General features: G+C 65.4%; 37 protein-coding genes and 1 pseudogene. 8 read left to right on the top strand and 30 right to left on the bottom strand.

The annotated features are described in order from the left end of the window. The 9 genes from FNL14_RS01125 to FNL14_RS01085 all read right to left on the bottom strand — a co-directional run. On the bottom strand, window positions 1–1,478 hold a 1,478-nt coding region (locus FNL14_RS01125; protein ID WP_142057106.1), incomplete at its 3' end, for a matrixin family metalloprotease. Further along, window positions 1,471–1,854 carry a hypothetical protein gene (locus FNL14_RS01120; protein ID WP_142056932.1) on the bottom strand — a complete coding sequence of 128 codons (384 nt, stop codon included), beginning with the start codon at window positions 1,852–1,854 and terminating at the stop codon, window positions 1,471–1,473. The genes FNL14_RS01120 and FNL14_RS01125, both read right to left, overlap by 8 nt. Window positions 1,855–2,022: 168 nt before the next feature. Further along, entirely contained in the window at window positions 2,023–3,219 is a 1,197-nt protein-coding gene (locus FNL14_RS01115; protein ID WP_181762503.1) for an ROK family transcriptional regulator, read from the bottom strand. A gap of 34 nt (window positions 3,220–3,253) precedes the next feature. After that, complete coding sequence (locus FNL14_RS01110; RefSeq protein WP_255470656.1) at window positions 3,254–4,414, bottom strand: glycerate kinase; 1,161 nt, start codon at window positions 4,412–4,414, stop codon at window positions 3,254–3,256. Then, complete coding sequence (locus tag FNL14_RS01105) at window positions 4,411–5,745, bottom strand: glycogen debranching protein (protein ID WP_142056927.1); 1,335 nt, start codon at window positions 5,743–5,745, stop codon at window positions 4,411–4,413. Before FNL14_RS01105 ends, FNL14_RS01110 begins: the two co-directional genes overlap by 4 nt. Then, window positions 5,746–6,825, bottom strand: coding sequence for an ABC transporter ATP-binding protein (locus FNL14_RS01100; protein WP_091416545.1), 1,080 nt, complete (start codon window positions 6,823–6,825; stop codon window positions 5,746–5,748). It abuts the gene before it with no gap. 70 nt (window positions 6,826–6,895) lie between these two features. Beyond that, window positions 6,896–7,753 (bottom strand): carbohydrate ABC transporter permease, encoded by an 858-nt coding sequence (locus FNL14_RS01095; RefSeq protein WP_091416544.1) that lies wholly within the window; start codon window positions 7,751–7,753, stop codon window positions 6,896–6,898. After that, window positions 7,750–8,643 (bottom strand): carbohydrate ABC transporter permease, encoded by an 894-nt coding sequence (locus FNL14_RS01090; protein ID WP_142056925.1) that lies wholly within the window; start codon window positions 8,641–8,643, stop codon window positions 7,750–7,752. The genes FNL14_RS01095 and FNL14_RS01090 overlap by 4 nt, the downstream gene beginning before the upstream one ends. After that, entirely contained in the window at window positions 8,643–9,983 is a 1,341-nt protein-coding gene (locus tag FNL14_RS01085; RefSeq protein ID WP_142056923.1) for an ABC transporter substrate-binding protein, read from the bottom strand. The genes FNL14_RS01090 and FNL14_RS01085 overlap by 1 nt, the downstream gene beginning before the upstream one ends. A gap of 323 nt (window positions 9,984–10,306) precedes the next feature. Between FNL14_RS01085 and FNL14_RS01080 the strand changes: the two genes are divergently transcribed. Further along, window positions 10,307–11,122, top strand: a complete 816-nt coding sequence (locus tag FNL14_RS01080; RefSeq protein WP_142056921.1) for an MBL fold metallo-hydrolase — start codon at window positions 10,307–10,309, stop codon at window positions 11,120–11,122. Here FNL14_RS01080 and FNL14_RS01075 read toward each other — a convergent pair. The 11 genes from FNL14_RS01075 to FNL14_RS01025 form a co-directional block, all read right to left on the bottom strand. Next, on the bottom strand, window positions 11,119–11,676 hold the full coding sequence (locus FNL14_RS01075) for a hypothetical protein (RefSeq protein ID WP_142056919.1): 558 nt from the start codon (window positions 11,674–11,676) through the stop codon (window positions 11,119–11,121). The two genes, FNL14_RS01080 and FNL14_RS01075, sit on opposite strands and share 4 nt — an antisense overlap. A 186-nt stretch (window positions 11,677–11,862) precedes the next feature. Next, a complete protein-coding gene (locus FNL14_RS01070) occupies window positions 11,863–12,945 on the bottom strand; it encodes a glycerophosphodiester phosphodiesterase family protein (RefSeq protein WP_142056917.1) in 1,083 nt (360 codons plus the stop codon). A 213-nt stretch (window positions 12,946–13,158) separates the two neighbouring features. Beyond that, complete coding sequence (manA, locus tag FNL14_RS01065) at window positions 13,159–14,355, bottom strand: mannose-6-phosphate isomerase, class I (RefSeq protein WP_181762502.1); 1,197 nt, start codon at window positions 14,353–14,355, stop codon at window positions 13,159–13,161. A gap of 26 nt (window positions 14,356–14,381) precedes the next feature. Then, window positions 14,382–15,305: an N-acetylglucosamine kinase gene (locus tag FNL14_RS01060; RefSeq protein ID WP_142056913.1), complete on the bottom strand. Its 924-nt coding sequence runs from the start codon at window positions 15,303–15,305 to the stop codon at window positions 14,382–14,384. Between the two features lie 113 nt (window positions 15,306–15,418). Further along, window positions 15,419–15,853, bottom strand: coding sequence for a hypothetical protein (locus FNL14_RS01055; protein ID WP_142056911.1), 435 nt, complete (start codon window positions 15,851–15,853; stop codon window positions 15,419–15,421). 95 nt (window positions 15,854–15,948) lie between these two features. Further along, window positions 15,949–18,486, bottom strand: a complete 2,538-nt coding sequence (locus FNL14_RS01050; RefSeq protein ID WP_142056909.1) for a glycoside hydrolase family 2 protein — start codon at window positions 18,484–18,486, stop codon at window positions 15,949–15,951. A 9-nt stretch (window positions 18,487–18,495) separates the two neighbouring features. After that, window positions 18,496–19,410 (bottom strand): ABC transporter ATP-binding protein, encoded by a 915-nt coding sequence (locus FNL14_RS01045; protein WP_142056907.1) that lies wholly within the window; start codon window positions 19,408–19,410, stop codon window positions 18,496–18,498. Next, window positions 19,407–20,306 carry an ABC transporter ATP-binding protein gene (locus tag FNL14_RS01040; protein ID WP_142056906.1) on the bottom strand — a complete coding sequence of 300 codons (900 nt, stop codon included), beginning with the start codon at window positions 20,304–20,306 and terminating at the stop codon, window positions 19,407–19,409. Before FNL14_RS01040 ends, FNL14_RS01045 begins: the two co-directional genes overlap by 4 nt. Next, window positions 20,303–21,298, bottom strand: a complete 996-nt coding sequence (locus tag FNL14_RS01035) for an ABC transporter permease (RefSeq protein ID WP_142056904.1) — start codon at window positions 21,296–21,298, stop codon at window positions 20,303–20,305. The genes FNL14_RS01040 and FNL14_RS01035 overlap by 4 nt, the downstream gene beginning before the upstream one ends. A gap of 15 nt (window positions 21,299–21,313) precedes the next feature. Further along, entirely contained in the window at window positions 21,314–22,303 is a 990-nt protein-coding gene (locus FNL14_RS01030) for an ABC transporter permease (protein ID WP_142056902.1), read from the bottom strand. A gap of 71 nt (window positions 22,304–22,374) precedes the next feature. Continuing rightward, window positions 22,375–24,078, bottom strand: coding sequence for an ABC transporter substrate-binding protein (locus FNL14_RS01025; protein WP_142056900.1), 1,704 nt, complete (start codon window positions 24,076–24,078; stop codon window positions 22,375–22,377). Between the two features lie 164 nt (window positions 24,079–24,242). On the opposite strand from FNL14_RS01025, the gene FNL14_RS01020 reads away from it, so the two are divergent. Together FNL14_RS01020 and FNL14_RS01015 are read left to right on the top strand one after the other, a co-directional pair. Next, complete coding sequence (locus FNL14_RS01020) at window positions 24,243–25,466, top strand: ROK family transcriptional regulator (protein WP_142056898.1); 1,224 nt, start codon at window positions 24,243–24,245, stop codon at window positions 25,464–25,466. A gap of 60 nt (window positions 25,467–25,526) precedes the next feature. Then, window positions 25,527–27,671: an alpha-galactosidase gene (locus FNL14_RS01015; protein WP_142056896.1), complete on the top strand. Its 2,145-nt coding sequence runs from the start codon at window positions 25,527–25,529 to the stop codon at window positions 27,669–27,671. Here FNL14_RS01015 and FNL14_RS01010 read toward each other — a convergent pair. Next, window positions 27,668–28,576, bottom strand: coding sequence for a LacI family DNA-binding transcriptional regulator (locus tag FNL14_RS01010; protein ID WP_142056894.1), 909 nt, complete (start codon window positions 28,574–28,576; stop codon window positions 27,668–27,670). The two genes, FNL14_RS01015 and FNL14_RS01010, sit on opposite strands and share 4 nt — an antisense overlap. Before the next feature lie 59 nt (window positions 28,577–28,635). On the opposite strand from FNL14_RS01010, the gene FNL14_RS01005 reads away from it, so the two are divergent. Continuing rightward, window positions 28,636–29,835 carry an ROK family transcriptional regulator gene (locus FNL14_RS01005; protein ID WP_142056892.1) on the top strand — a complete coding sequence of 400 codons (1,200 nt, stop codon included), beginning with the start codon at window positions 28,636–28,638 and terminating at the stop codon, window positions 29,833–29,835. 73 nt (window positions 29,836–29,908) lie between these two features. Here the strand turns inward: FNL14_RS01005 and FNL14_RS01000 are convergent, their stop codons facing one another. Together FNL14_RS01000 and FNL14_RS00995 are read right to left on the bottom strand one after the other, a co-directional pair. Continuing rightward, window positions 29,909–31,999 carry a glycosyl hydrolase gene (locus tag FNL14_RS01000; RefSeq protein ID WP_142056890.1) on the bottom strand — a complete coding sequence of 697 codons (2,091 nt, stop codon included), beginning with the start codon at window positions 31,997–31,999 and terminating at the stop codon, window positions 29,909–29,911. Window positions 32,000–32,116: 117 nt separating this feature from the next. Next, a complete protein-coding gene (locus FNL14_RS00995; RefSeq protein ID WP_142056888.1) occupies window positions 32,117–32,644 on the bottom strand; it encodes a hypothetical protein in 528 nt (175 codons plus the stop codon). 187 nt (window positions 32,645–32,831) lie between these two features. Here FNL14_RS00995 and FNL14_RS00990 point away from each other — a divergent pair, with 187 nt between their 5' ends. Then, window positions 32,832–33,710, top strand: a complete 879-nt coding sequence (locus tag FNL14_RS00990; RefSeq protein ID WP_142056886.1) for an AraC family transcriptional regulator — start codon at window positions 32,832–32,834, stop codon at window positions 33,708–33,710. Window positions 33,711–33,791: 81 nt separating this feature from the next. Here the strand turns inward: FNL14_RS00990 and FNL14_RS00985 are convergent, their stop codons facing one another. From FNL14_RS00985 to FNL14_RS00960, 6 genes are all read right to left on the bottom strand, one after another. Beyond that, on the bottom strand, window positions 33,792–35,141 hold the full coding sequence (locus tag FNL14_RS00985) for a glycoside hydrolase family 32 protein (RefSeq protein ID WP_220126142.1): 1,350 nt from the start codon (window positions 35,139–35,141) through the stop codon (window positions 33,792–33,794). Window positions 35,142–35,171: 30 nt separating this feature from the next. Continuing rightward, window positions 35,172–36,536 (bottom strand): glycoside hydrolase family 172 protein, encoded by a 1,365-nt coding sequence (locus FNL14_RS00980; RefSeq protein WP_142056884.1) that lies wholly within the window; start codon window positions 36,534–36,536, stop codon window positions 35,172–35,174. Between the two features lie 31 nt (window positions 36,537–36,567). Beyond that, complete coding sequence (locus FNL14_RS00975) at window positions 36,568–37,452, bottom strand: carbohydrate ABC transporter permease (RefSeq protein WP_142056882.1); 885 nt, start codon at window positions 37,450–37,452, stop codon at window positions 36,568–36,570. After that, entirely contained in the window at window positions 37,445–38,401 is a 957-nt protein-coding gene (locus FNL14_RS00970; RefSeq protein WP_142056880.1) for a carbohydrate ABC transporter permease, read from the bottom strand. The genes FNL14_RS00975 and FNL14_RS00970 overlap by 8 nt, the downstream gene beginning before the upstream one ends. Beyond that, window positions 38,398–39,702, bottom strand: coding sequence for a sugar ABC transporter substrate-binding protein (locus FNL14_RS00965; RefSeq protein ID WP_142056878.1), 1,305 nt, complete (start codon window positions 39,700–39,702; stop codon window positions 38,398–38,400). Before FNL14_RS00965 ends, FNL14_RS00970 begins: the two co-directional genes overlap by 4 nt. A 68-nt stretch (window positions 39,703–39,770) precedes the next feature. Beyond that, window positions 39,771–40,796 carry a LacI family DNA-binding transcriptional regulator gene (locus FNL14_RS00960; RefSeq protein ID WP_142056876.1) on the bottom strand — a complete coding sequence of 342 codons (1,026 nt, stop codon included), beginning with the start codon at window positions 40,794–40,796 and terminating at the stop codon, window positions 39,771–39,773. 209 nt (window positions 40,797–41,005) lie between these two features. On the opposite strand from FNL14_RS00960, the gene FNL14_RS00955 reads away from it, so the two are divergent. Beyond that, window positions 41,006–41,587: a hypothetical protein gene (locus tag FNL14_RS00955; RefSeq protein ID WP_142056874.1), complete on the top strand. Its 582-nt coding sequence runs from the start codon at window positions 41,006–41,008 to the stop codon at window positions 41,585–41,587. Here FNL14_RS00955 and FNL14_RS00950 read toward each other — a convergent pair. After that, complete coding sequence (locus FNL14_RS00950) at window positions 41,584–42,723, bottom strand: LacI family DNA-binding transcriptional regulator (RefSeq protein WP_370455785.1); 1,140 nt, start codon at window positions 42,721–42,723, stop codon at window positions 41,584–41,586. The genes FNL14_RS00955 and FNL14_RS00950 overlap by 4 nt on opposite strands. 912 nt (window positions 42,724–43,635) lie before the next feature. On the opposite strand from FNL14_RS00950, the gene FNL14_RS00945 reads away from it, so the two are divergent. Continuing rightward, window positions 43,636–44,373 (top strand): glycoside hydrolase family 16 protein, encoded by a 738-nt coding sequence (locus FNL14_RS00945; RefSeq protein ID WP_255470655.1) that lies wholly within the window; start codon window positions 43,636–43,638, stop codon window positions 44,371–44,373. 127 nt (window positions 44,374–44,500) lie between these two features. Further along, window positions 44,501–44,900, top strand: a pseudogene (locus FNL14_RS00940) (SGNH/GDSL hydrolase family protein); the annotation flags it as partial.

Raw genomic sequence — 44,900 nt, 5'->3', positions numbered from 1 at the left:
GCGTTGTCCGTGCCGCGGACGAAGACCTCGAGCCGGCCGTCGGCGTTGCTGCCGGTGGTGATGTTGGAGGTGAGCACGCCGCCCAGGGACTGCCAGCCGGCCCAGTTGCCGTTGGGTGCTGTCTGCCACCGGTGCCACAGGGCGTTATCCGTGCCGCGGGCGAAGATTTCGAGGCGGCGGTCGGCGTTCCTGCCCACGGAAATTTCGGAGGTGATCACGCCGCCCAGGGAAGCCCAGCCGGCCCAGTTGCCGTTGGGCGCAGTCTGCCACCGGTGCCACACAGCGCCATCGGTACCGCGGGCGAAGACCTCGAGGCGGCCGTCCGCGTTGCGTCCGGTGGCCGGCGGGCCCGTGATCACGCCGCCCAGGGAGTTCCAGCCGGACCAGTTGCCGTTGGGGGTGGTCTGCCACATGTGCCAGAGCGCGTTGTCGGTTCCCCGGGCGAAGATTTCCAGCCGGCCGTCCTGGTTGTTGGCCACGGCGATCTCGGTGGTGATCACGCCGCCCAGGGAGGCCCAGCCGGACCAGTTTCCGTTGGGCGCGGTTTGCCATCGGTGCCACACAGCCCCGTCGGTGCCCCGGACGAAGGCTTCCAGCCGGCCATCCTTGTTGTTGCCCACGGAGATGTCCGAGGTGAGCGTGCCGCCCAGGGAGTTCCAGCCGGACCAGGCCTGCGGTGCTGCCGGGTACAGCGCCCGGTATCCGTCGATGTCGTCCTGGGTGAGGGCCCGCTTGGTGAAGTTGGATGCCACGGTGGGTGCCATCACGGAATTCGCAACGCTCGAGTGCAAGAGGCCCACGATATGGCCGAGTTCGTGGAGTGCCACCGTTTCGATGTCGAAGGCGCTTGCCACTGCGCCCACGCTCCACACGTGCTCGCTGTCGTCAAAGTGCACGGGCTTGGGCAGCGTGTTGGTGATGACGCTGCAGCCGGGAGGGAAGTCGGCGTGGGCCAGGATGCCGCCCACCATCGAGTGGTCCGGGTCCGCCGCGGGCCGCCATCCGATCCGGATATCCGGGCTGGAACCGACGGCCACCTCGGTGAACGTCAGTCCGCCCAGGTTTTGCCAGGTCTGGATGGCGCGCCTGATGGCGTCAAACTCGGCGGTGCCGCCGACGTCGTCGGTTCCGGTGTCGAAAGCGAACGTCAAGGTCCGGTCGGCCCAGGCACACGCGGTGGAGAAGGCCAGGCCGTCTCCGCGCATGTCCGGAAGCCCGCAGCGGGGCTGCATCATCGCGTCCCGGGTGGCGTCGTCGAACACGCCGGTGACCGGCAGGTGGAAGAACTCCTGGAAGTTCCTCAGGGCTCCTTCGGTGGGGTCGTCCAGGACGCCGATGTCCCGTGCGGTGGATTCGGCCAGGTAGCCGAACCGCTCAAGGTAGGCCTGGACCTTGCTGAAGCCCGGGTTTCCTTCACCCGCGGCCGTGTTTGAGACCGCCGCGAGGTACGGGGCGGCGGGGTATTGCTCTTCAGACATGAGACTCTCCTTCATCAGTACGGATGCTTCGCAGGATCTGCAGGGCGACGTCCCTTTCACCGTCTGCCGGTTGATGGACGACGGCGGTGGCGCGGCCGGGGATGGCGACCGCAACGGTGCGGGTGCCCTCCTCTTCAAACACCACAAAGTCAGCGGATTGGCTGGCCACAGCCTCCTGCCAATGCTCGTAGCCGGGCTTGTCCGCGTAGCGGGTGAGGGGGTCGGCGAAGGGGCTGGCATCCACGGTCAGGCGCATGCCGGCGCCCTCAAGGATGGCGGCGCCGCCCTCGATGCCGTGCTCCTCCGACGGGGCAAGCTGGGCCGGCACGTCCAGGGCCAGGCCCGCCATCCGGACCGAACTCCAGGGCTGCCTCATCACACCGGCCTCACACGCGGGGGAACCACAGGTATGAGTCCATCAGGCGCGCGTTACTGCGCCGTTACTGGTCCGGCCGGGGTGGATGCGTGGCGGATGATGCGATGGGGTGAGCATGCGGAGGCGGCAAGTGCCGCCGTCGCACACCCTGCTCTCTATGAACGGAGCCTAAGCCAAAGCAGTCACATTGGTGCCCGCGCCTGCCTCATGGGTTCCGGCGTCGATCGCCCCGGGGGAGAAGACCTTTCGCATCACCAGGGTGACCAGGCCCTGCGACGCGGAACCGTCCCCGGGATCGCCGGCCTCGATGGCCAGCCCGTCCGCGATGCGCTCCACCACTGTGGACATCACCGTGGCGCTGACCTGTTCGACGAAGGCCGGGACCGCGCCGATGATGCCGCCGATGACCAGCCGGTCCGGATTCAGCGTGGTGATGGTGGCGGACAGCGCCAGGCCCAGCACACGTGCGGCGGAGGTCAGTGCCGGCGTGACGGCGGGATCCCCGGCACGGCCGGCCTCGCTGAGCGCATTGAGGCTGGAAGGCCCGTGCCCGCCCAGGCGCTCGGCAATTGCGCGGCCCGAGCTGTACGCGGCCAGGCAGCCGTGGCGGCCGCACCGGCACAGCGGACCATCCTCCGCCATCCGGATGTGCCCGATGTCGCCGGCCGCGCCGCGGGCTCCGCGCAGGATGGACCCTTCCACCACTATGCCGCAGCCGATGCCCGTTCCCACTTTGACGTACACAACTGTTTCCGCGTCGCTGACGCGTTCGCCCAGCGCGGCCGCCCGGGCATCATTTTCGACGGCGAAGGGCACATTCCAGGCGCCCGTTACCGCCCGTGCCACGGCGTCGCGGGGCCAGCCGGGGATGGTGGTGGCGTGCGCAACGAAGCCCGTCTCCGCCTCAACCGGTGTGGGCAGGCTGACGCCCACCCCCACCAAAACCTCGCCGGACCCCTGGGCCAGCAGGGCCTTCCCCGCGTCAATGAGGGGCGCCAGCACGGACCCGGCCGGGCCACTGATGTCCTGGGTGCTGGTGATCGAGCGCAAGGCCTCGCCGCGGATATCCGTGACACACACCGTGGCATGCGTCTGGCCAAGGGCGATGGTCAGCACCACCCGGCCCCGGTCATCGAACCGGATCTTGCGCGAGCGGCGTCCGCCCGTGGCCTCCAAGGATTCGGCCTCGTAGATGAATCCACGGCGCAGCAGGCTCTCCAGCCGCTCGTACAAGGTGGCGCGGGACATGCCGGTGGCGGCCAGCAACTGCTGGCGGGACAACCCGCCGGTGGACCGGATCAGCTCCAGGAGGTGCCCGTGGGAGGTCGCCCCGCCCAGGCTCGCCGGCACCCGTTCCACCGTCATGTCGTCCTCCCGTTTTTCCTCAAAACAACTTACTTCATACCGGGAAGGAAGCGTGTGCCCTGATCCAGTCCCGCGCGAGCTGCTCAGCGGAGTCCTCCAGCAGGGCCGCGGCCTGCGCCATGCAGCGGGCAACATCCGGTTCACGCTCGGTGAGGGCGTAAGCCTGGCTGATGCCCTTTTGGGCCAGCTCGCTGCGTCCCAGGCGTCGCTGCCCGCACACTGCCACGGTGGGAACACCCGCTTCCCACGCCGCCTGGGCGACGCCCGCCACCGCCTTGCCGTTGAGGGTCTGTTCATCAAGGCAGCCCTCCCCGGTCACCACCAGGTCGGCGCCGGTCAGGGCCGCCAGGGCATGGCGGTACCCCGCGATGTCCATTACGACGTCGATCCCCGCCCTGGTGGTGGCACCCAGGATGCTTTGGGCGGCGAAGCCCAGGCCGCCGGCTGCCCCGGCGCCCGGCACGTCCTCGGCCCCTGCGGGAACCCCGGCTGCCTGCAGGACCTGCACGTAGTGCCTGAGTCCCTCTTCCAGCAGTTCCACGTCCGCCGCGGTAGCGCCCTTTTGCGGCGCATAGACGGCGGCGGCCCCGTTGGGACCCAGGAGCGGATTGTCCACATCCGCGGCCAGGATGATCCGGCAGCCGGCCAGCCGCGGATCAAGCGTGTCAAGGCCGACGGCGGCCAGGCCGGCCAGTGCCGAGCCACCGCGTTCCAGCGGGGACCCGTCAGCCCGCGAGAGGGTGGCGCCGAGCGCCTGCAGGAAACCCGCGCCACCGTCCGTGGTTGCACTGCCGCCAACGGCCAGGACAATGGTCCGGGCACCCGCATCAAGGGCCGCCCGGACCAGCTCGCCGGTGCCGAACGTGGTGGCGAACAGCGGATCCGGTACCCCTCCGGGAAGCTGAAGCAGCCCCGACGCCCGGGCCATTTCCACAACGGCCGTACCGTCGTTGCGGTTCAAGGCAAATGAGGATTCCACCCGCTGCGCGCCCGGTCCCGTGACCGTCGTCGTTATTTCCTCAAAACCCGCGTTCAGCGCCACCGCAACGGTGCCGTCACCGCCGTCGGCTATGGGAAGCGCCACCACGTCCGTCCCGGGACGGGCCCTTTTGATGCCTGAGGCCACTGCCGCGCAGACTTCGGCGGCCGTAAGGCTGCCCTTGAACTTGTCACACGCCACCAGCACTGTGGTCACGGGCGGCCCAGCCATTCCAGGGCAGCCGCCGCCGTCCATGCCTGGGCCAGGCTGCCCAAGGGCTCCGCCGTGAACGGCTCATAGTATTCGGCGAACGTGAGGTCGGACAGCTGCTGCAGGGACTCGGTGCGCAGAGCCTCGTAGAGGTCCCGCTGCCCGTCGCGGGCGCTGGCCCAGCCCAGCAGCAGGTTCAGGAACGGCCAGACCGGGCCGCGCCAGTACGTCCGGGGCCTGAACGCCGCGCTGGCGGGCGAGGTGGACGGCGGCAGGGCAAACTTCATGCCGGGAAACCCCATCCAGTCCTTGCCCAGCAGCAGTTCGCGTTGGCTGGCCAGGAGTGCGGGGTCGCCGCCGGCCACCAGCGGCGCGAAACCGGAGACCGTTTCGGTGGAAATCCACTTACCGGCCAGGACATCGTAGTCCCTTGCCAATCCCGTTTCCGGATCCACGGTGGATGCCACACCGCGACGGAAGCGCGCGGCCATTTCACGCAGCTCAGCGGCCTCGGGGCGGCCGATCTCCTGGGCCAGGGTGGCCAGGACCTCGGTGGATGCTGCCATGATTCCGGAGAAGAAAACGTCCCGAACCCGGAAGTCCACGATCTCCTGGACGGCCTGGTCATCAAAGCCCACTGACGCCATCTGCTGGACCAGCCACAGGTACTTTGCGTACTCGGCATCGTCCGGGCGCTCCCTAAGATCCGCCACATGGAGGGTGTCCCGGCGCGTGAAGGGCTCCAGCTCGCCGGGCTGGATGGCCGCATACGGGCCGTCCCAGCGTGGTGAGTTGTCAAAGCCCGATTCCCAGCCGTGGTGGATCTCCACCAGGCCCACCCCGTCCGGATCGCGGACCTCGGCCAGCCAGCGGTGCCAGGCCAGCCAGCCGTCGAAGGACTCGCGAAGGAATTCTTCGGCCGCCGCCTGGTCGCTGCCGCCGTTCTCCCGGCCCCGGTCCAGGATGTGCTGGAGGGCAATCACGTGTACGGGCGGCTGGCAGATGCCGCTGCTCTTGACACCCTCCGGGAGTGCCTCGGCGGTGGCTGTGCCCCAGCGGTCGAAGCCCGGGAAGTAGCGCTCTTCGTCGTCGCTGAACACAATATGGGGGATCATTCCGCTGGACCACTGCGCGGCCAGCAGGGTCCGCAGTTCGGTGATGGCGCGGGGTACGCTCACCCTGGCGAGGCCGATCGCGACGAACGCCGCATCCCAACTCCACATGTGGGGATAAAGGTCCGGCGCCGCCGTCGTCATGGTGCCCAGGTCGTTGCGCCGGAGCACTTCCATCGCCGCAGCGCGGAGCTCGTCGGTGCTGACGTTGGGGTGGGCGTTCATTTAGTTGGCCTCCAGTGCCATTGAGGTTTCCCGGTCGTAGAAGCGCATCGTGTTGGGGGAGAAGCCCAGCCAGATGGTCTGGTGCGGTGCGGTCCGAAAGCTCGGCGGGGCCTGGACCTTGAGGGTCTGGCCCTCCACGTCCACAGTGAGCAGGATGGTGGAGCCCATAGGTTCCACCACCAGCACCGTGGCGGCGATGTACCCGGACTCGCGGTCCTTGGCCACGGACACGTTTTCGGCCCGGACACCCAGGACGATGTTGTGGTTCCCGAAGGACCGGAGCAGGGACGGCGCCATGAGCCGCTGATCCCCGACCACCAGTTCGCCGTCAGGGGTCACTGCGGCATCCACGAAGTTCATGGGCGGGGAGCCGATGAAGCCGCCCACGAAGCGGTCGCTCGGGGCGTCATAGACATCCAGCGGATCGCCGAGCTGGGCAATCCGGCCCTTGCGCATGACGGCAACCTGGTCGCCGAGGGAGAGTGCCTCGCTTTGGTCGTGGGTGACGTAGACCGTGGTGGTGCCGAGGTCCTGCACGATCTTCTTCAGCTCCGACCGGAAGTTCAGGCGCAGCAGGGCGTCAAGGTTGGACAGCGGCTCATCCATGAGCAGCACGTCCGCGTCCACCACGATGGCCCGGGCCACGGCCACCCTCTGGCGCTGGCCGCCGGAGAGCTTGGCCGGCAGCCGGTCCAGGTACGGGGTCAGCTGCAGCAGGTCCGCAGCCCACTGGACTTTCTTGTCGATTTGCTCCTTCGGCACCTTGGCCATCTGCAGCCCGAAGCCGATGTTGTAACGGACGGAGCGGTGCGGGAAGACGGCGTAGGACTGGAACACCATGGAGATGTTGCGCTTGTTCGGCGGCAGGTAGGTGACGTCGCGCCCGCCGATGGAGACCGCGCCGGAGTCGGGCAGTTCAAGCCCGGCCAGCATGCGCAGCAGCGTGGTCTTGCCGCAGCCGGACGGGCCCAGGAGCACCGTGAAGCTGCCGTCGGCAATGTGGAGGGAGACGTCGTCGGTGGCCCGTTCAGTGCCGCCTGGGTATGTCTTGACGAGGTTGGAAATGGTGATATCAGCCATGGGATCGGCTCCTTGGGGGATTCTGGAAGCTGGGAAGTTTGTGGATGCCGGGAGGACCCGGCTGGCCGGGTCAGCGGATGGTGGAGCCCCACATGTTGGTGAGGTACCGGCGCATGAAGGCGATGAAGATGATGGACGGGATCACCAGCGCGAAGCCGCCGGCAAACCGGTAGGCCAGGGGCGAATCGGCCAGCGAGGTGAGCACCTGGGCCGGGAGGGTGCGGTGGTCCAGGGTGAGGATCGATGCGCCGAGGACCTCGTTCCACGACATCACGAACGTGAAAATCGAGGCGGCGGCGATGCCGGGAAGGGCCATGGGCATCACCACCCGCATGAAGGCGCTGAACGGGCTGCAGCCGAATACCCGGGCCGCCTCCTCTACGTCATGCGGGACGCCAAGGAACACGCTGGCGGATATGAGGATGGTGGTGGGCAGCGCCAGTGCGGTGTGCAGCAGGATTACGCCGTAGGTGGTGTCGTAGATGTCCACGGTGAGGAAGAGCCTGGCGAGCGGGACGGACAACACCACGATGGGCAGGGCGCGGGTGAAGAGCAGGAACAGCTGGTACGGCTCCTTGCCGGGAAAGGCGAACCGGGCCAGGGCGTAACCGGCCGGGACGCCGATCAGGGCGGAGAGCAGCAGGGTGCCGACGCCGACAATCAGCGAGTTGCCCAGTGCACCGAAGACGCCGGTGGAGCCAAGGAACGCGTTGAGCGTTTCCAACGAGAAGCTGGTGGGCAGCAGGCTCAGCGGGAACTTATTGAGGGATTCGCGGGTGGACAGCGCCGCCAGGGAGATCAGGTAGATGGGGACCAGCATGAACAGGGAGACGGCGAGGCAGGCGAGCTGCAGCAGGACCCTGTTCCGTTTCTGGCGCTTCAGCGGTGCGGTATCGACTGTTGCGTTGGCTGCGGTTGCCTGGCTCATCGGGTGCCTTCCTGGGTCTTGTCGCGGAGAGCCCGCAGGTAGAAGATGGACGTCAGCATTGACACAGCCAGGATCACCAAGGCCAGGGCGGCAGCGACATTGGGGTTCTGCAGCCCCGTGTACCAGCGGTAGGTTTCACCCACCACCAGCGGGAAGTTCTGCCCGGTCAGGGCCTGTGCCACCGCGAACGTCTGGAACGCCAGGATGGTGCGGAGGATCAGGGCCACCTGGAGGCTGGGTTTCAGGAGAGGCAGGGTGACGTGGCGCAGGCGCTGCCAGAATGTTGCCCCGAATACCTGGGCGGCCTCGTCGTAGTCCTTCGGGATGCCCTGCAGGCCTGCGACGACGATCACCAGCACGAGCGAGGTTGCCCGCCACAGTTCTGCGATCAGGACACAGATGAACATCGTGGTCTGGTTGTCATAGGCCAGCCAGGAGATACCCTCGATGCCCAGCCATGACAGGGCCGAGTTCAGGTAGCCGCGGTCATTGAAGATGGAGAGCCACACCAGGCCGGCGGCGAGGTCGCTGAGGGCCAAAGGGATGGCCCAGACAAAGAAGTGGACCTTGTTCAGCCGCGGATTGGCGCGCAGGAGCAGCGCCATGGTGATGGCGAAGGCGAACTGGATGGGGATCATCACAGCGATCAGCAGCAGCGTGTTGCGCACGGCCGGCCAGAAGTACGGGTCCTGGACCATGCGGTTCACGAACTCGAGGGTGAAGCCTTGCTCGTTCCGGAAGGCTTGCAGGACGCCTTCCACCACAGGCCAGCCCAGGAGGAGGGTCATGAAGAGGACGGAGGGCCCGATCAGCCAGACCGCGGCCGGGACGCGGCGGCGCCGCGCGGGGGCGGCGGCTTTGGCGGGAGCCGGGGGCGCTTGGACGGTCATTACGCTACCTCGCATTTCGCGGAGACGGGATCGGGCGCCCAGCACGGGACGTTGAGTTCCTGGACGATGGTGTTCAATTCCTTCGCCTGCCGGTCCAGGACAGGCTGGATGTCCTGGTTGTTCAGGCAGACTTCCTGGAAGACGTTCTTGAAGATCTGGGACACCTCACCCTCCTTGGCTCCCAGGCCCACTGGCGGCAATGCCAGCAGCGCGCCCTCGGACCGCTGCTGCAACCGGACGGCGCCGGCTTCGAGGGCGATGGCGCCGGCCAGGTCCGTGGGGAGTTCGGTCTGGACGGTGGGGAAGAAGGCATTCTGCCGCAGGGTTTCCACCTGGGTCAGCGGTTCGGACAGGCCGCGGATCACCTGCTCGGCCAATTCGCGTTCGGTTCCACCCGTGGGCAGGGCGAGGCCGGCCACGATCAGCATGTAGCCACGGCCTTTGGGGCCTTGGGGGGCAGGCACCATGAGCCACTCGCCGGGGTTGTCTGCAGGGGCCTTGATCAGCCGGGCCACGTGGTCCCACGCCACCAGCACTTCGCCCCGGCCCAGGGGTTCCTGCATGGCATCGAAGTTAGTGGATGCAGGCACCATGTTGTCCCACAGGTCCTGCATGTATTTCCATGCCTCCACGGCGTCAGGGCTGCGGAACGTGGTGATCTGGCCGCCCGTGAAGCTGGGCAGCAGGAATCCCTGGTAGAAGCGGTGGTGCAGGCCCTTGGGGCCGGCCGGCATGCCGAACACGGGGCGTCCGGCGCCCTGCTTGGCTGCCTTGGCCCAGGCAAGGTAGTCCTCATAGCTGAGGTTGTTGACGTCCACACCGGACGGCAGCCATTCGAGGGCCTTCTTGTTGACGGCCACAACGTAGGTTGCCTGCATCCAGGGGACGTACTTCGCCGAGGAGGTGCCCGCCTTGGTCAGTTCCAGGATCTCCTTGGCGAACCCGCGTCCGGCCAGGTCCGAGAGGATGCTGTCCACGTTCTCCAGCGAACCTGCCAGCGGCGCAAGCTCACCATGTAGCCCGCCGAGCAGCGAAGTGCGGATGTTCTGGGCGGACGTCTGGGTTTTCACCGTGGAGGCGAAGACGCTGGGATCGACCGCGTTATAGGCGACGGGCACTCGGAGGGATTTCTTCAGGACTTGCTCATAGCGCTGCTTTTCCTCGACAGGTGTGAACTGCGTGGACAGGAAACTGACGGTTCCGCTGCCGGCGGCTGCTCCGCTGGTATCGAAGCCTGCACATGCGGACAAGAAAGGGGCCGAGAGGGCTGCGCCCAGGCCGGCCAGCAGCATGCTGCGGCGGGAGGGCAGGTGGTTTGGGGAGGGGAATTGGTGGTTCATGCACTACTCCATTCGAGTGCGCGACTCTGCGGCACTTTCGTTTAAGCATTAGACAGAAGTTGGAGTGTGTCAAGGGTCACGACGAATTGAGGGTGCGATCGCCCGCCCGGGCGGTGCCCGGCTGCGGCCGCGTGGCACCGCGTACGGTTCCAGGAGGCTCCGGTCACCGAAGGGCCTCACGGGGTTTCACTCCCTACCGCTCCCTACCCTCGCAAGCTGGCCAGGGAGCCCGGCAGGCGTGGCCCCAGGCCCAACCAAGGGCCGGTGGGTAGAATCGACGCCTAGACGAACGAACACTGCTTTGCCGGAGGTACGGAGAAACAATGTCGGAATGGCTCGAAGTCGGCGCGAACAACTATGTGCTGGTCACCGAAGGATCGCTGCTGAACACCGGACTGATCGTGGGATCCGAGCGGGCCATGGTGATCGATACCGGCTGCGGCCCCCGGCAGGGGCGGGAGATCCTGGATGCGGTGCGGGTGAAGACCCAGCTGCCGCTCGTCGTCGTCAACACCCACGCACATTACGACCACTTCTTCGGCAACGCCGTGTTTGCTGAAGCCGGCGTCACGGAGTTTTGGGCGCACCAGAACTGCGCCACTGAAATCGACGCGCGCGGGGACCTCCAGCGCCGCTTCGTGGGGACGCTGGAGCCGGAAATGTCCACGGGCGAAGGCGAGAACGTGGAGCTCGTGGTTCCCAACGCCCTGGTGAAGGACCAGCCGGTGCTGGTTGACCTCGGCGGGCTCACCGCCACCCTGTTTTACCTGGGCCGCGGCCATACCGACGGCGACCTGCTGGTGGGCACCCCCACCACCCTCTACGTGGGCGACCTCGTGGAGCAGGGCGCCCACCCGTCCTTCGAAGACTCCTACCCGGAGGAGTGGGCGGACGCGCTCCGGCACATCTCGGCGCTCCGCCACCGCTACGAGTTCCTGATCCCGGGGCACGGGAAGCCGTGCAGCGACCAGTTCGTCAAGACCATGGCCAACACCATGACCACCGCGGTCCGCCAGGCGCGCGGGTCCATCCGGGACACCCCGGACGATGCCACCAAGGCCATCCCGGTGCTGCCCTACGGGCCGGAACAGTCGCGCTGGTTCATCAAGCGGCTGCAGGAGACCCGCCGGGAGAACTAGGCGGGATAGGCCCCGGTGCGGCAGAGGCTGTCCAAATAGTCAGCCAAAGCAACAGGTTCACCTTCGGGGCCGGTGATCATCAGGCTCCCGTGCGGGGTGAGGACCAAACCATCGCCGCGGGGTTCTTCCGCAACTTTCAGGGCGCGGATGAACTGCTCATAGCTGTCAGCCACGCTCGGGCAGCTGACAGGCACCAGCCTGTGGACGTTGCCTGTGACCTGCACGGGATGGTTGCGGGCCAACCGGCCTGAGCCGTCCAGCACCACCTCGGCCACCGCGGTGTTGGAGGCCGTTTCCGCCCGGGCACCTTCCAGTTCCAGCCTGCCCAGGACGTAGGCGGGAGCCCATTGCCGCCCATGGGGGTCGGTGACCGGGATGGGCCTCACTCCGGCGGCCCGGAGCGTCGCCACCACCGTTCCAACAAGCTCAGCGAGTCGCGGTTCCACCCGCATCCGCAATTGGTGGCCGGAAACCGGGAGCAAATCGACGAGGGGCGGCGGGGTGGCTTCGTGCCGGTGGAAAGCACGTCCGAAAAAGCCTGCCGAAATCGCCACGCCGGTCTCCTGTTCCAAGCCACGCTGCCGGCGGCTTCACACCAGAGTGAGGTGCGCCGCTGCCTGCTGTCCAGCACTTGATGCCCTAAACGTGTTTGTTGCGGCTTAAGAGTGGGGCGTGGCAGGGAGCTGGAAATGGGAATGCCCCTGTCCCGGGTAGGCAGGGGCATTCAGTGGTTGGTGGAATCAGCTGGCTGCTGAGGCGCCGGGCTCCAGGGTGAACTGCTTGGGCAGCTTCAGGGATCGCTCGGCCATGACCTCGCGCAGGCGGTTGGGGTAATCGGTGATCAGTCCATCCACGCCCGTGTTCATGAGGGCGCGCATGGTGGGCTTGTCATCGACGGTCCAGGGGATGACCTGCATGCCTTTGGCGTGGGCGCGGTTCACCATGTCGGCCGTGACGTAGGGGACGTATCCTGCGTCGGTGACGGTGCCGTTCTGGGGTGTGCCGTGAACAGGGGAGATGGCGTCCACGCCGAGGGAAGCGGCTGAGTTCACGAGGTCACCGCCGAAGTCATCCGAGTCGATCCCGCCGAGCCACGGTGAGGCTCCGGGCTTGCCGGCCTGCAGGAAGTCCTTGTTGGTCAGGGCGACGGTGCGGAGGCCGGGTTGGCGTTCCTTGACCAGGCGCAGTGAGCCCCAGTCGAAGCTCTGGATGGAGACGCGGCCGGCCATGTTCGCGGCGTTGATTTCCCGCAGTGCGACGTCCACGAACTGCTCGCGCGGTGCCGTCTGCTCCGGGGCGCCCGCTTCGACTTTGGTTTCGATGTTGAACTTGACCTGGCTGGCACGGTACTGCCGGGTGAGGTCGAAGACCTCGGCGAGTGTGGGCATTTTGGCGCCGGGGGAGGCCTGCTGGCCCGGGAACTGGGGCAGGGTCAGCGACCCGCAGTCCAGGCTGCGGACCTGGGCGAAGGTGAGGTCCTTGATGTATTTGCCCACGTAGGGAAACTGCGGATCTGCCGGGGTGACCGGGGCGGTGTCCTGGCACTTCTGGCCGCTGATCTTGCGGTCATGGGTGATGACTTCGCGGCCATCCTTGGTGATCTGCAAGTCGAGTTCGAGGGTGCTGACCCCTGTTTCGAGCCCCTTGGCGAAGGAGGCCAGGGTGGATTCGACGGTGAGGCCGAGCCCGCCGCGGTGTGCCTGCAGGTCAAAATGGTTGTCCGTGCCGTTGGGGTTGGTGTCCGCTGCCTGGGCGGGAAGGGATGTTCCCAAGGCCAGGCCGGCAGCGAGTGCAGCCGCGGTCAGCAGCTTGGTGTGCTTCATGGTGAATTCTCCACGTTGATGTCATCGGTAATGAGCACGCACCACTGTTCACCCCCGTTCAGTACCGAAGAAGGCCGGCAGGCAGCGGTCAGGTGACAGGGCGGTGAACGTGATGCGAACCACGCCGCCCTGCGCAGGCACCTCCCCTGATGGTGGGGGCGTACGACGGCGGCCGCGCGCCGCCGTCGTACGCCCCACCCTGGGGCTGGTCCCTCAGGTGATGGCAGGAACGAAGGCCTGGGCCAGGACTCCGCAGCCGCTCGCTGATATCTCGCCTTCTCCTGCCGGCACGAACAGGGAGGCGCCACGGGTAAGGACCGCGCCTTGCTGGTCGGTGCCTGTGGCCGCCCTGACCTGGCCACCGAGGCAGACGAGGACACGGGGGCCAGCACCTGGCAGGACAGCGGTGCTGCCGGACGCCAGGTGGGGACGGGTGATGCTGAGCGCGTATTCGGGCGTTGGCGGCTCGAAAACGTGCGTTACCTGGTAGCTGGGCGCGGTCTCCACCTCGAAGCCTGAGGAACCGAAATCGAGGGCTTGGAGCATGGAGGGAATGTCGATGTGCTTGGACGTCAGGCCCAGTCGCAGGACGTTATCTGAGTTGCCCATGATCTCCAGGCCAAAGCCGCCCAGGTAGGCATGCGGCACGCCGTCGGCGAGGAAGACCAGTTGGCCCGGCTGCAGCCGGACCCGGTTGAGCATCAGCGAAATCACCGCACCGATGTCCCCGGGATACAGGTGCGCCAGCTCGTTGACGGTGCTGCACGCCGCCCGGATCACGGTGTCTGGGTGCGATTCCAGCTGTCCGGTTGTCTTCAGGACCTCCCGGATGTCCTCGAGGCCGAGGTCCAGGAGTTGCTCCAGCGCTGCGCGCATCCCTTGCTCCTCGGGTGCCAGGCGGAGAGCTGTGAAGGCGGCCGACAACGGTCCGCCCACTGCCTGGAGCAGTAGCGCTACTTCCTCCTGGGGCCTGAATCCCACCAGGCCTTCGAAATGGGTGATGGCGTAGACCATCTCCGGTTTGTTGTATTCGTCTTTGAAACTTCGGCGGGGATCATCCAAGGGAACGCCGCGCCGCTCCTCATCGCGGTAGCCGGCCGCTGCCATCTTCCGGTTCGGGTGTACCTGCATGGACAAGGGCCGTGACGGGGCCAGTAATTTCACCAGGTACGGGAGCTGGCCGAATGTGGACGCGACGGCTTCGCCCAGGTGCTGTGTGGGGTCTTCCGCTAGAACATGGTTCAGCGGTTCGGGGCCGTAGGGTCCCTCCACGGTTGCAGGGCCCGTCGGGTGGGCACCGAGCCATAACTCGGCAAAGGGATCGCCGTCCGGGGAGGTGTCCAGGAAATCGAACATGGCTGTGGTGGATCCCCAGTCGTAGGAGCGCCTCGCTCCAGACAGTCGATGCATGTGACTTTGTCCTATCCTTTGTGGCTTTACGCTGTGTGGAGCAGCGGGTATAGGGCGTGCTGCGCCGGCAGGTCCGCCAGTTGGGCCACCCCGTCCAGCGGGCCGCCGCGGGGCGCCACCAGCTGAGCGTTGGGCCATGCCTGCTGGAGCTTGTGCTGGAGCGGTGTGGCCATCCGGGGGTTGGAGAGGATTTTTCCCACCCAGCTGATGGTGGGGCTGGACATCGGAGTCCAGCCGGTGTTCCGCAGGCTCGCCCCGACAGAGAGCGCCAGTTCGTTTGTGGCGTGTTCGACGATTCGTGCCGAGACGGTGTCGTGTTCGGACAGGTCGATCACCTTCCGCGCGTAGGACGCCACGAAGGAGATCTTTTCCGGATTGGACTGGATTTCGATGTAGGCCCCCTCCACATCCGGGAAATCCTGTTTCAGCATCCCCAGCAGTGCCGTGGCGTCTCCCCGTCCATCATGGGCGCGCATCGCGGCGTCGAGCCCGGCCCGGCCGATCCAGTATCCGCTGCCGGCATCGCCCATGATGTTTCCCCAGCCGTCCACCCGTGTTGATCCCGTAGGGCCGGTGGCGAGCGTGACCACGCCTGTTCCTGCAGCAATCGCGGACCCTGCCCTGTCGCCGAGGCAGCCCAGGTAGCCGGAGATGGAGTCGTGCGCCAGGCGGATGGATGACAGTCCCAGGTCGCGGCAGGCTGCCAGGACCCCGGGAGCGTCCGCATTGGACGGGGTGAGGCCGGACAGCGCTGCGGCCACCCGGACGTTCTGCCGCGGGTGGGCGGTGAGGACGGAGCGGACCACGCCGGCCAGTTGGGGCATCAGCGGGATGTCGGTCAGGAGCGGCGGGAATTCCTGTTCGAACTCGATTCTTCTCCTGTCCAGCAGCCGGGCACGGATGGATGACTGGCCGCCGTCGACGGCGAGTACGGGGGCATGGGAGATCACGGTTGTGGCTTTCTGATGGGAGAGGAGCGGCGGCAGGGGGCGGCCGCGTGAGTAAAGGGTCGACGGCGGCGCGCGGGTTCCGCGTGGAAGGGCCGGACCGGAGGGCGGCAGCCTTAGCTGGAGGCCGGGTGGAGGGCCACCTTCAGCGTGTTCAGGCCGTCGAAGAGGTGGGCTGCGACGTCCGGCCAGTCGGGGTTTTGCCGTCCTGCCCCATGCAGGGGTTTTCCGTTCAGGTGGACTTCGGCGGCTGCGTCCAGCCCTTGGAAGGCGAGTTCAACGGGCGCGGCGGTTCCTTTCCGCCAGGGGAAGTCGAGGCTGTACTCCCAGGCGCAATCCCTGATCCATCCGGGGCTGCTTTCTGCCTGCTGTCCGGCCAGAAGGCCGGCAACCGCCAGGTCCTGCCGGATGGACCCGGGAACGCTGGCCGGGATGTGCCGGGCGGCGACTGCAAGGGGTGCCGGTCCTTCGAGGAGCCGGATGTGCCAGCCCGCGTTGAGCGGCCGGGAGCGCGTTCCGGTCCTGAGTTCTGTGCTGAAGTGATGTGTCATTGGCTTCTTTTGTGGGGTGGGCGGCTGGGCTGATGCCAGTGGCGCTGGTGATGCCGGCACCGTCCTTGCGGGGACGGCGCCGGGTTTGGTTTTTCCTACTGCGTTGCGGCCGTGGAGTGTCCTGCCCCGGTCAGGGCGGGAACGGCGCGCAGGTCATTGGCTGTCCTCAGGACTGACCGGGAGACGAACTCCTCCGGGTCGATCCCGGCAGCGGTGCTGATTACGGTAAAAGTCCATTCACCGCCGGCAGGAAGGGTGATGAGACCGTCATCCACGCGGGCGCCGGGGTCCACCCGGTCCACGTGCAGCGTGATGTCACGAGCCAGGGACGCAGCATAAACCTTGACCTCGTAACCTCCCGGTACCGGTTCGGCTGTTGCCTTCAGCGGGTTCGGGTCCAGGCGCAGGTCGATGTCTTCAACAAAGGTGTGGATGGCACGTTCTGCTCCCAGGCTTGCGAGCAGCACTTCGCCCTGGGGATCTTCGGACAGCGACAACCCGGTGCCCACGGGGATGGTTTTGACGCTGCGTGCGGCGACTTCCACTTGTTCCGTGCGTTCAGTTTTCACGGCACCGTCAAGTGTTTCCCGCCGCAGGATCAGCGGCCCGCTCCACGGCTGGTCAGTGTCATTGACCAGCGACACCGACAGCTCCTTTTCACGGCTGCCGAAGCTGACGATCCGCGGTGCATTCGCCAGACGCAGGGCGTGCCAGAGCGGCTTGGGCCGCTCCTGCGAGTCGATGGCCGCCCAGGACGTGACGGGCCAGCAGTCGTTGAGCTGCCACACGATGGCTCCTGCGGTGCGGGGCCACCACGAACGGTAATGCTCCACGGCGTAACGGACGGCGCGTGCCTGGTTGAGCTGGGTTGCCCAGTGCCAGTCCTCGAAATCGGCTGGAACGCCCAGGTGCGGGGCGAGGCCGCGGTCCAGCTTGCCGTTTCCGTCGTCGGCCTTCTGGTGGACCAGGAAGACCGGATCCTCCTTGGGATCCGGCGCGCCGGCCAGTGGACCGCCGTCGCTGGCGTGAACGTAATCGGTCAGGGTGCGCCATGCGGGCGGTCCCTGGAACCCGAATTCGGAACAGAACCGCGGAACTTCATCCCGGTACGCTGAGTAATCGATCCTGTTCCAGACCTCCCATTGGTGATGGGTGCCGTGGTCCGGATCATTGGGATGAACGTCTCCGGGGTCTTCGCCGGGGGAGTAGGGACTGTTGTCACAGTAGGGCCGGGTGGGATCCAGCTCCGCCACGATTCCGCCAAGGAGTTCGTGGGCGTAGCGGCTTCCCCAGCTAAGTCCTGCCAGCTCTTCCTTCCATCCCCAGTCTTCATGCCCCCAGACGTTCTCGTTTCCGCCGTTCCAGAGAACCAGCGAAGGATGGGGCGCGAGCCGGACCACGTTCTCGCGGGCTTCCGACTCGAACTCCTCCCACAGCGGGGACTCCTCCGGGTATGCAGCGCAGGCCAGCAGGAAGTCCTGCCAGACGAGGATGCCACGTTCGTCGCAGGCGGTGTAGAAATCCTCGGTTTCGTAGATCCCGCCGCCCCAGACACGCAGGAGGTTGAGGTTGGCAGCCAATGCCTGGTCCAGGCGGCGGTCCAGGCGGGCACGGGTGATCCGGGTGAGCAGGTGGTCATCGGGGATCCAGTTGGCCCCTTTGACGAAGACGGCCTTGCCGTTGACCTTGAGGGTAAAAGCGGTGCCGGTTTCATCGCGGGACGTATCGAGTTCGATACTGCGGAACCCGATCCGGCGGTCCCAGGAATGCAGTACTGCCCCGGCGGATCCGCCCAGCAGGCGGACCTGGAGCCCGGACAGGGGCTGATCGCCGTATCCTGCCGGCCACCAGAGCGGCGCATCCGGAACGTTGAGGGTGAGGACCGCGCTGCTGCTTTCCGCGGGTACGACGGCGGTGGCGGTCTGCCCGAGGACAGAGGCCTCGAGCGTAAGATCGGCCGCGTTTTCCAGGCCCGAGCGTTCGATCGTCACGTGGACTTCCACGCGCCCGGCGCCGTTCGGGGTGACCGTGACGAGCGGCCGGACCTCCGCCAGCCGTGCCACGGTCCAGCGCTCAATCCGAACCTCTTTCCACAGCCCGGCCGTACGCAGGTCAGGGCCCCAGTCCCAGCCGAAGCTGCAGGCCATCTTCCGGACGAAGTTGAAGGGTACGGGGTGGTAGGCGCTGGGCCGGTCACCCAAGAGGCCACGCAGTTCCTCGGCATACGCGGTGGCGGATCGCAGATCGACGGACAGCTGCCGCGGCGTGCCGTTCGCTTCGGGGCGGATGTTGAACCGGTACGAGCGGTGCATGTTGGCTGTGGTCCCCAGTTCCCGGCCGCCGAGCCGGATCCGGCTGACGGTATCCACGCCGTCCAGGACCAGGTCAACGCGCTCATCCGCTGCTGCGGCGGGCAGCGTGAGCGGGAGGTCGTAGCGCCAGTCCACGTGGTGCATCCACGTCAGGTCCTTTTCATTGCCGTCCAGGTAGGGATCGGCAATATGCCCGGCACGCAGGAGATCCGTGTGGGCGGAACCCGGCACTTCGGCAGCGAGCACGGCAGGGATGCCGTCAGGCACGGGGCCGGCGACGGGGGTGAGGGTCCATCCCTCGGTAAGGGGCGAGGCAATCATGTTGAGGTCCTAGTGGTGTTCGAGGGCGGGCTGGCCGGCGCGCACTTCGTCGATGTGCTCCCAGCGGCGGCTGAAGTGGTTGAAGCAGACGGTGTTATCGATCGCTTCGCGGTCAGTGGGGAGTTCGGTGGCCGCGACCTTTCCGAGGCGTTCGGGGTCCGGGGCGGCCTGGGCCAGGAGCTTGGTGTAGGGGTGCTGGGGGTTGAGGATGACGTCGTCGGAGGGGCCGCGTTCCACCACCCTGCCCCGGTACAGCACCAGGATTTCGTCGGAGAAGTGCCGTGCTGTTGCCAGATCGTGCGTGATGTAGAGGACGGCCAGGTTGTCTTCGCGCTGCAGCCTCCCCAGGAGGTTCAGTACGCCCAGCCTGATGGAGACATCGAGCATGGAGACCGGTTCGTCGGCGATCAGCACCTGTGCCCCGGGTGCCAGGGCACGGGCGATGGCCACGCGTTGCCGCTGGCCGCCGGACAGCTCGTGGGGCCGCTTGGCTGCGACCGTTTCCGCAGGCGTGAGATTGACCTTCTCCAGCATCTCCAGCACCCGCTCGTGCGTTTCCGCTGCCGTCCGTGTCCTTTGGTGGATCTTCAGCGGGCGGGCGATGTGGTGCTCGATCGAATGGAAGGGATTGAGGGAGGCAAAGGGGTCCTGGAACACCATCTGGACGTGCCTGCGGTAGACCGAGCCGAGGACGGGGGTCTTGTCGTCCAACTGCACTGAGATCTGGCCCGACGTCGGCTTCTCCATCTTGGTCAGGAGCTTGGCAATCGTGGACTTTCCGGAGCCGGACTCTCCCACGAGCGCCACTGTCCTGCCCGGCAGGAGATCAAAGCTGACCCTGTCCACGGCCAGCAGTGACCGCCGTCGCAGGCCTGCCCGCAGCGAGTACTCCTTGCTCAGGTTGTTCACCGAGACGCTGGTCATGGTTGCTCCTCGAAGTTGTTGTGGTCCCCGGAACGGATGAAGGCTCCCCGGTCACCGCTCAGGCTGGGGAAGGAGGCGAGCAACTTCCGGGTGTAGGGATGCTTGGCGGAGCTGTAGAGCGTTTCGGCCTGTTCCAGTTCCACGATTTCTCCCCGCAGCATCACGGCGATGCGGTCGCTGATTTCCAGGAGCAACGGCAGGTCGTGGGTGATGAAGATGACCGCGAAGTCCAGTTCTTCCTTAAGCCTGACAACCTCGCGCAGGATGTCCCGCTGGACCACCACATCCAGCGCCGTGGTGGGTTCATCCATGATCATCACCTGCGGCTCAAGAAGCATCGCCATGGCGATCATGACCCGCTGGCGCATGCCGCCCGACAGTTCATGGGGGTAGGAGCGGAGGCGTCCCGGATCAACCCCCACCCGGGTCAGCACTTCGGCACACCGGGCCTGCCGTGCCGGCTTCCGCAGCGAGGAGTCGTGTGCCCGCAGCGTGTCCTCGAGTTGGCCCCCGATGGTGCGGACCGGGTTGAGCGCGTTCATGGCCCCCTGGAACACCATGGACAACTTTGACCACCGGAAGCGGCGCAGTGCTTCATCCTCAAGCTGCAGGAGGTTGACGTCAGAGCCGTCGCGGTCATGGAAGGTCACCTGGCCGGAGGAAATGCGTGCCGGCGGCTGGTGCAGCCTGTTGATGGCGTAGGCGAGGGTGGTTTTTCCGCAGCCCGATTCGCCCGCAAGTCCGAGGATTTCCCCGCGTCCGAGCTCAAAGTTCGCGTTATGGACGGCCGTCACCGGGTGTTCTGTTTCGTAGACGACGCTGAGGTTCTTTACGGTCAGCACCGGACCGCCCGCGGCCTTGGCGGCCTGGCCCCTGTCCTCGAGGTGGATGGTCATGACGCAACTGCTTTCTTCTCCAGGCGCGCAGCGAGCTTTGCCCGCCGGCGCACCAGCCGGGCGTTCTTGAGTTTGGGGTTGATGATCTCGTCGATGGAGAAGTTGATGAGTGAGAGCCCCATGCCGAAGAGGGCGATCATCAGGCCTGGCGGCAAGAACCACCACCAGGCGCCCAAGGGGAGCGCAAACCCGTTCTGGGCGTAGAACAGCATGGTGCCCAGGGTTGAGGAGCTTGACGCTCCCAGCCCCAGGAAGGACAGGCCTGCCTCCCCGAGGATTGCGGCGATGACGGCGAACACAAACTGGGACGCGAGGACGGGGAGCAGGTTGGGCAGGATCTCGACGGCGATGACGCGCCATGCCCTTTCTCCTGACACGCGGGAGGCCGCCACGTAGTCGCGGTTCCTTACGGACAGCGTCTGGGCGCGCAGGACCCTGGCGGAGGCGGCCCAGCTGGTCAGGGCGAGGACGAGTGCGATGGTCCAGAGCCCGCGGCTTTCGCGGGGTACGAAGCCTGAGATGACGATCACCAGGGGCAGGCCGGGGATGACAAGGAAGACGTTGGACAGCAGCGAGAAGACCTCGTCGGCAAAACCGCCTATGTACGCCCCGTAGATGCCGAAGAATGCGGACAGCACGGTGGCCAGGACCCCCACCAGGAAGCCGATCTGGATGGACCCGCGAGTGGCGTGTGCCAGTTGGGCCAGAACGTCCTGCCCTGTTTGCGTGGTACCCAGCCAATGCTCCGCGCTGGGGCCGCTGAGGCCAATGTTGCTGATCGCGGCTGGGTCAAGGACGAAGAAGGGGGCCACCGTTCCGAAAGCGATGATGCTGCCGATCAGGAGCAGGCCGGTGATGAGCCATGGTGTTGGAGTGGGAAGCAGGAGCCGCCATGCCGCGCCGGGCTTGCGTCCCCGGTCCCGGGCGAGGCCGGCAAGTTCTTCCGTAGGATTGGCAGCCACAGTTTCTGTGATGGGTTGAATGTTGGTCATGGGTAGATCCGTTCGTTAGCCCTTGGCCCTGGTCCTGGGGTCCACCAGGCTGTAGAGAAGGTCGACCAGGAGGTTCGCGGCGAGCACCGCGATGGTGATGTAGAGGAACACGCCCTGCATCAGGGCGTAATCGTTGTTGGTCACAGCCGCCAGCAGGCGTGATCCGATTCCGGGATAGGAGAAGACCTGTTCCGTGACCACTGAGCCTGAGACGACGAAGCCGAGCGAAATGGCAAAGCCGGCCACTGATGGAAGGACGGCATTACGGGCGGCGTAGTTGACCAGGATCCAACGGGAAGGCAGTCCCTTGGCGCGGGCGGTAAGCACGTAGTCTTCGGACAGCGTGGAGACCATCATGTTGCGCATTCCCAGCAGCCATCCGCCGAGGGAGGCGATGACGATGGTCAGTGCCGGAAGCACTGCGTGTTCGATGGCCGAGAGGATGAACGGTCCGTTCCATCCCGGATCGAGGACGACGTCGTAGCCTCCTTGGCCGGGGAACAAGCCCATGCCGCGGGAAAGGATGTACACCAGTACCAGGGCGAGCCAGAAGTAGGGGACTGCGGCCAGGAGGGTTGTTGCGGGGACGAGGGAGTCCAGCCAGGTGCCTGGCTTCCAGCCAACCAGCGCACCCAGCACGATGCCGATGGCAGCAGCCAGGACGGTGGAAACGCCTACGAGGATCACCGTCCAAGGCATGGAAGCTCCGATGACATCGGTGACCTTGGCAGGAAAATAGCTGATGGATACGCCCAGGTCTCCCCTGAAGATATTGGCCAGGTACGTCCAGTACTGGGCCAGGATGGGCTCGCTGTCGTCCCCGCCCAGCAGGATGGCGTAGGCCTTGCGGGTTTCGGGAGTGATGCTGCCGCCGCGCTGCTGGAGTTTGGCCAGCAGGATGTCCACGGGGTTGCCCGGCAGCATGCGCGGGATGATGAAGTTCAGGGTCAGTGCTGCCCAGAGGGCGGCAGCATAGAAACCGAGTTTGCGGATTACATAGTTCACGAGGGCACCTGTCACACCTGGTTCTGGTTGCGGTGGGGACGGGCCGGGCGGCTTGCGCCCGGCCCGTCTTTCTAGCCGTTGGCGGGCTTGAGGGTTTTGAAGATCTGGGCTGCATCCAGGCGTGACCAGACGGCGGGGAAGGCGTACATGTTGTCCTCGCTCGGCCAGCCTGTGAACTTTGCCTTGTTCCAGATGCTCGTCGTTCCGCCGGTCAGCACCGGGATGTACGGCATGTCCTCGACGATTGCCGACTGGATGACGTTGAACTGTTCCTGGCGGGCTTCCTTGTCCTCGAAGCCGTGGTTCTTGACCGATTCAATGGCAGCGTCGACTGCCGGGTTGGAGTAGCGGGCGTAGTTGTTGCCGGCTGTCTGCCCAACGGGAGCCGTGGTGGCTGAGGAGAAGAAGTAGTTGTAGACGTAGTACGGGTCCGGGGCCGGGCCCTGCCACAGTGAGTCGATCGCCAGTTGGAAGTTGCCCTTGGTCCTCTTGTCGGTCCATTCATTCCAGGAAGACTGCGATGCCTGGACATCGATGCCGGCCGCCTTCGCCTGTTCTGCGATCGTTTGGATGGCCGTGATGTAGTCGGTCCAGCCGGTGACAACCTCGATGGTGAGGGTCAACTTCTGCCCGTCCTTGGCATAGATTCCGTCAGCACCTTTCGTCCAGCCCGCTGCTTCGAGCGTTTTCTGGGCTGCCCCGGCATCTGCCGTTGCCGGTGCCTCCACCGGCTTGACGGCCGGCGAAATCCACTGTTTCTGGGTGTCGGTGAGGGCGAAGGACGGAGAAATCGGTGCTGCCGTGTCCTCATAGGCCAGCTTGTTCAACTGCGTGCGGTCGATGGCGTAGTACAGGGCTTTGCGCACGGCGGGGTCCGTTTGGGGTCCTGCGCAGCCGAGCTGGATGCTGGAGCAGGAAGCGAGCACCTGCTGGCTCTGCGCCACGGTCTGCTTCTCGTACCGGGGAAAGTTCTTGGAGACGTTCTGGATGTCGGGAACCGGGCCCGTCTGCCAGTCGATGGTTCCTGAGGCGATGGCGTCGGCGCCCGCTGTGTTGCCGGACAGCGCAATGTAGCGGACGTTTTTGACGGCCGGCTCGCCGCCCCAGTAGGAGGGGTTGGACTTAAGCGTGAACGCCTGGGGTTTGAAGTCGGCCAACTGGTAGGCGCCTGTTCCCACCGGCTTCTCGACGACGTCCGTTTCGGGGTCGATCTTGGACCAGATGTGCTCGGGGACAATCACTGCCTGGGTGAGGATGTCCGGCCCGGACACGAAGGCGGGGGCCTCCCAGGCGAAGGTCACGTGCTGGGCGTCAACCGCGGTCACGGTGCCTTTGAAGCCGAGGCTGTTGAGGGCAGGGTGCTCCTTGAGCAAATTGAAGGTGAAGGCAACGTCGTCAGCGGTGAAGGCTTCGCCGTCGCTCCATTTAACGCCGTCCCGGAGCGTCACGGACAACTCCGTGCCGGCGTCGTTCCAGGAATACTCTGTGCCCAGCAGCGGCGCGGGCTTTGCTTCCGCGGCCGCCTTGTTCAGGAAGAACAACGGTTCGTAGATGGCCCCGGGACCGGCAATCTGTGACGGTGAGAACGGGTTGAAGTTCAACTGGTAGTCGCCGGCCTGGCCGGTGTAGGCAATAAGCGTGGAGCTGCTGTCCGAGCCGCCCGCCCCACCGCCGGAGCATCCGGTCAGGAGCAGGCCGAGCGCCGTTGCGCCTGCGGCAAGTGCCAGCGTACTGCGGCGCCGAGGGGCGGCGAGCAGTTGGGTTTTGAGGAGCATCTCTGGTCCCTTTCATCGAGCCGGACCTGACCGGTCGGCTGGGAAATAGTGCCGTACATCACGGCCTATGAAAAAGTTAGGTGATTAAATTAAGTGAGTCAAGATATTATGGAAACTGAATCATCCAACCGCCCGCGTCGCGGCATGAGGGAAAGAAGGACAACGTGGCCCTTGCATCGTTGCATGCGCCAATTCAGCCGTCGGCACGTTCGAGGCTCCTGGACCTGATGCGCACCCGGGGCGTCGTAAGCCGCGTGGAACTGGTGGGTGCCACGGGATTGACGCCGGGCACCATCAGCAACGTGGTGCGGGAATTGCTGGCGGACGGCCTCGTCCGCGAGGTGGGGCAGGGCCGGTCACGGGGCGGGCAGCCGCGAAGGCTCCTGCGCCTTTGCGCGGAGGCGCATTACGCGGTAGGCGTGCAGATGGACCGCTGCACCAGTTCCCTTGTGCTTTCCGACTTCGGCGGGCAGCGGGTGGCCGAGATGACCCTCCCCGGGTCCGGCAGCAGCAGCCCCCAGGAGATGCTCCAGCTCCTTGCCGACCGGATCGGGACGCTACTTTTCGACCATGCTGTTGCCCTGGAGCGTGTCCTGGGCGTCAGCCTGGTCACCCACGGCCCGCAGGACCAGCTGGCGGGCATACTGTTGGCGCCCCGCCCGACTCCTGACTGGTACGGCCAACCCCTTGCCCCCGAGTTATCACGGCTCACCGGGCTCCCCGTGCTGCTCGAAAACGATGCGACTGCGGCGGCGCTGGGTGAACAATGGCTTGGCGCCGTTGCCGCTGACAGCTTCGGCGTCATCTACATGGCCAGCGGCTTGGGCGGAGGTGTGGTGGTGAACCGGGAGGTCTACCGGGGCGGTGGCTCCAACACTGTGGAAATCGGTCACATCACCGTCGATGCCTCCGGCGCGCCCTGCCCCTGCGGCAACCGGGGCTGCGTTGAAAACGTCAGCGGCAGCGCCGCCGTCGTATCCCGGGCACTGGGGAACAGCGCCTTCCGTGACCGACTCGATCTGCAGGGAAGCCCCGCGTCAACGCTGACGGACTTCAGGCTCATCGCCGAAGCCGCCAATGAGGGCGACGGTTTCGCCCGAAGCCTGCTGCTCGACGCAGCGCAGGGGTTGGGGGAGGCGGCAGTAACGCTGGTTAATCTCTTCGGCCTGAGCACCGTGGTGCTGGCCGGTCCGGGCTTCGCGGCGGCCGGCCCCCTCATGCGGGACGGCATTGCCGAGGTGCTGAACCGGGCCGCGTTCAATCGGGAGCTGCAGCCAGTCGACGTCGTCCTCTCCTCCCACGGTGAACTTGCCGCGGCCGTGGGCGGCTCCCTCCAGGTACTCCGGACAGCGAACACCGCACCGGCCGCGAGGGGTGCCGGAGCCTAATCTTTCCAAACTCAACCACCAGCTCGTCACCGCACTCAACACCCGAGAAAAGGACCGAACATGCCAACATCCCCGCCCCGATTCACCCTGCTGCGCCGTGACGGCGTCAGCCTCGCCCTGCATCACCTGCCCGACGGCCTGCCCTCGGTCCTTCACTGGGGCGCAGACCTCGGCCACCTTGGCGACGCCGACCTGGACGCCTTCGTTTCCGCCGTCGGCCGCCAAAGCCCGCCCGGAACCCTGGACGCAGCCTGGCAGCTGACCTATCTTCCGCAGGAGGGGGACGGATGGGCGGGACGCCCCGCCCTTGTGGTCACCCGGGATGGCGCGCCCGTCTTCCCCCGGTGGACAGTGGAAGAACTCAGCTCCAACGGCTTCGCGGTTACCATCCGTGCAGTGGACGGCGGCAATGGGCTGGGGCTCCGCAGCGAGTTCGCCCTGACCGCCGGGGGAGTGGCTACCGTGACCCACGAACTGGTGAACCGTAGTGATGGCGGCCTGGAAGTCCACTGGCTGGAAGCCACACTCCCCGTGCCCAAAACCGCCGACCACCTCACCATGTTTTCCGGCCGGTGGACCAGGGAGAAGGCGCCGTCAACCATTGGGATGCCCCGGGGGTCGGTGGCCCGTCAAAGCAGGCGCGGCCGCGGGGGCCATGACGCGCCACATTTGGAAATCGCCAGCATCGACGAACCCCGGGACCGGACGGGGGAAGTATGGGCTGTACACCTTGGCTGGAGTGCGGACACCACCTACCGGACGGACCGGATGACCGAGGCCGTCACCTTGCTGGGGGCCGGCGAACTCCTCCGCGCTGGTGAGGTCACCCTCGCGCCGGGAGAGTCCTACCGGACGCCCACGGCCTGGTTCGGCTGGTCCGACAAGGGGCTTGACGGCCTTTCGGGCCGCTTCCATACCGCTCTCCGGGCCCGGCCCCAGCACCCCCGCACGCCCCGGCCTTTGGTCCTCAACACCTGGGAAGCGGTCTACTTTGACCACGACCCCGCCACCCTGCTGAAGTTGGCGGAGCGCGCTGCTGATGTCGGGGTGGAGCGGTTCGTCCTCGATGACGGCTGGTTCATGGCACGGCGGGACGACACCAAGGGCCTGGGGGACTGGATCGTTGACCCGGCCGTGTGGCCGGAGGGACTGGGACCGCTGGCATCCCGCGTCCATGAACTGGGCATGCAGTTCGGGCTGTGGTTTGAACCCGAGATGGTGAACCTCGACTCTGACCTTGCCCGTGCCCATCCTGACTGGCTGCTGCACAACCCGGCCCACGTCTCGTCCGCTCCGCAGGGTCTGTCATGGCGGACACAGTATGTCCTGGACCTGGCCAACCCGAAGGCCTACGAGCATGTCCGCTCCCAGATGAGCGGGCTGATCGATGGACTGGGTATCGACTTCATCAAGTGGGACCACAACCGGGACCTTGTGGAGCCGGTTCACGGCGACAAGCCGGGCACCCATGAACATACCCTTGCCACATACCGGCTGATCCGCGAACTCAAGGAATCCCACCCCGGCCTGGAAATCGAATCCTGTTCCAGTGGAGGCGCCCGGACCGACTTGGGCATCCTGGAGTTTGCGGACAGGGTGTGGGCCTCGGACTCGAACGATGCCGTGGAGCGCCAGGACATCCAGCGCTGGACCCAGCTCTTGCTTCCCCCTGAACTGGTAGGCGGCCATGTAGGTCCCACAACCTCGCACAGCTCGGGGCGCACCGTGGACTTGTCCTACCGGGCGGCCACCAGCCTCATGGGCTCCGCCGGATTCGAGTGGAACCTCCTCGAATGCGGACCGGACGAACTGGAAACTGTCCGCGCCTTCGCAAGGCTGTACAAGGAATTGCGCCACGTGCTGCACTACGGATCACCAGTGCACGCGGACGTTCTTGACCCCGCCCTGCGGGTTACGGGTTCGGTTCTTCCGGATCAAAGTGAGGGGGTCTGGACCATTGCCTCCGTTGCCACGCTGGAGGACGCCCTGCCGGAACGGATCCGGCTGCACGGGCTGGACCCGGATAGCCGGTACCGCGTACGTGTCCGGGATGAGGTGGGCATTTCCCGGCACGGATGGATCACGCCGCCGTGGGTGTCAGGCGGTGGAATAACACTGCCTGGCAGCATCCTGGAGAAGCAAGGGCTGCAGATCCCGCTGCTGTGGCCGGCGCAGGCGCTTATCCTGCACGTGCAGAAAGTCTAGGGCCGCGGTCTCAGTGCAGGGTCCGCCAGTTTGGAATCGGATCCTGCACTCGGCCAGCCTGAGGTGCTGCCGCGCTGCACGATGCGGGCCGTGGGGACGTGGACAACGGTTTGAAGTGCGCCGGAATAGGTCTGCATCAGAACGGCTGCCACGATCCGTCCCAGTTCATACACGTCCAGGCTCACCACTGACAGCGGCGGGTCTGCGAGCCGGCAGTGCGGTCCGTCGTCCCATGCCAGCAGGGATACCTCCTCCGGCACCTTCAGCCCAAGACGGCGGGCAGCCTCCAGGCCCGCCACAGCCATGATGCTGTTGTCATACACGATGGCTGTTGGACGCTTGGCGCCAGAGAGCATGTCCCGGGTGCGCGCGGCACCTGATTCAGCCGAGTAGTTCCCTTCCGCCGACAGGCCTGTGACGTCCCGGGCGGCAAGGGCCTGCTCGAACGCCAGGCTCCTGGATTTGGTGTGGTGCAGGTGGGCGGGGCCGGATACCCGTCCGATGGTTTTGTGGCCCAGGTCTGCGAGGAAGTCCACTGCCATTTCCATGGCTCCGGAGTTGTCCACGTCCACCAGGGATACGCCATCACCCGCGGGCCCGCCCAGGACCACTACCGGCAGCCCCAGTTTTACGCACAGTCCGGCCCTGCTGTCCTCGTCCTGGGAATCCACCACCACTACAGCGTCTACCGCGCCGCTTTCAGCCCACAGCGGGTAGGCGTCCAGCTCGTCCTGGTAGGAGCTGAACTGCCGGAGGAAAACCGTGGCGCCGTGCTGATCAAGGGCTTCTTCCATTCCGGTCAGCAGTTCCTCGAAGAAGGGATCCGTGCCGTGCGGCCCGTTCTTGCTCTGCACTGCGATGGCAAAGCGCGGAGCGGCCGTGGTTCCCGGGGTGAGGTTGTCCATGTGCTAAGTATGGCGTCGACCGGCGATACTTAGCACATGAGCCGAGCCGTGAAGCGCCCATGACCGTTGCCTACGCCCCCTCCGGAACGCAAACCAGCCGGGGACTGATCCTTGACCGTGTCCGGGCGGAAGGTCCCGTCAGCCGGGTGGAACTGGCGGAGCGAACCGGGCTCACACAGGCTTCCATCTCCAACCTCGTCCGTGCCCTGTTGGACGAGGGCCTTTTGCTTGAAACCGGTGAACGTACTTTTACGGGGGCCAAAGGCAAGCCCCGGGTGTTGCTCGGGCTCAACCCGCGGGCAAGGTGCAGCGTGGGAGTCCAGATCGGCGCGGACTGGATCGTGCTGGTCCTGACGGACGCTGCCGGTTCAGTTTTGGCAAGGACCCGGATCCGCGGTGCCCGGTCAACGCCGCCCGGCCACGTGGTGCGGGATCTTGCCGAACAGGTAGCCATCATGCTCCGGCTGGCCAACGTCGAACGCGACATTGTTGCCGGCATCGGTGTGGTGGCGCCCGGTGCGCTCGACGTCCAGGCAGGCTCGATCCTTGCCTCTCCGAGCATGCCGCTGTGGGAGCAATTCCCTGTGCGCGATGCGCTGGAGCGGGCATCCGGCCTGCCCACGTTGCTGGACAACGTGGCCACGGCGGCTGCCATGGGGGACTTCTGGAGCGGAACCATTCCGGATGCCACGGCCCACTGCACCATCTACATGGGCGCGAGCATCAGTGCCGGACTCCTGATTTCCGGGTCGATCTATCGCGGGGCGAGTTCGAACACCGGACCCTTGGGCAGTGTGCGCTTCCAGGGCGACCGCCGGTCCGGACAGACCCTGGAGGAAGTGGCGGGTCCGCGGGCTGTAGCAGAACGGGCCCGGGCGGCAGTGGCAGCCGGGCGTACAACCACGGCCAAGCTGTCCGATGACCATGATCCGTTCAGCGACTTTGCAGCCATTGCGACGGCGGCAGTGCACGGGGATCCGTTATCAATGGCCCTGATCGAGGAGTCAGCGGACTACCTTGCCGATGCCGTGGTGGCCCTGGTCAACATCCTCGACCTTGATTCCGTGACGCTGGCCGGGCCCTCATTTACAACGGCAGGCTCCTTGTACCTTCCCCTGGCCGAGCGCCGCCTTCGCAGTGAATCGTTTGCGTTGCCCAAGCACACTGTGACAGTGAAACTGTCGGCGCAGGTTACCGATGCAGCCTCGGTGGGTGCCGCCGCACTGATGCTGCAGCATAGTCTTTCCTATCCGGCGTAGCCCGGGTGTTAGGCGGAAATTTGCGGGGCTCCACAAGGTGGAGCCCGCAAATTTGCCTACAGCAGGCTTGGGGTCAGCCGGCCTTCAGATCGTCGAGGTAGATCGTTCCTTGGGTGGAAGTTCCTCCCGGCACCTGGTTGATGAAGATGTTGAACTGTGAGAGGTCCTTCAGGTCGTCTGGGGTGATCCGACGGTCCGCGTTGGCAGTATCCCAGGGGGCAGGCCGGAAATCCGCGAAAGGAATCGTGATGCTCTGGGCCTGTGTGCCCTGGAGGGAGGGATAGGCTTCATAGGCCACACCACCGCAGACCAGTTGGAGGACCAGTTTCTGCTGTGATCCGTCCGGCTGCAGCCACAGCGAAAACCTATCAAACCCCGACCAGTCGCCGTCGATCCGGCGCGTGAGGCCGGTGTAGTTCTGCAGGCTGAAGTCGTAGCCAAACTGCAGGGAGTTCTGTCCGCTGCCCACGGGGCTGCCCGTGAGCGAGATGCTGTTGGCTCCCACGGCGCTGTACGCGGCACGGAGTTCGTTGTCGTCGGCGTAGCCTTCAAAGTCATCCACCACACCTGGAAAGGAGGCGGGCTTGGCTCCAAGTACCAACTGTTGTACCGCCGTCAGTTGACGCTTGCCGGGCAGGTCGGCGGTGACGGTGAACGACGTCCTGGTGTTGTGCAGCGCAGCCGCTGGCACCGAAAGAACGCCGGTGTAGTAGCCGGAAGCGGGATCAAAGGTGAGGGCATGCGGGGCGGGGTCGCTACCGAGAGTGAATGACACGTTCAAGGGCTTTGCGTCACTGACACGGACCCGGACAGGAGTCTCCTGTTCGGTGATTCTTGAGCCGTCCGCGGGGGAAACCACGTGCATCGCCGGGGCGTGGTTGATCGTTTTGACCTTCCGCTGCCACACGTCCTTGCTCGAGAGTCCGGAGCTGAACACCGTGAAGTCGTCGGCATGGAACGCGCGGAAGTCCGGCAGCATTTCGTGCTCCGCCAGGCCGTCAACCGCCGGGTACGGCACGAAAAACTGGCCTGTGCCGTAGTTCGTCCAGGTGAGCATCCATGCCATGCGTCGGGCGTCGGGATCCGCCTTGAGCGCGGTCAGGACGTGTGTATACCAGTTCACGTCCGGGTTCTGGCCGTTCGCCTGGAGTGCGCCACTGACGCCCACTTCGGTGAGGGCCGCTACCTTCCCGCGCTCAGCAGCCAGGCGGGCAAGCATGCCCAGATCGGCAACCAGTCCATCCAGCCATTGCTGGGAGCCGCCGGAGCCGTCGTAGTTGTCGTATCCGAGGATGTCCACGAACGCGTCCCCGGGATAGGTGCGCATAAAAACGTCGCTGGTACCGCTGAAGCCGCCACCGGGGGAGTAGGAGTACAGGAAGTTATGCACGTCCTTGACGTCCCGCAGGTATTCCACCGTGTAACGGAAAAGCTCAATGTACTGGGCAGAAGTGGTGTGGGCGGCGCCCCACCAGAACCAGGACCCGGCATTCTCGTGGAATGGGCGAAAGACGATGGGAATCGCGGCGCCGCTTTCATCAACAGCAGCATGGGCAATCCGTGCAACCCGATCCAGGTAGTCGGTGAACTGCTGGTTCCGGTCTCCGCCGGGCATGATGCGGCTGACAACACCTCCATCGGTGTCGTTGAATGGGCCATCGGTGACAAAGTTGTCCATGTGGGCGGAGAACGTCTGGATAGCTCCGATGCGGTCAGCCGCCTGCACCAGTCCAACAGTGTGCTGGAAGTTTTCCTCAGGTGTCGGGCTGCCGGGGGCAGAGCCGTATCCGTCGTGGCCGAAGTCCCAGCCGAACACGGCAGCGTGCTCACCGACGCCGGCCTTCACGTCAGACTGAAAACCGTCGGCGCTTTCCGCCGGGAACGTGACGCCGAACTCCGTGGTCTGCTGATGGCCAAACAAGATTCCCTTCCCCTGCTGTGACTGCAGGTATGCGAAGAGTGATGCCGTGCGGGCAGTCGCATGCGGGTCCGCGAGCGAATGCCGTTCAGTGGGACCCGATAAGGCCTGTTCTGGCTGCGGGGCAGCCAAGGCGGCAGGAGTAAAGGACCCCGCCAAGACTGTTACGGCAAGGACAAGGCCCAGCCTGCGGAAGCGCCCACGAGGGGCATCAGAGGATCTCAAAGTGTTTTTCCTTCCCGGCATCGCCACAGTGCGATGACCAACGCTTCAAGGTAGCCTCATTAACTTAATTAAGTAAAGTAAATGCAGGCCGAGTGAAACGAAAGGGAAAAACCGACGGCGTCAGTTGGGTTGGGGGCGCTAATCGCCTTCAGCGGCGGGATGCTTTGTGCGCGGCAAAGACCTCCATGGCGTCCGCAGCCCGCTGAACGCTGTCCCGGCCCCGGCCAGGAAAAACAGGACAGCCAGGTAGACCGGGCCGAGGTGCCCAAGCGTGGCCAGGCCCCACGGGTAGTGGGCGGGGACGGCGACGGCCAGTCCGGCGACTGTGATGACGACGGCTGTGGTGAAGGCCCACCGTTCTCCGCGGCGCACCCCGAACCAGGCGAGGCCGGCTAGGGCCAGCCCGGTGGCGGCGATAAAACCGCTGAGGGCGATGTGCAGGTGGCTGATGTAGTGATACAGCTGTGGGCTGAACGCCTCCACGTCCGCCTTGGTCTTGTCCACTTCATCGGGCCCGATGCCCAGCTCCAGGAAGGTGCCGGCGAAGTTGAGCGCCAGGAAGACCGCGGCGTATGCCACGAAGGCCAGCCCTGCCAGCGCCATGAGGGTGGCTCCGATCCGGAGGCGGGACTGCTTCGCTGGGGGAGTTGCTTGGATGGCAGGCATAGCCACCACGGCCTTTCCTGATCAAGTAGGTACGTGAATCAGAAGGCCAGACCTGGGGCTTGTCAAGAGTGCCCCGGCGGCTCCTTCTGCGCCAACTTGCCGGGCTTTGGACCCTGATCTTTTCGGGCAGGGATAGTTGGGTTGCCTGAACCCTGTTCGCCATACCGTAGAAGGGAGGGAGGATGCCGTGCAGGAATGGAACCGGGCTGTTGAGCTCATTGAGGCGGACCTGACCGCGCCGGTCGACGTCGGCGGGCTGGCCCGCGTGGCGCTCACCTCGGAGTATCACTTCCGGCGGATGTTCGCCTCGCTGGCCGGCATGCCCCTCTCCGAGTACATCCGGCGCCGGAAGCTTACAGCTGCGACGGCCGAAATCATTGCCGGCCAGGGGGTGCTGGACGTCGCAACACGGTACGGGTACGGGTCCGCCGAGGCGTTCAGCCGCGCCTTCAAAGCCATGCATGGGCTTAGCCCCTCACGGGCACGCCGCCCCGGCGCCGTGCTCCACTCACAACCGCAATTGAGATTCCATCTTCGAATCGAAGGGAGCGCGGGCATGAAACACCAGATCGTCAAGAAGGAGGCCTTCCGCCTGATTGGCCTCAGGACACGGATCCGGCTCGTCTATGAAGGACCAAACCCAGGCATAGAGGCGTTCGAGCGGGGACTGGACCCCTCGGTGCGGCCACGCCTGGCCGAGCTGTCCGACACCGAGCCGTTCGGTCTCGTGGCGGTCACCGAGAACATCGAGGAGCCGGGAACCGAGGGAAGCGAACTGGATTACTGGCGTGCCGCCGCATCGTCGCAGGCGGTGCCGGTGCCGGAAGGATTTGACTCCAAGGAAGTCCCGGCCGGCCTGTGGGTGATCTTTGAGACTGAGGGAAAGTTCCCCGAGGCCCTGCAAAAGCTGTGGGCCGACGCCGCCGCCGAATGGTTCCCCGCCAACCCCTACCTATGGGCGCCAGGACCACAACTGCTGAGCGTCCAGCCGGAACCGGACGGTTCGAGGGGCCGCGGACAGCTGTGGATACCGATCGAAGCGAAAACTGCTCCGCCTGCCGCCTAGTAGCGCCAGCGTACGGGCTGGTGCTGCCAGGCGGCCGGCAAAGTCCTTGAATCCCAGGGACGAGCTGGAACCGCTGGCGTTTTAGCGGCCGGTCAGGGCTGGCTGTGCTTTTGCATGGTCATCATGCGGCGTTTCCACAGAGCCGACCAGCGCCAGGCTCAGCTGCTTCGGGCCGGTGACGGTAAGGGTTACCGTCGAAGCCGTGATGGGCAGCGGAACCGCCATGATGCCCTGTTGGCCGGAGATCTCCAGCACTCCGGCGTCGATGAGGACGCGGACGTCGGTCCCCTCAGCAACCGGGAGGAATACCCCGGTGAAGTCGGCGTTTCCGGGCGCCGTTACCTCCAGGCCGGCCCCGTTGTGGCGAAGCGCGGCCAGCTGGCCGTCCGGGCTCCCGAAGCAGATGACCGTCCCAGCGGCTACTGTACAGCGAAGGTCCGCGCCGCCGTCGAGCACGATTTCATAGGCACCGCCGCCCAACTGCTCCACGCGCGCGGCCTGCGCGTAGTTGGCGAGGTCGGCGTGGGGTGTGGCTACCAGGGTGTCGCCGTCCAAGGTGAGTGTGTGCGGGACGCTGAGGGCGCTGGCCCACTGGCCGTCGGGGCTGATGACGCCGCGGACCCAGAAGATCAGTGCCGGCACACCGTCCTTGTCCCGGAAGAAGGAGGGCGCGTAGTAGCTCTTGCCGTAGCTGAGCTGGCCCCAGGAACGTGCGGTGAACGTGCCGTCGGAGTAGCTGCCCACCCCGTAGGCCACGTAGTGCAGGACATCGTCCTCCCAAATGGACGTGATCAGCACGTGCGAGCCATCAATCTCGAACAGCTGCGGGCACTCCCACATGGTGCCGGTCCACACCGGTTCCATCTCGGCGCCGGAACGCTGCGCGGCGATGCCGTCCAGGGTCCACTGCTTCAAATCAGGGGAACTGTAGGAGACGGCGGCTGCCGTGCCGCCCTCAAGCCCGGCGCCCACGAACATGCGCCACTGCCCGCCGTCGCGAAACACGAACGGGTCCCGGTAGGCCACCACGCCCAGCTCGGGGGCGGTCATCAGCTTTCCGCCCTTGGCCCAGCTGTTCCAGGAAGCGTCGTCCGGGGTGGCGGTCCGCACGGTGCCGATGCCGAGGTCCGGCTCTGCGACGGAAGTGTAGAACATGGTGGCGGCACCATTGATGTCGGTCACGATGGAACCCGACCAGACGCCGTCGTCCCCGTCACCAGGCGCGACGGCGACGCCCTGCTCCGTCCACGCGATCATGTCCGGGGACGTGGCATGGCCCCAGTGGCAGTTGGACGCCCAGGTGGTGCGGCCGGGGACGTACTGGTAGAAGAGGTGGTACTGGCCGTCCTTCCACGTAACGCCCAGGGGATCATTGATCCATCCCTCGGCGGCAGTGAAGTGGAAAGCGGGCCGCAGTTCGTGTGCATTCATGCTGGTCCTCGTTGTTTGCGGTAGGAGTGGTCAGGAGACCGGGACGCTGTTGGCGGCATGGAACCTTTGCCGGATGTCCCGGGCCTGCTCCGCGTTGGCCTTTTCCCACTGGTCTATTTCGGCCCGCCGCTCGTTCCGGACGGCGTCGCGGGCATCGGTGAATTTCTGCATCCGTTCGGCGGCGGCGTCGCGGGCAGCCTGCTGCGCGGGCGTCAGCTCCGGCAGCGGGAGTTCCTCCACCTGGTCACGGGGGCGCAGCGGCAGGCGCTCCTCCACGGCGTCGATGTCCAGGACGGGGGAGGGGAGGGTCTGGTACCAGTAGGCGGTGGAGGACCAGTCATCGGAGAGGTGGTTGGCGTGGCCGTGCTCGAACGTGACCTTGATGCGCTTCTGGAACCGGATGGGATCGGTCATGTGGAAGCGGTAGCTGTGGTGGAAGCCCGGCACGTTTTCCTCATGGACCATGGTGCCGTTCATCAGGAAGGCGTTGTGCTGCATGCCCCAGGCATGGCCGAAGTAGTCCTCCATGCCGGTGCCGTGCAGGCTGGGCGGCCAGGTGTCGTCATCGATGAAGATCATGTCATCGCCCTCGCCCCACCAGGAGCCCTGGAAGTGGCGCACGGCCAGGTTGCAGCCCACATAGTGGCCCTGGCCCTCGGTCTCCAGCACAACGTAGTTATCTTCCCCGGTGAGGTTGGGGATGGCCACTTCGATGCTGTTCGTCTGCAGGTCCGGGCCCCAGCCGGCGTTGGGCTTTTGCCGGCGCCAGTGGGCGTGGAAGTACGCGGTGTCCGCCGGCAGCGGCTCCGTGTAGAGCTCGTAGTCGATGTAGAAGTACTGCAGGTAGGGGATATCGTTCTGGTTTTCGACCGTGATCCGGGCCCGTGAGTTGAAGGGCATCTCGAAGTAGCTGTTGAAGGCCGCGCTGCCGCCGAAGGTGTTCAGTTCATGTTCTTTGGCGGAGACGGAGAGCGGCAGCGAGTCGTAGGAGCCGGAGAGTGAGTTGAGCAGGCCGAAGAAGTCGCCCAAGGGTGCGATGACACTCGGGGTTTCCTGGTCATCCCAGTACATTTTCAGGACGATTTTGCGGTAATAGTCCGGGTCCACCACTTCCCAGCTGACACCCAGGGCGTTGTGGATTTCCAGCATGGGGACACCGACCAGTTCCGGTGAGATCTGGCCCGGACCGGGCTGGATCCGGCAGGACTGGGTCATCCAGATGTGGGTGATGGCGCCGGGGCCTTCGAGGTCCGCCAAGACGCGTTCCTCTCCGGGCATGATGATCCAGTTGTCCCGGTTGCGGCCGGTCTGGTCCCAGCTGGAGGCTCGGGCGGTGCGGGCCGTGGAGAGCTTGGTCAGGCTTGAGAGCAGGCCGGAGCGCGGCGATGTTGCCATGGTAGATGTACCTTTCAAAAGAGTTGGGGGGTTAGCCCTTGACGGCTGACTGGGTGAGGCTGGCGATGATCCAGCGCTGTGCCACAAGGAAGACGATGAGTGCCGGGGCGATGGCGATAGTGGTCGCTGCCATCACCTGGGCCACGTTGCCGGCGCCGTAGGGGCCGAGCATCAGGACCAGGCCCAGCGGGAGGGTGGCGGTATCGGTGCTGTTGAGGAAGATGGACGGGGCGAAGTAGGCGTTCCAGCTGCCCAGGAAGGTGATGACGCCGAGGGTGCTGACGGCGTTCTTGGCCAGCGGCAGGGCGATCAGCCGGTAGGTCTGCCAGGCGGTTGCCCCGTCCATGCGGGCTGCATCGATGATTTCCTGGGGCAAACCCAGGAAGAACTGCCGGAGCAGGAATACTCCCAGGGCTCCGGTGATCCCGGGCAGGATCAGGCTGAGCGGGTTGTCCAGCAGGCCGAAGGTCCGCATGAGCAGGAACAGCGGAATGATGGTCACCTGCGCCGGCACCATCAGCGAGGACAGCAGGCCCACGAAGATCGAGTTGCGGCCAGAAAATTCCAGCTTGGCGAAAGCGTAGCCGGCCATCGGTGCGGTGATGATCATGCCGACGCTGACGGCAATCGCTATGACCGCGCTGTTGAACATGTTCCGCAGGATAGGAACTGGTCCGCTGACCGCTGCCGCATAATTTCCCCAGTCCCATTCGGTGGGCAGCCACTGCGGCGGCAGGTCGTAGGCGTGGCTGGCGTCCCGGAGGGACGTGGTGAACATCCACAGGAACGGGGCCACCATGCCGACGGCGCCCAGGACAAGCAGCCCGACGGAAATGGACTTCCCGACGCCGGCGCGCCGCCGCCGTCGTACGTCCTGTCCTGCAACGGCGCGGGAGGGGAGGACGGCGTTACTCATTGTTCACCCATGATTTCCTTAGGCGGAACTGCACCATGGTCACCAGCATGATGATCAGGAACAAGGTCACCGCGATGGCTGAGGCGTAGCCCATGTCGAACTTGTTGAAGGCCACTTCGGCGATGTACATCACCACGCTGCGGCTGGCATCGCCGGGGCCGCCGCGGGTGAGCACGATGATCGATTCGTAGATCTGGAACGCGCCGATGATAGTGATGGTGATGTTGAAGAAAGTTGCCTGGCTGATCATCGGCAGGACAATCCGGCGGAAAATCTGCCACTCGTTGGCGCCGTCCATCCGGGCGGCCTCTACCATGTCCTTGGGGACTTCCTGCAGGGCGGCCACGAAGATCAGCATCGCGAAGCCGACGTTCCGCCACGTGTCCACGATGACCACTGACACTTTGGAGAACTCCGGGCTGTTGAGCCAGTCGATCCGTTCCCCGCCCATGGCGGTGAGGTAGTAGTTCAGGATGCCCGTGTCCTTTTGGAAGAGCGCCTGCCAGATGATGGACACGTACACCAGTGCCACCAGGTACGGGAAAAAGTAGGCGGAGCGGAACACGTAGGTCAGCGCCCGGGGGAGCCGCTGGTTGATCAGCACGGCGAACAGGAGCGCGAAGCCATTGATAAGGACGACGGCGGCGCCCACGTAGAGGACTGTGTTGCCGTACGTCGTGGCTAGCCGCTCATCCCGGAACATCCGTACGTAGTTGTCCAGTCCGATGAACTTTGGTGCTGTGAGGATGTTGTATTTAGTGAGGCTGAGGTACAGGGCCGCGACGAGCGGGCCGAGGACGAAGACCAGGAAGCCGATCACGGTAGGTGCCGTAAACAGGTAGCCGGTGAGGGCCTCCCGACGGCGGGCGGCGCTCCGGTGCCCTGAGCGGCCCCCGCGCCCCGACGGGGGCGCGGGCGGCAGTTCGGTTTGGGGGACAATCAGTGTCACTGCTGCAACGCCTCCTCAACATCCTTCTGGGCCTTCTGAAGGGAGGCGCCAATGTCCTGGCCGGACATGATCTCGTCCATGGCCCGCATGAACGCCGGATCCAGCACGTTGTAGGCACGCGGAGCCGCTACCGGCTTCGCGTAGGAAAGTGAGTTGTAGAACTCTTCGGCATGCTCGGGGGAAGCGAGGAAATCCGGGGATGAAGCGGCGGTCCTGGTGGACGGGACGGCGGCGCCGGCGTCGGCCCATTTCTTCTGGGTCTGCTGGTCGGTGAGCATCTTGATGAACTCCCAGGACAGCTCCTTGTTCTTGGACGCTTTGGAGACTGCGAAGGCGCCGGCGCCGAACACGGTGGACTTGGTGGTGCCCTTCGGCCACGGAAGGATGTCGTAGTCGCTGAAGCCGGCCTTCTCGAAGCCGCCGGTGACAAAGTGCCCGGCGCCGGTCATGGCCGCCTTGCCGGCGGGGAACAGCTGGTACGGGTCGGAGCCCTTCGGCTGTGGGGAGACACCGTGCTTGGTGACGAGGTCCCGCACCCAGCCCACCGTCTCCTTGACCTTCTCGTCGGTGAGCTGGGCCTTCTCCAGATCATCGCTCATCACGGACGTGCCATTGGAGTACAGCCACGGAGTGATGCCGAAGGAGTAGTACGGCATGGCGAACCCGTACACCTTGTCGGCGCCGGAGCCGGTGGTCAGCTTCTTGGAGATCTCCAGGAAGTCGTCCCAGGTCCAGTCGTCACTGGGCCGTTCAATCCCGGCGGCCTCAAACATTTTGGTGTTGTAGTAGATCACCATGGTGTTGAACGTGTTCGGCATCAGAAAGGTGGAGCCGTCCTTGCTGAAGCCTTCGAGGAGCTTGGGATCGATGTCCTCGCGCAGGGACTTGGCCTCCGGATCGTTTTTGAGGAAGCCGTCCAGGGGTGTGAACAGCTCGTTGGACAGGCCCAGCTCGACGCCCTCGGTGGCGATGTTGATGACATCCGGCGCTTGCCCGGCTGCTGCCTGCGTGACGAGCTTGTTGACGTACTCGGTCCAGGTGGTGATCGGGGTGAAGTTGTTGTTCACCGTGACGTTGGGATACTTTTCCTTGAAGCGCTCGGCTACGCCGTCATAGACGGCTTTGTCGCCGGGATCGCCCCAGTTGGAAACGGAGATGCTGGCGGTGATGTCCTTGGCCGGAGCGGCGTAGGGACCGTCCGCCGCCGGCGTGGCTGCATCCGTGCCGCTGCCGCAGGCGGTGAGGGCCAGCAGGGCAGCGGTTGCCGCTGTGGCCAGGGTCGTGCGGACTGTTTTTCTCATGGAATGCTCCTTTGCATGCTGCGCCCGGGGGAGGTGCGCTGGTGGGATGCGACGTTGGTTTGTTTGGGTTAGTTGGTGGAGCTGTTGCTGGTAGAGCGGCGGAACTCGATCCGGGACTCGAGCCGGAGGATAGTGGCGGGCGCAGCGGGGTTCTCGAGCCGCTGCAAAAGTAAACTCACCGCGCTCTCACCCAGCTGGAACGCGGGCTGGCGCACGGTGGTTATTTGTGGTTGGAACAGGTCCGAGTAGGTGAAGCCGTCGAACGTCGCGAAGGCTATGGAGCCAGGCACCCGGAGTCCTTCGTGCTGCACAGCCCGCAACGCACCTGCCGCCAGGAGGGTGCTGCAGGCGAGGATCGCCGTCGGACGTCCTGAGGGGGTGGCCAGCAGCGGCCGGACACGGTCGAACGTGGCTGCCGCAGTGACTGTGCCTTCGCAGAGAAGTTCGGGTGGTACTGCCATGCCTTTCGTGAGCATGGCGGCCCGGAAACCGTCATAGCGCTCGCGGAGCGAAGACACCCGCAGGTCTCCGGACACGAGTAGGATCCGCTCGTGGCCCTGGGACGTGAGGTGGTCAACCAGGGCTGCCATTGCGGCCTGGTTGTTGACGCCAACCTGGTCCACCTGCCCCTGGTCCCCGCCCAGGTCCGCCAGCCGGTCCAGCAGGACCAGCGGCTTCTTTTCCTTCCTGATCCGCTCCAATAGTCCGGCGGTTGACCCCGCCACCCGCGCGAGGATGAGGCCATCGACCCGGCGGTCCAGGAGGGCTTCCACCGCTGCGCGCTCCCGGGCGGGATCTTCCGCCGAGTTGGCCAGCAGCAGGGAGAGGCCGTTGTGCGCAGCCGCCTCCTCCACGCCATGCACCATGTCTGCGAATGCCGGCTCACCGGCATCGGAGACCACCAGCCCGATGGAGTCGGTCCTGGCGCGGCGCATGGAGCGGGCCAGCACGTCACGCCGGTAGCCTGTGGCCTTCACAGCGCTCATTACACGCTCTTTGGTTTCCGGCTCGACGTGCCTGGTTTCGTTCAGGACGTGCGACACCGTGGACGTCGATACGCCGGCAAGTGATGCGACATCGACGATGGTTGCCACTGTGACTCCTTCTAGCGAAACGATTGCGCGAACGTTTCGATACTAGAGACAAACGTTTCGATGTGCAATGGGTCACGTTGAAGTTTTTTGAACAGCGGTTTCCTGCGGGCGGACCCGGGGCCGGGTTCACGGCGGATTCCCGCCCGCAGCGAAAGGTCCTCAAGCCGGTGTAGCCTACACAGGGACCAACCAGCCTGAGGGGGCAGAGCATGGATACACCCGGCTACTTCACCACCGCCTATCCCGGCGTCACACCTTTGACCCGCGGATGGAAGCTCATCATCGCGTTGGCCGCTGCGGTGGGCCTGGGTACTTGGGCGGGCCTGGCATTTCTCTGGTCCATGCTTTTCCTCGCCCAGCCGGGAACACTTGATGTGCTGCAACGGGCACCAACCGAACAGGATGTGCTGGCGGGAGATTACTCGGACCTGGAGCAAGAGGTGTGGTTGGAGGATGTCCGGTACCTGGGTGAGTACAACAACAGCAACTACTTCGTGGCACCGGACCGGCTGGACAATACCGGCTTTTGTCTCATCACTGAGCGCGTCCTGGCGGACGGCGGGTGGAACGCGAGCTGCGGGCAGCTTATCGACGGCCGGGATGCGCTCACCAGCCTTTCCGACGCGGAAGGCAGGCTGGTAGTCCTCGTTCCGGACCAGTTCGACCACCGGCCGCTGGAGGCTGACGGCTGGCTAACTGTCCACACAAACCTGCTGGTGGAAGTGAACGATGCGAGCCGCAGCCGGACCGGCTCAGAAGGTCCGGACGCGAAGTCCGTCAGCCTGGGCTAGGCGGGTGCTGGGCCGGTGGACGCCCGGTATTCGATCACGGGGGCGAGGCGGACGATGGCCGGTTCACGTGACTTGTCTGCGATCCGCTTGGCCAGGAGCTCGGCCGCCGTGGAGCCCACATCGAAAGCGGGCTGTCGGACCGTGGTGAGCTGGGGTTCGAACAGGTCCGCATAAGCGAAGCCGTCGAAGACTGCGAAGGCAATATCGTCGGGCATGCGCAGGCCCCGCTGCTGGATCTGCCGGAGCGCAGCGGCGGCGAGCACCGTGCTGCAGGCTATGACGGCCGTTGGTGGCTTAGCCGCGCCCAGGGCCTTGCGGATTCCGGCGTCGGTCTCCTTGGAGTCGTGAGCTGCGACGGCCAGTTGCTTTGCCGCGGGGATGCCGGCGGCAGCCATGGCTTCGGTGAAGGCTTCGTGCCGCTCCCGCAGGGTGGCCACCCGGGTGTCCCCGGCTATCAGCAGGATCCGTTCGTGGCCCTGGGCAGTGAGGTGCTGCACCAGTTCCCTGATGGGCTCGCGGTTTTCCACGCCCACCTGGTCGTAGGGGTCGTCGGACAGCCGGTCCATCAGCACCAGGGGAGTCTCGTGGTTGGCAAACTCGCTGATGGCGTCCAGGCCGGAGCCTGCGACGCGGGCCAGGATGAGGCCGTCCACCCGGCGCTCCAGGAGTGCCTGGACGGCCCGCGCCTCGCGCTGCGGATCCTCGGCGGAATTGGCCAGCAGCAAGGTGACTCCCTGGCTGGCGGCTGTCTCCTCGACGCCCCGGATCATTTCCGCAAAAGCCGGCTCGCCGCCGTCGGACACTATGAGGCCGATGCTGTCAGTCCGGGACCGGCGCATGGCGCGGGCCAGCGCGTCCTGGCGGTAGGACGTTTCCTCGATGGCTTTCAGGACCTTCTGCCGGGTCTCATCATTGACGTTTCTGGTGCCGTTTAGGACGTGCGAAACGGTGGAGATGGACACGCCGGCAAGCTTGGCCACTTTTACCATCGTCGTCATTGTCGCCGTCCTCAGGGAATCGTTTACGCGAACGTTTCGCGCAGCCTCCGCCAGTTTACAGACGGGTGGCCGACAGGTGCCGTGACAGGTCTGGAAGTAGGTAGCAGTAAGTGCCGTTATCAGGGGCCATAACGACACATGCTGCTACTTAGTTTCTGGAACATTCCTTTGCTCGGGCTCTCGTCAGCAGAGCGTGCCGGCTAAATGGATGTCAGCCGAAATTACTTAGCACAACCCCTTTACTCTCCCCGGACCCGTTATTAGAGTTCATAGTCCAGATGGACGCCGGGGGGCGTCTGGAGAGGGGGCAGTGCATCAAGGCTGATATAAACCAGAAGACACATGACCACTACGTGGAAAGCCCCTCTTAGGAGGGGCTTTCTCCTTTCCAGGCAAGGGCATGGGTCGAGTTTCAGGCCCGGTGAAGCCCTGATGTCCAACCGAAAAAATCGAGTAAACCGAGTAGTCGCTCTCAGGTAACACGCGGAAAAACGAGTACCCGGTACTCATGACCGGCTGTGGCGCCCCTCATAGGGTGGACCGGACAGGGGGATGCGGGCGCCGCACAACGGTTTCGCTTGAGGTTCCCTGCCGGACCATGCATGGGAGGACAACTATGCAAGCGGGGATCTACATCCAGGGAAGCCACCCCGGCCGGAACCACAGCTGGGCCGTGTGGTGGACGGCAGCGGCAAAATGCACTGACTCCTTGTGGGGGAAGTGACAGCCGTGGATAGACGTCAGCGCCATGCGAGGACCCGGATCCTCGTCCTGCTAATAGCCATGTTCGCTCTTACCTGCGGCACCATCGGCGTTGCTTCCTATTCAGCGCCCACCCCGGACGTGGAAACGAAGGGTCCGCCGCCCAGCCAGAGTGCTGATGCGGCAAGTGCAGCGCCCACCCAAAGTGAAAGTCCAGTGCCCACGCAAAATGCTGAAACGGCGACTCCGGTTCCCGCGGACCCGGTTCCCAGTGCTGCACAGCCAACTGTTGAACTCCCCGCCCCGGCACCGGAGCTTATTCCTGAATCCGCGCCTTCCCCTATCTCCTTGACCCTGCCAGTGGGCGACCTGCCCGGATGGAGGCAGGTCTTTGCGGAGGACTTCAGCGAGGGGGACGTCGGACTGGGCGCCTTTCCGGGCATCTACGGCGGACGGTGGAGCGCGAACTACTTCGACGGCACGCCGGATACCGCCGCGCAACTGCAGCCAAAGGGCGCCCGGACATCCGGGTACTTCCCGTCCAAAGTCTTGAGTGTCCATGACGGCGTCCTGGACATGTTCCTGCACTCCGAAAACGGGGTGGCCATGGGCGCAGCACCGTCCCCGATAGTTGGGGGAGCAGTCCAGCGGCCCTGGAACAGCCAGGTGTACGGGCGCTACTCCGTGCGCTTCAAAGCCGAGGTCCTGCCGGGATTCAAATTGGCCTGGCTGCTCTGGCCGGACAGCAAGCAGTGGCCTCAGGACGGGGAGATCGATTTCCCGGAAGGGGACCTGGGGAAGGTCATCTACGGCGCGGTGCATGGCGTCCAGAATGGCATCCATGAGGTCGAAGTCCGCCGTCCCAACGTTCCTTATGGGGATTGGCACATAGCCACTACCGAGTGGGGCCCGGGCGGCATTGAGTTTTTCCTTGACGGGCGTTCCATCGGTGTTTCCTCTGCCTTCACCCCGAGCACGCCAATGCACTACATCCTGCAGACCGAATCCTGCTCGCCCGACTGCCCGGCGCGCGAAACCAACGGCCACGTCTACGTTGACTGGGTCGCTATCTGGGAGAGGACCTAAATAGCTCAAGACTCACGCCTCGGGAAGGTGAGCGGACGACGGCGGCCGCGCGCCGCCGTCGTACGCCTCACTAAGGGGGTGGTCACCCGGGCCCGGGTAACAGGTCTGGAGGGTTCCCGCCGGTAGTATGTGCCGGGTGACAAGGAACGGCGGGCGCCCCAGCATCAGCAAACAGGAGTGGATCAAATACGCTGCGCTCTTTGTGCTGGCAGTGGTAGCCTTCGGGGTGGCGGCCATCGCCCTGATGGGTCCGCGCAACGTCGATGAGGCTCTCCCGCCGGCGCCAAGCCTGCCGGCTGCCACGAGCAGCGTTACTCCGTCCGCCACTCCCACGGGGACGGCGACCGCCTCTCCTACGGCTACTGCTACCGCAACATCCCAGGCACCGGGAATCGAGCTGCCCGCCGAGCCTGTGGTGCTGATTCTTGGCGATTCCTACACAGCCGGCGTGGGTGCGGGACGGCCGGACCAGGGGTGGGCCTACCTTGTTGCCGGGCAGCTCGGATACCCCACCAACATTGACGGGG

This window comes from Pseudarthrobacter sp. B4EP4b, from assembly GCF_006680095.1.
In the GTDB taxonomy this organism is placed as follows: domain Bacteria; phylum Actinomycetota; class Actinomycetes; order Actinomycetales; family Micrococcaceae; genus Arthrobacter.
The sequence above is the reverse complement of the archived record's forward strand: the minus strand, read 5'-3'. Positions and strand labels throughout refer to the sequence as shown.

Coding starts and splice junctions, on each gene's coding strand:
- FNL14_RS01105 (WP_142056927.1), bottom strand. CDS start 5,745: ATGAACGCCCACCCCAACGTCAGCACCGACGAGCTCCGCGCTGCGGCG.
- FNL14_RS01035 (WP_142056904.1), bottom strand. CDS start 21,298: ATGACCAACATTCAACCCATCACAGAAACTGTGGCTGCCAATCCTACG.
- FNL14_RS00955 (WP_142056874.1), top strand. CDS start 41,006: ATGGATACACCCGGCTACTTCACCACCGCCTATCCCGGCGTCACACCT.
- FNL14_RS01050 (WP_142056909.1), bottom strand. CDS start 18,486: ATGATTGCCTCGCCCCTTACCGAGGGATGGACCCTCACCCCCGTCGCC.
- FNL14_RS01025 (WP_142056900.1), bottom strand. CDS start 24,078: ATGCTCCTCAAAACCCAACTGCTCGCCGCCCCTCGGCGCCGCAGTACG.
- FNL14_RS00965 (WP_142056878.1), bottom strand. CDS start 39,702: ATGAGAAAAACAGTCCGCACGACCCTGGCCACAGCGGCAACCGCTGCC.
- FNL14_RS00985 (WP_220126142.1), bottom strand. CDS start 35,141: ATGAATGCACACGAACTGCGGCCCGCTTTCCACTTCACTGCCGCCGAG.
- FNL14_RS00975 (WP_142056882.1), bottom strand. CDS start 37,452: ATGAGTAACGCCGTCCTCCCCTCCCGCGCCGTTGCAGGACAGGACGTA.
- FNL14_RS01095 (WP_091416544.1), bottom strand. CDS start 7,753: ATGAGCCAGGCAACCGCAGCCAACGCAACAGTCGATACCGCACCGCTG.
- FNL14_RS01120 (WP_142056932.1), bottom strand. CDS start 1,854: ATGAGGCAGCCCTGGAGTTCGGTCCGGATGGCGGGCCTGGCCCTGGAC.
- FNL14_RS01055 (WP_142056911.1), bottom strand. CDS start 15,853: ATGACACATCACTTCAGCACAGAACTCAGGACCGGAACGCGCTCCCGG.
- FNL14_RS01015 (WP_142056896.1), top strand. CDS start 25,527: ATGCCAACATCCCCGCCCCGATTCACCCTGCTGCGCCGTGACGGCGTC.
- FNL14_RS01040 (WP_142056906.1), bottom strand. CDS start 20,306: ATGACCATCCACCTCGAGGACAGGGGCCAGGCCGCCAAGGCCGCGGGC.
- FNL14_RS01010 (WP_142056894.1), bottom strand. CDS start 28,576: ATGGACAACCTCACCCCGGGAACCACGGCCGCTCCGCGCTTTGCCATC.
- FNL14_RS01100 (WP_091416545.1), bottom strand. CDS start 6,825: ATGGCTGATATCACCATTTCCAACCTCGTCAAGACATACCCAGGCGGC.
- FNL14_RS01045 (WP_142056907.1), bottom strand. CDS start 19,410: ATGACCAGCGTCTCGGTGAACAACCTGAGCAAGGAGTACTCGCTGCGG.
- FNL14_RS01000 (WP_142056890.1), bottom strand. CDS start 31,999: ATGCCGGGAAGGAAAAACACTTTGAGATCCTCTGATGCCCCTCGTGGG.
- FNL14_RS01070 (WP_142056917.1), bottom strand. CDS start 12,945: ATGAAGCACACCAAGCTGCTGACCGCGGCTGCACTCGCTGCCGGCCTG.
- FNL14_RS01085 (WP_142056923.1), bottom strand. CDS start 9,983: ATGAACCACCAATTCCCCTCCCCAAACCACCTGCCCTCCCGCCGCAGC.
- manA (WP_181762502.1), bottom strand. CDS start 14,355: ATGCATCGACTGTCTGGAGCGAGGCGCTCCTACGACTGGGGATCCACC.
- FNL14_RS00980 (WP_142056884.1), bottom strand. CDS start 36,536: ATGGCAACATCGCCGCGCTCCGGCCTGCTCTCAAGCCTGACCAAGCTC.
- FNL14_RS01090 (WP_142056925.1), bottom strand. CDS start 8,643: ATGACCGTCCAAGCGCCCCCGGCTCCCGCCAAAGCCGCCGCCCCCGCG.
- FNL14_RS01005 (WP_142056892.1), top strand. CDS start 28,636: ATGACCGTTGCCTACGCCCCCTCCGGAACGCAAACCAGCCGGGGACTG.
- FNL14_RS00995 (WP_142056888.1), bottom strand. CDS start 32,644: ATGCCTGCCATCCAAGCAACTCCCCCAGCGAAGCAGTCCCGCCTCCGG.
- FNL14_RS01115 (WP_181762503.1), bottom strand. CDS start 3,219: ATGACGGTGGAACGGGTGCCGGCGAGCCTGGGCGGGGCGACCTCCCAC.
- FNL14_RS01080 (WP_142056921.1), top strand. CDS start 10,307: ATGTCGGAATGGCTCGAAGTCGGCGCGAACAACTATGTGCTGGTCACC.